The organism is Rhizobium mayense, assembly GCF_030272705.1.
GTDB lineage: Bacteria > Pseudomonadota > Alphaproteobacteria > Rhizobiales > Rhizobiaceae > Rhizobium > Rhizobium mayense.
Window position 1 is genome coordinate 110538 of record NZ_JARFYM010000010.1, and the last position, 57671, is coordinate 168208.

Annotated in this window: 55 protein-coding genes, 1 tRNA gene and 1 pseudogene (1 of these 57 only partly in view); 26 read left to right on the plus strand and 31 right to left on the minus strand. The window is 60.4% G+C overall.

Translation table 11 applies throughout. The features are described 5' to 3' along the window. On the minus strand, positions 1-602 hold the 5' portion of the coding sequence (locus PY649_RS14565; RefSeq protein WP_285869188.1) for a Gfo/Idh/MocA family protein. 559 nt of this gene lie to the left of the window's left edge; the window shows 602 of its 1161 coding nt (coding positions 1-602); its start codon is at positions 600-602; the stop codon falls past the left edge of the window. A gap of 199 nt (positions 603-801) precedes the next feature. Further along, positions 802-1134, minus strand: coding sequence for a hypothetical protein (locus tag PY649_RS14570; protein WP_285869189.1), 333 nt, complete (start codon positions 1132-1134; stop codon positions 802-804). A 281-nt stretch (positions 1135-1415) separates the two neighbouring features. Between PY649_RS14570 and PY649_RS14575 the strand changes: the two genes are divergently transcribed. Next, positions 1416-2267 carry a glycosyltransferase family 25 protein gene (locus tag PY649_RS14575; protein ID WP_285869190.1) on the plus strand — a complete coding sequence of 284 codons (852 nt, stop codon included), beginning with the start codon at positions 1416-1418 and terminating at the stop codon, positions 2265-2267. A 97-nt stretch (positions 2268-2364) separates the two neighbouring features. On the opposite strand, the gene PY649_RS14580 is transcribed toward PY649_RS14575, so the two are convergent. Together PY649_RS14580 and PY649_RS14585 are read right to left on the minus strand one after the other, a co-directional pair. Beyond that, a complete protein-coding gene (locus tag PY649_RS14580; protein WP_285869191.1) occupies positions 2365-4347 on the minus strand; it encodes a polysaccharide biosynthesis protein in 1983 nt (660 codons plus the stop codon). A gap of 215 nt (positions 4348-4562) precedes the next feature. Next, positions 4563-6239, minus strand: coding sequence for a GumC family protein (locus PY649_RS14585; RefSeq protein WP_285869192.1), 1677 nt, complete (start codon positions 6237-6239; stop codon positions 4563-4565). 209 nt (positions 6240-6448) lie between these two features. On the opposite strand from PY649_RS14585, the gene PY649_RS14590 reads away from it, so the two are divergent. The 13 genes and pseudogenes from PY649_RS14590 (at position 6449) to PY649_RS14650 (ending at position 21937) form a co-directional block, all read left to right on the plus strand. Then, positions 6449-7525: a glycoside hydrolase family 5 protein gene (locus PY649_RS14590; protein ID WP_432761359.1), complete on the plus strand. Its 1077-nt coding sequence runs from the start codon at positions 6449-6451 to the stop codon at positions 7523-7525. A gap of 94 nt (positions 7526-7619) precedes the next feature. Continuing rightward, a complete protein-coding gene (locus PY649_RS14595; protein ID WP_285869193.1) occupies positions 7620-8864 on the plus strand; it encodes a hypothetical protein in 1245 nt (414 codons plus the stop codon). 38 nt (positions 8865-8902) lie between these two features. Continuing rightward, the gene (locus PY649_RS14600; RefSeq protein WP_285869194.1) at positions 8903-9925 is read left to right on the plus strand and encodes an acyltransferase family protein; all 1023 of its coding nucleotides are present in this window, start codon (positions 8903-8905) and stop codon (positions 9923-9925) included. Between the two features lie 190 nt (positions 9926-10115). Further along, positions 10116-11000, plus strand: a complete 885-nt coding sequence (gene purU, locus PY649_RS14605; RefSeq protein ID WP_285869195.1) for a formyltetrahydrofolate deformylase — start codon at positions 10116-10118, stop codon at positions 10998-11000. Positions 11001-11172: 172 nt separating this feature from the next. Further along, positions 11173-11730 (plus strand): hypothetical protein, encoded by a 558-nt coding sequence (locus PY649_RS14610; RefSeq protein WP_285869196.1) that lies wholly within the window; start codon positions 11173-11175, stop codon positions 11728-11730. Between the two features lie 174 nt (positions 11731-11904). Then, complete coding sequence (locus PY649_RS14615) at positions 11905-14832, plus strand: aminotransferase (protein ID WP_285869197.1); 2928 nt, start codon at positions 11905-11907, stop codon at positions 14830-14832. 510 nt (positions 14833-15342) lie between these two features. After that, on the plus strand, positions 15343-15537 hold the full coding sequence (locus PY649_RS14620) for a hypothetical protein (RefSeq protein WP_285869198.1): 195 nt from the start codon (positions 15343-15345) through the stop codon (positions 15535-15537). A 269-nt stretch (positions 15538-15806) separates the two neighbouring features. After that, entirely contained in the window at positions 15807-16802 is a 996-nt protein-coding gene (locus PY649_RS14625; protein WP_285869199.1) for a P1 family peptidase, read from the plus strand. Then, positions 16802-16924: pseudogene (locus PY649_RS14630) on the plus strand (LysR family transcriptional regulator); the annotation flags it as partial. The gene PY649_RS14625 and the pseudogene PY649_RS14630, both read left to right, overlap by 1 nt. Positions 16925-17074: 150 nt before the next feature. After that, entirely contained in the window at positions 17075-18604 is a 1530-nt protein-coding gene (locus tag PY649_RS14635) for an ABC transporter substrate-binding protein (protein ID WP_285869200.1), read from the plus strand. A 91-nt stretch (positions 18605-18695) separates the two neighbouring features. Continuing rightward, positions 18696-19649: an ABC transporter permease gene (locus PY649_RS14640; protein ID WP_285869201.1), complete on the plus strand. Its 954-nt coding sequence runs from the start codon at positions 18696-18698 to the stop codon at positions 19647-19649. After that, positions 19646-20518 carry an ABC transporter permease gene (locus tag PY649_RS14645; protein ID WP_285869203.1) on the plus strand — a complete coding sequence of 291 codons (873 nt, stop codon included), beginning with the start codon at positions 19646-19648 and terminating at the stop codon, positions 20516-20518. The genes PY649_RS14640 and PY649_RS14645 overlap by 4 nt, the downstream gene beginning before the upstream one ends. Positions 20519-20542: 24 nt before the next feature. Next, positions 20543-21937 carry an amidase gene (locus PY649_RS14650; protein ID WP_285869204.1) on the plus strand — a complete coding sequence of 465 codons (1395 nt, stop codon included), beginning with the start codon at positions 20543-20545 and terminating at the stop codon, positions 21935-21937. Between the two features lie 187 nt (positions 21938-22124). Here PY649_RS14650 and PY649_RS14655 read toward each other — a convergent pair whose 3' ends face one another. The 4 genes from PY649_RS14655 to PY649_RS14670 all read right to left on the minus strand — a co-directional run bounded on the left by PY649_RS14655 (position 22125) and on the right by PY649_RS14670 (position 25306). Then, positions 22125-22364 carry a hypothetical protein gene (locus PY649_RS14655; RefSeq protein ID WP_285869205.1) on the minus strand — a complete coding sequence of 80 codons (240 nt, stop codon included), beginning with the start codon at positions 22362-22364 and terminating at the stop codon, positions 22125-22127. Positions 22365-22439: 75 nt separating this feature from the next. Beyond that, positions 22440-23294, minus strand: coding sequence for a C40 family peptidase (locus tag PY649_RS14660; RefSeq protein ID WP_285869206.1), 855 nt, complete (start codon positions 23292-23294; stop codon positions 22440-22442). A gap of 11 nt (positions 23295-23305) precedes the next feature. After that, on the minus strand, positions 23306-23656 hold the full coding sequence (locus PY649_RS14665) for a MarR family transcriptional regulator (RefSeq protein WP_120702766.1): 351 nt from the start codon (positions 23654-23656) through the stop codon (positions 23306-23308). Between the two features lie 258 nt (positions 23657-23914). Continuing rightward, complete coding sequence (locus PY649_RS14670) at positions 23915-25306, minus strand: leucyl aminopeptidase family protein (protein WP_285869208.1); 1392 nt, start codon at positions 25304-25306, stop codon at positions 23915-23917. Between the two features lie 147 nt (positions 25307-25453). Here PY649_RS14670 and PY649_RS14675 point away from each other — a divergent pair, with 147 nt between their 5' ends. Further along, complete coding sequence (locus PY649_RS14675; RefSeq protein WP_285869209.1) at positions 25454-26278, plus strand: tetratricopeptide repeat protein; 825 nt, start codon at positions 25454-25456, stop codon at positions 26276-26278. A 6-nt stretch (positions 26279-26284) separates the two neighbouring features. On the opposite strand, the gene PY649_RS14680 is transcribed toward PY649_RS14675, so the two are convergent. The 10 genes from PY649_RS14680 to PY649_RS14725 form a co-directional block, all read right to left on the minus strand. Further along, complete coding sequence (locus PY649_RS14680) at positions 26285-26929, minus strand: LysE family translocator (protein WP_285869422.1); 645 nt, start codon at positions 26927-26929, stop codon at positions 26285-26287. A 133-nt stretch (positions 26930-27062) separates the two neighbouring features. Next, on the minus strand, positions 27063-28043 hold the full coding sequence (locus tag PY649_RS14685; RefSeq protein ID WP_285869210.1) for a type II secretion system F family protein: 981 nt from the start codon (positions 28041-28043) through the stop codon (positions 27063-27065). Between the two features lie 20 nt (positions 28044-28063). Continuing rightward, positions 28064-29071, minus strand: coding sequence for a type II secretion system F family protein (locus PY649_RS14690; RefSeq protein WP_285869211.1), 1008 nt, complete (start codon positions 29069-29071; stop codon positions 28064-28066). Between the two features lie 10 nt (positions 29072-29081). Further along, a complete protein-coding gene (locus PY649_RS14695; RefSeq protein WP_285869212.1) occupies positions 29082-30566 on the minus strand; it encodes a TadA family conjugal transfer-associated ATPase in 1485 nt (494 codons plus the stop codon). 81 nt (positions 30567-30647) lie between these two features. Next, positions 30648-31919, minus strand: coding sequence for a CpaE/TadZ family protein (locus PY649_RS14700; RefSeq protein ID WP_285869213.1), 1272 nt, complete (start codon positions 31917-31919; stop codon positions 30648-30650). Between the two features lie 37 nt (positions 31920-31956). Further along, a complete protein-coding gene (locus tag PY649_RS14705; protein ID WP_285869214.1) occupies positions 31957-32685 on the minus strand; it encodes a CpaD family pilus assembly protein in 729 nt (242 codons plus the stop codon). A gap of 55 nt (positions 32686-32740) precedes the next feature. Beyond that, the gene (locus PY649_RS14710; RefSeq protein ID WP_285869215.1) at positions 32741-34240 is read right to left on the minus strand and encodes a type II and III secretion system protein family protein; all 1500 of its coding nucleotides are present in this window, start codon (positions 34238-34240) and stop codon (positions 32741-32743) included. Positions 34241-34254: 14 nt separating this feature from the next. Continuing rightward, positions 34255-35067, minus strand: a complete 813-nt coding sequence (gene cpaB / locus PY649_RS14715) for a Flp pilus assembly protein CpaB (RefSeq protein WP_285869216.1) — start codon at positions 35065-35067, stop codon at positions 34255-34257. A 164-nt stretch (positions 35068-35231) separates the two neighbouring features. Further along, entirely contained in the window at positions 35232-35744 is a 513-nt protein-coding gene (locus PY649_RS14720; protein WP_285869218.1) for an A24 family peptidase, read from the minus strand. A gap of 83 nt (positions 35745-35827) precedes the next feature. After that, entirely contained in the window at positions 35828-36013 is a 186-nt protein-coding gene (locus PY649_RS14725) for a Flp family type IVb pilin (RefSeq protein ID WP_285869220.1), read from the minus strand. Between the two features lie 405 nt (positions 36014-36418). Between PY649_RS14725 and PY649_RS14730 the strand changes: the two genes are divergently transcribed. The 7 genes from PY649_RS14730 to PY649_RS14760 all read left to right on the plus strand — a co-directional run bounded on the left by PY649_RS14730 (position 36419) and on the right by PY649_RS14760 (position 41958). Further along, positions 36419-36847 carry a pilus assembly protein N-terminal domain-containing protein gene (locus PY649_RS14730; RefSeq protein WP_285869221.1) on the plus strand — a complete coding sequence of 143 codons (429 nt, stop codon included), beginning with the start codon at positions 36419-36421 and terminating at the stop codon, positions 36845-36847. Between the two features lie 153 nt (positions 36848-37000). Next, positions 37001-37624, plus strand: a complete 624-nt coding sequence (locus tag PY649_RS14735) for a TadE/TadG family type IV pilus assembly protein (RefSeq protein WP_285869222.1) — start codon at positions 37001-37003, stop codon at positions 37622-37624. Between the two features lie 11 nt (positions 37625-37635). Continuing rightward, positions 37636-38214: a TadE/TadG family type IV pilus assembly protein gene (locus PY649_RS14740; protein ID WP_285869224.1), complete on the plus strand. Its 579-nt coding sequence runs from the start codon at positions 37636-37638 to the stop codon at positions 38212-38214. A gap of 134 nt (positions 38215-38348) precedes the next feature. After that, the gene (locus PY649_RS14745) at positions 38349-39569 is read left to right on the plus strand and encodes a phosphopentomutase (RefSeq protein ID WP_285869226.1); all 1221 of its coding nucleotides are present in this window, start codon (positions 38349-38351) and stop codon (positions 39567-39569) included. Further along, positions 39566-40534 carry an adenosine deaminase gene (locus tag PY649_RS14750; protein ID WP_285869227.1) on the plus strand — a complete coding sequence of 323 codons (969 nt, stop codon included), beginning with the start codon at positions 39566-39568 and terminating at the stop codon, positions 40532-40534. Before PY649_RS14745 ends, PY649_RS14750 begins: the two co-directional genes overlap by 4 nt. Before the next feature lie 122 nt (positions 40535-40656). Then, positions 40657-41286, plus strand: a complete 630-nt coding sequence (upp, locus tag PY649_RS14755) for a uracil phosphoribosyltransferase (protein ID WP_285869228.1) — start codon at positions 40657-40659, stop codon at positions 41284-41286. Positions 41287-41436: 150 nt separating this feature from the next. Further along, a complete protein-coding gene (locus PY649_RS14760; RefSeq protein ID WP_285869229.1) occupies positions 41437-41958 on the plus strand; it encodes a TIGR02281 family clan AA aspartic protease in 522 nt (173 codons plus the stop codon). A gap of 7 nt (positions 41959-41965) precedes the next feature. Here the strand turns inward: PY649_RS14760 and deoA are convergent, their stop codons facing one another. The 11 genes from deoA to PY649_RS14815 form a co-directional block, all read right to left on the minus strand. Then, on the minus strand, positions 41966-43273 hold the full coding sequence (gene deoA / locus PY649_RS14765) for a thymidine phosphorylase (protein ID WP_285869230.1): 1308 nt from the start codon (positions 43271-43273) through the stop codon (positions 41966-41968). A 3-nt stretch (positions 43274-43276) separates the two neighbouring features. Beyond that, on the minus strand, positions 43277-44050 hold the full coding sequence (deoC, locus tag PY649_RS14770; protein ID WP_285869231.1) for a deoxyribose-phosphate aldolase: 774 nt from the start codon (positions 44048-44050) through the stop codon (positions 43277-43279). Beyond that, positions 44047-44853, minus strand: a complete 807-nt coding sequence (locus PY649_RS14775; protein ID WP_285869232.1) for a purine-nucleoside phosphorylase — start codon at positions 44851-44853, stop codon at positions 44047-44049. The genes deoC and PY649_RS14775 overlap by 4 nt, the downstream gene beginning before the upstream one ends. After that, positions 44850-45242 (minus strand): cytidine deaminase, encoded by a 393-nt coding sequence (locus tag PY649_RS14780; protein WP_285869233.1) that lies wholly within the window; start codon positions 45240-45242, stop codon positions 44850-44852. Before PY649_RS14780 ends, PY649_RS14775 begins: the two co-directional genes overlap by 4 nt. A 3-nt stretch (positions 45243-45245) precedes the next feature. Beyond that, the gene (locus PY649_RS14785) at positions 45246-46217 is read right to left on the minus strand and encodes an ABC transporter permease (RefSeq protein ID WP_285869234.1); all 972 of its coding nucleotides are present in this window, start codon (positions 46215-46217) and stop codon (positions 45246-45248) included. Between the two features lie 10 nt (positions 46218-46227). Next, on the minus strand, positions 46228-47331 hold the full coding sequence (locus tag PY649_RS14790) for an ABC transporter permease (RefSeq protein ID WP_285869235.1): 1104 nt from the start codon (positions 47329-47331) through the stop codon (positions 46228-46230). Positions 47332-47338: 7 nt separating this feature from the next. Further along, positions 47339-48850: an ABC transporter ATP-binding protein gene (locus PY649_RS14795; RefSeq protein WP_285869236.1), complete on the minus strand. Its 1512-nt coding sequence runs from the start codon at positions 48848-48850 to the stop codon at positions 47339-47341. Positions 48851-48930: 80 nt separating this feature from the next. Next, the gene (locus PY649_RS14800) at positions 48931-49926 is read right to left on the minus strand and encodes a BMP family lipoprotein (protein WP_285869237.1); all 996 of its coding nucleotides are present in this window, start codon (positions 49924-49926) and stop codon (positions 48931-48933) included. Between the two features lie 394 nt (positions 49927-50320). Continuing rightward, positions 50321-51196, minus strand: coding sequence for an NAD(P)H-binding protein (locus PY649_RS14805; protein ID WP_285869238.1), 876 nt, complete (start codon positions 51194-51196; stop codon positions 50321-50323). Between the two features lie 126 nt (positions 51197-51322). After that, positions 51323-52141 carry a helix-turn-helix transcriptional regulator gene (locus PY649_RS14810; protein WP_285869239.1) on the minus strand — a complete coding sequence of 273 codons (819 nt, stop codon included), beginning with the start codon at positions 52139-52141 and terminating at the stop codon, positions 51323-51325. A 58-nt stretch (positions 52142-52199) separates the two neighbouring features. After that, entirely contained in the window at positions 52200-52517 is a 318-nt protein-coding gene (locus tag PY649_RS14815; RefSeq protein ID WP_285869240.1) for a hypothetical protein, read from the minus strand. Positions 52518-52750: 233 nt separating this feature from the next. Here PY649_RS14815 and PY649_RS14820 point away from each other — a divergent pair. Beyond that, positions 52751-52840 (plus strand) — tRNA-Ser (locus tag PY649_RS14820). A gap of 163 nt (positions 52841-53003) precedes the next feature. Here the strand turns inward: PY649_RS14820 and PY649_RS14825 are convergent. Next, on the minus strand, positions 53004-53897 hold the full coding sequence (locus tag PY649_RS14825) for a LysR substrate-binding domain-containing protein (protein ID WP_285869241.1): 894 nt from the start codon (positions 53895-53897) through the stop codon (positions 53004-53006). Between the two features lie 181 nt (positions 53898-54078). On the opposite strand from PY649_RS14825, the gene PY649_RS14830 reads away from it, so the two are divergent. From PY649_RS14830 to PY649_RS14840, 3 genes are all read left to right on the plus strand, one after another. Next, a complete protein-coding gene (locus tag PY649_RS14830; RefSeq protein WP_285869242.1) occupies positions 54079-54825 on the plus strand; it encodes an SDR family NAD(P)-dependent oxidoreductase in 747 nt (248 codons plus the stop codon). An 84-nt stretch (positions 54826-54909) separates the two neighbouring features. Beyond that, positions 54910-55557, plus strand: a complete 648-nt coding sequence (locus PY649_RS14835) for a glutathione S-transferase family protein (protein WP_285869243.1) — start codon at positions 54910-54912, stop codon at positions 55555-55557. A gap of 34 nt (positions 55558-55591) precedes the next feature. Continuing rightward, the gene (locus tag PY649_RS14840; RefSeq protein WP_285869245.1) at positions 55592-56425 is read left to right on the plus strand and encodes an alpha/beta fold hydrolase; all 834 of its coding nucleotides are present in this window, start codon (positions 55592-55594) and stop codon (positions 56423-56425) included. A 335-nt stretch (positions 56426-56760) separates the two neighbouring features. On the opposite strand, the gene PY649_RS14845 is transcribed toward PY649_RS14840, so the two are convergent. After that, positions 56761-57513: a sulfite exporter TauE/SafE family protein gene (locus tag PY649_RS14845; protein ID WP_285869247.1), complete on the minus strand. Its 753-nt coding sequence runs from the start codon at positions 57511-57513 to the stop codon at positions 56761-56763. Positions 57514-57671: the final 158 nt, after the last annotated feature.

A 57671-nucleotide genomic window follows, 5' to 3' on the forward strand; every position in this document is an offset into this window, starting at 1 on the left:
GCGACGCGCTCCGGACGCGCTCCGACCACGCCATTGTAGAGATCGAGGTCATGGCAACATTTCTCCAGCATGAAACTGCCGGAATAATGCTCGTAACGGCGCCAATCCCGCATGAAGAAAGCGCCGTGGTAAGGCTCGATGTGTTCGGCCGCCTCAATCGAAACGATGTGCCCCAGCTTTCCAGCAGCCTGCGCGGCCAAGAGGTCGCGGTACATCGGCGAATAGCGCAGCACGAGGCCGACCATCAGCCGCTCGTGACCATATTTCGCCATCAGATGCGCAAGCTCGATGCTTTGCTCGATGGTGGAGACGATCGGTTTCTCGCAGAAGATCTTCAGACCGGCCTCGAGCCCGAGACGGATATGATCGAGATGCATGTGATTCGGCGAGCCGATCATCAGCAGATCGAGCTTTTCGCCGGCGATCAGGTCCTGGGGAGAAGCATAGGCCTTGCCGGCCGAAATGCCCTGTTCGATCAAGCCGGGTAGGCCCGCCGGTGCCGGATCGACATAGCCCGCTATCTCGAAGCTGTCATCGATCGCTTTGAAAACATAGCCCAGGTACCCCAGACGGAATCCGAGGCCAATGATCCCCACTCGCATACCCGTATCGTTCCCACTACGTAATTTATTTTCGTCAGCTTGAGGCAAATTTTCGCATTCGTCAACGAGGTTCGGGAAAATACTCGAAAGTATGAAATTTATTTTCAGACCGATCCGTGAGAATACACAATCGCTTTCCGGGTGGGCCTTATCGGACCCGGGCTTTACGCCGCTTGATTTTCGCTGGGATCGGCCGCGCCTATCTGTTAGGGCCGTTATATAGCCAATACTGATAGTTCGGCTTGCTGGTGCCTATGGAGATGACGCCGTTCTGCTCGCAGATATAGCCGACGCGCGGCAAATTGCGGTAGAAGACGCCCCCGTGGAAACCGCGTATCCGCACCGTGGTCGTGCGGCACTCGAATTTTTCGTCGGCAGCCATTTTCGGTTCGGTCACCCCCGGAAGGTCCTTGTAGGGATAGACCGGGCGGACATAGGGCTTCGGAAGCAGCGGATTGTCTGCGAAACTCGGCGCGGGCAAGACACTGGCGAGAAGCAAGCCAGCAATGACGATTTTCGCTCTGGTCCACATGGATTCCTAAGACCCTTCCGGCACGCGGGCGCACCGAAGGTGCGTCGCATATCTCAGATATAATGACGCTCGTGCGGAGCGCCAACTGATGGCATCGGAAAATCGCGCTCGGAAACGGATGGGTCGCGAATGTGCATCCGTTCACAGCAAATTACGTTAACGAAAACGCTTTTACTTGAGCCTACATTACAAGCGTGCAATCTAAGTTTGCGAAAAGTAAGGGGCTTGTTATATAGTAGCGCCACTGCCGCTATGGTTTATGGTCGTCTGGATTTCAATTTGTGGGAGTAAAAGTGATTCTCGAGCGGGCTGATCGAATTGTCCAATGCGCGGAGGTACCTAGCGCCGACATTCTGGCACCGCATGTCCGCATTTACGTCATCAATCTCGACCGCTCGCCTGAACGCTGGGAAAGATTGCGTGGGCAGGCGACCCAATATGGGCTCAGCGTCACTCGAATTCCCGCCATCGACGGCAGCACGATTCCGGAAAGCGACCGTGTCGATTTCCAGCAGCGGCAATTCGTCTATCATAACGGGCGCAAATTGCTGGCCGGCGAATATGGCTGCTATCGCAGCCATCTGCTTGCCCTGGAGCAATTCGTCGCAAGCGGCGACAAGATGGCGATCATCATGGAGGATGATGTCGAACTCAGCCATCGACTGATTCCAAGGGCGCTCGCCGCCATGGACAGTGTCTGTGGCGCGCGTTTGGTAAAGCTAGTCAATCATCGTCTGGTCGGCTTCAAGCCGCTATGCGAAACCGCTGAAAAAGACATCGTCGGCCGCTGCATGCACGGACCGCAGGGGTCGGCCGCATGCTACATCGTCAACCGAAAAGCTGCGAAGAAGCTGCTGGTGTCACTGAAACCAATGCTTCTTCCTTATGATGTCGCGCTCGAACGTGGCTGGTCGACAGGGGTGGAGACCTTCACCACGCTCGAAAACGTGGCGGATTTCAGTCCATTCCGTGCCGATACGACGATCGGCAAGCGCGTACATTACCGCGCCGCGAAGCGACATTTTCTGCTGCGAGTCACGGCGCACTGGTTTCGCACTTGCGATCAGCTCCGTCGCTGGGCCTATACCGTGAAGGCCAAGCCCCAATCGTTCGTGGAGAGCGCCGAACGCTGAGGTGATTCGCCTTTAGTGGCAATCGCCTAACGGGTCCGTGTCCTTGTTTTTGCGCAATTCCGGACGGAAAACCGCCGCGCACCTTTCCTGAAATTGCTCACAGCCCCGCGACGCTGCCGAAGTCCGGCGTATCGACGGTGAGATCCGCCTCGCGCTCACGGAAAACGAGGTCCACCACCTCCCCACTGGGCGCGTAGCCGGATACCAGTTTCTGCAACAGAGTTCTTGCCTGCGGAATGTCGTTTTCATCGAGCGCCGCTTCGAGGGCTGCGAGCTTCTTTGACAGTTCCGCCCAGGGCAGGAAATCCTCTTTGGCCCGCATGATGCGCGGATGGCTCGTCGCCTGCGGATTGTCGCCGATCAACAGCTCTTCGTAGAGTTTTTCGCCCGGCCTCAGGCCGGTGATCTCCAGTTCGATGTCTCCCTCCGGCTCATCCTTGTCCCTCACGGTCAGGCCGGATAATTCCACCATGCGACGGGCGAGATCGGCGATACGCACCGGTTCACCCATGTCGAGCAGGAAGACATCGCCGCCGCCCGACATGGCGCCGGCCTGGATGACGAGCTGCGATGCCTCGGGGATCGTCATGAAATAGCGGGTGATGTCCGGATGGGTTAGCGTGATCGGCCCGCCGTCGCGGATCTGCTGGCGGAAGAGCGGCACGACGGAGCCCGATGAGCCGAGCACATTACCGAAACGCACCATGGCGAAATTCGTGCCGCCGGCACCGGGCTTGCGGTCTGCGTCCATAGCCTGCAGAACCATCTCCGCCAATCGCTTGCTGGCGCCCATGATATTGGTGGGACGCACGGCCTTGTCCGTGCTGATCAGCACGAAATCCTCGACGCCGCAATCGCGCGCCACCTCGGCGGTGGTCAGCGTTCCCAGCACATTGTTGCGAATGCCCTCGACGGGATTGTATTCGACGAGCGGCACATGCTTGTAGGCGGCGGCGTGGTAGACGGTCTTCGGCCGCCATGTCTCCATGATCTGCCGGAGCCGCCGACGATCACGGATGGATGCCAGGAACGGAATAATGCGAATATCGCCCTCTCCCGCCGTCGCAGCAGATTTTTCCAGCTCACCGTGAATGGCATAGAGCCCGAATTCGTTCTGCTCCACCAGCAGCAGGCAGGACGGGCGGTTCTTCAGGATCTGGCGGCAGAGTTCGCTGCCGATCGAACCGCCGGCACCGGTGACCATCACCACCTTGCCACGGATGTTCTTGTCGATGAGCCCGCGATCCGGCGCAATCACATTGCGGCCGAGCAGGTCTTCGATATCGAGTTCGCGGAGATCGGAGACAGCGACGCGCCCCTGCGCGAGCGCCGTCAAATCCGGCATGGTGCGCACGGTGACGCGAGCCTTGCGCATGTCCTCAAGGATCTCGTTGCGGCGCTGCCGCGTCGCGTTCGGCAGGGCAAGCAGCACGCCTCTGATCTCGCTCGAGACGCTCAAGGCAGGCAGATCGGCGGGATCGTAGATCGGCAGGCCGCCCATGATGCTACCATGCAAATGCCTGTCGTCGTCGAGGTAACCGACCACATTGAGTTCGGCACTATTGGCGAGCGCGCCAGCGAGCTGCCGGCCCGAGGCGCCGGCGCCATAGATCAGCACCTTGGCGAGCTTGTTGCGGTTCAACAACCGCTGATAGGCATTGCCAAGCCAGTAGCGCGTCCACATGCGCGACAGGCCGATGGCGATCAACAGCAGAAGCGGCTGCAGGATACCAACCGTACGCGGGACGCCGGGTACGCTGATCGCCGTAAAAATGGTCATGAAAGCGAGCGCATAGATCGCCACCGCCTTGACGACGGTCATGAAGGCCGACATGCCGGCGTAGCGGAAAATAGCACGGTAAAGGCCGAGGACGATGAAGATCGGGATGGCGACGAGGAGCGAAACGATCGCCGGGAGCCACTCCACGCCCTCCAGAATCACCCAGTCATCCAGGCGGAGACAATAGGCGAACCAGACGGTCAGCACGCACAGGCTGGAATCGACAATCAGCGCCAGCGCGCGTTTGGTCGAACGCGGCAGCGCCAGGAACGGGAGGACGAGCTTATCCGCGGGCACCATCGGTCAGTTTCCCCTGGCGCCAATCAATGGAACAGCATACCCCTTCTCTCGCATAAATTGTCCCACTACGTATTACACGACACAGCATGATTGTCTTTATGCATTCATTAGGAAAATGCAATCATTCTCTGCAGCCACTCGCTTTTAAAACAGCCGACGCGCAATTGCATCCCCGATCTTCAAAGAGCCGCCGACCACAGAAAGGGTGACGGAGATCACTTTCCGAGATAGCCGCGGACCACGGGATGCCGGAACAGACCGGCGAGGATGGCAAAGGCCGCGCCGAGGCCTATGCCGAACACGGCGCCGGCGATCAATCCGGCCACCATCATCACCTTCCGGCTCGGTCCGTCCGCGGTCAGCGGCGGTTCGGCCTCGGAGATGACACGGATATTGCTCTGAGACAAATCCTGTGCATCGCTCGTCTGGCCGGAACGCTTCAGCAGCGTCTCGTAAACCTCTCGGGCCGCGGCGGCCTTGCGCTGCAGTTCATTGAGACCGACCAGCTTGCCTGACGTATTGACCTGCGATGCCTTCTGCACCGCCAGTTCCTTGGCAATATCCTGCTCAGCCTTCTGGGCCTGCTCGTAATCGGCGCTGGCCGAGGTCGTCTGCCTCCGCAGCTCGCTGCGAATTTCGGCGGCGAGGCTGTCGAGCGAGGATTTGGCAGCGAGCAACCGCGGGTGACGGGCGCCAAGCTGACTTTGCAGGCTGCCGACGGCGGCGGCAAGTGTGGCATACTGCTGTCGTAGACTGCTGAGCGATGCGGACGTCACCGTTGTCGTCGAAGAGCCGTTGGAAACGACGTCCTCGAAGCTCAGCTTATCAGCGGCATCGGCGCGCGCCTTTGCCTCGATCGTCTTTTGCTGGGCGGTCAACAGCATGTCGTTCAGCGCGGTCAGGCGCTTGTCGGAAATCAGATTGCCTTCGACGGCGACCATATCGTTGTCAGCACGGTAGGTCTCGACCGCCTTTTCAGCGGAAAGCACCTGCTGGCGCAAATCCTCCAGCCTGCCATCAAGGGCGGTATTGCTGGCCTGATAGCTGTTGGCTGCCGCCTTGCTCTCTTCCTCCATGAAGGAGGTGACAAGCTGGTTGGCGATCTTGGCCGACTTTTGCGGATCGCGCGTCGTCACCTTCACCGTCACGACATAGGTGCTTGCCTCGCGGGCGATCTGCACAGCTTTTGCCAGCGTCCCGGTCGCGACGTATTTTGCCGCATCGCCGGTGGCGCCGCCGTTGAACTGCGGGTCCTGATCGAGCGCCAACGCATCGACGACCCGTCCAAGCACCTTGCCGGAAGAAAGGATCTGCGTCTGGCTATCGATCATCGTCAGGATCAGTTCCGGCGCCGTGGGAGCGGCCTGCGGACCATCAGAGCCTCCCACTTGGCGAGGATCGAAATAGAGGCTGGTTTCGGCGGTGAATTTCTGCGGCAGCAGCGGGATGATAGCGGCACCGAGCACTGCCCCGACTGCTGCGAGCACAAGAACCAACAATTTTTTCGCCCAGATCGACCGGACAGCGGAGCGCAAGTCGAGAAGCGGCGCATCGGTCGCGGCCGTCGGCGCGGGCGAAGCAGCTTGCGGCGCGGCAGCGACTGCGGGCTCGACGACTGAGGGGGCTGCGACAATGACCGGCTCCACGATCGGCTGCGGCGCGACTTCCGATTTGGGCTCGATGTCGCGGCGCACTTCGCCACGGGCGTGGACTTCCTGCTCCACCGAACTGGCCGGTTCCTCGGCCGCAACGGGCTTGACCTCATGGAAAAAGTCCCTCGGGCGCACCACCGGGCTGCGCAGACGCAAGCCCTCGCGCTGTCCTTCGGACGGCTCGGTGCTGCGCCAACCCGGAAGTTGGCTCGGTCGCTTGCTTCGTTCTAATGAGCTCATGTCAGACTTTCATGGGTCCGCCGGCAGGTCCCTGCCAGCAGATGCCCGGAGTTTAGAAATGTTTGGCTAACGGAACATTAAGGACGTTCCCAGGAAGTCCCATGGCAAACGGCGGCGAAGGCCCGCCAAGCTCGTCTCTTCATCAATATTCAACAGGCAAGTTCTTATGAAACGGGCTCACCGGCGATAGGGAAGAACAGGAGCGTGCAATGACCGGACTCTCTAAGAGATTGCTGCGCCGATCGCTCGCCGCAATGGTTCTGTTCGCCTCCGCCGCGCAAGCCGATGCCGGATTTGCCGCTGAGCTCTGCTATCGCGGGATCAATCTCTCCGGCGCGGAATATGGTGATCGCAGCGGCGTGCTCGGCATCAACTATACTTACCCGTCGGAAGGCACGGTGCGCTATTTCGCCAACAAGGGCATGAATGTCGTCCGCCTGCCCTTTCGCTGGGAGCGGCTGCAGCCGGTGCTGGGGCAATCCCTCGATGGCGAGGAGCTGCAACGGCTCAAGGATGCCGTCGACCTCATTCAAAAGCACGGCATGGCGGTGATCCTCGATCCACATAATTTCGGCTATTACGACAAGGGCCAGCTCACGCGGGCGCCCGCGACCGATCTCGCCTTCGGCGACTTCTGGGCGCGGCTCGCCGTCGAATTCGCCAATCAGAAGGGCGTGCTCTTCGGCCTGATGAACGAGCCGCATGATATCAAGGCCCCCGATTGGCTGGACGCAGCCAATACAGCCATCCGCAGCATTCGCACGGTCGGCGCCCGCAACCTCATCCTCGTGCCTGGCACGAATTGGACCGGCGCATCGAGCTGGTCTGCCGACAAACTCGGCGGCGGCGCGAACGGTACCGTCATGCTCGGGATCAAGGACCCACTCGATTTCTACGCATTCGAGTTTCACCAGTATCTTGATTCCGACAGTTCCGGCACGCATCCCGTCTGCGATGGGAGCGACCAGGCCAAACAAGGCCTGACCGATGTCACGGCATGGCTGCGCGAGAACGGCAAGCGCGGTTTTCTCGGCGAATTCGGGGTGGCGGGAAACGAGCCTTGCCTCGACGGACTGAAGCAGGTCTTCGGTGTCATGGCGGACAATAGCGACGTCTGGCTTGGCTGGACCTATTGGGCCGCCGGCGACTGGTGGCCGCCGCAGGAGCCATTGAACGTGCAGCCGCATGGCGGCAAGGACCGGCCGCAGATGAAGGTGATCACCGCCGCCGTCGGCAAAAAGACGACGCTCGCGCCAGCCTGCGCCAGCGTCAAGCCGGCGGGCTGATCGGCCGAAACGAAGAGGCGGATAGCGCTTTGTGGCGAATCACGGCGCTGATATGGTGGCGCCGGCCGATGGATGCGGCAGCCCTGGACAATTGATGAAAAGCCTCACGGACAAACAGCGCATCGATTACCCGATCCTGGCGATCACGCTGTTTTCCGTGCTCTACAACTGCATCCTTGCCTATATCAACCACAACATAACGCCACTTTCCGTCTCGCATGTCGTGCTCTGCGAAGGCATGATGATGCTTTCCAGCGTCGGCTATCTGTTGAAAAAAGGCATCTATGAGGAGGATCTGCCGATCTTCCTCTATCTGATATTCACGCTGGTCATCACGATCTACATCACCGTGCTGAACCGCGTGCCCTTCATCGACCAGTTCCGCAACGTGCTGATCATCGTTGCCTTCGCCGGCATCGGCAGTTGGGCGAGCGAGCGGACGGTGAAGCTGGCGTTCCGCATCGGCTGTTTCTTCGTGCTGTTGTTCCTGGTCTGCGAGATCGTCAGCACGCCCTTCTATGTCAGCCTGTTCCATCCCGGCCAATATTTCGAGAATACCCGCGGCATCAAGCAGGCAAGCTTCAACAATACCGGCCTGTTTGCCAATGCGCTCGGTTTCGAGGGACGCTTTTCCTTCGGCCTCATCAATCACCGCTCCTCGTCGATCTTCCTGGAGCAGGTATCGCTCGCCAATTTCTGCGGCGTCATCGTTATCTATCTGCTCTCGTTTTGGCCGAAGCTCGGCAGGATCGACAAGGCGCTGTTCGTCTCAACGGTGGCGCTGATCCTGCTCACCAACGATACGCGCACGATGCTGATCTTCTCCTGCATCAGCATTATCGGCTATTTCGCCTTCCCGAAGATCCCAAAGGCCTTCGATCTCATCCTGATGCCGCTGATTATCCTGATCGGCTTCTTCGTGCATTTCATGAAGCCGGAGGAAGTGGGCGACAATTTCACCGGCCGTGTCGGCGTCACGATCAAGAAGATGTTGGATCTCGATTTCCAGGCAATCCTCGGCCTGGATATTGCGCGCATCGGCGAATTCGCCGACAGCGGTTATGTCTATCTTATCTACGGGTCGACCATTTTCGGCCTGATCATGTTCTGGCTGTTCGTCTGCCTTTATCCCGCGGGCACAACGCCTGCACAAAGACGTTGCGCTCATTCACTCTCTCTTTTCATTTTTCTGAATATGATGATCGGCGGCACGGCGATTTTTTCCATCAAGATCGCCGGGCTGCTCTGGCTGCTGATCGGTTATATGCGCGTTTCTGAAAAGCCGCGCGCCGCCCGGACGCAGCCGGCAAATGTGGATGGCAGCAGAGTGCCTGGCTGACCTTGCCTTGCGTCGGCCGCGGCCGCATGAGGATCGTGATGCTTGTTCAGTTGCAGTATCTGCGCGCCATCGCCGCGCTGATGGTCGTCTATTTTCATTCAGTGCTGCAGGTGCCGAAAGTCAATTCCGACTTCGACTGGCAATTCCATCTCTTCGGCGAGACCGGCGTCGATATCTTCTTCGTGCTCAGCGGCTTCGTCATGTGGCTGACCACGACCGGGCGTGAAGTGCGCCCGCTCGATTTCTATCGCCGCCGCATCCAGCGCATCGTGCCGCTCTATTGGCTGGCGACACTGTTTTCTGCCGCCGTCGCCCTCGTCGCACCATCGATCCTCAAATCGACGGTGTTCGACATTCCGCACCTTGTCGCTTCCCTCCTGTTCCTGCCCTGGCGCAATCCCGCCGATCCCGACCTTATCGCTCCGGTCGTCGTGCCCGGCTGGACGCTGAACTACGAGATGTTTTTCTATTTCGTCTTCGGCCTGTTGCTGCTGGTGCGCGAAAAATGGCGTCTCTATGCGCTCTTCGGGACGATGACGGCTGTCATCCTTGCCTGCCGCCTGTTACCGGTGACGACGGCCACCACGGTCTATGGCGACCCGATCATCTATGAATTCCTTGCGGGCGTCGTTCTCGCCAAGCTCTACCTCGAAAAGGTGCTGCTGCCGCAGGCGGTGGCCTGGCCCGCCTTGGTGGTTGGATTCGCCTTCCTGCTGATCAATGAGACGCTCTGCGATTCCAGCATGCGCTCCTATATGTGGGGCATTCCGGCTGTCATCATTCTCTACTCGGCGGTCTCGATCGATTTTTCCAAGCTGCCGGTCATCGGCTGGCTCAGCTATCTCGGCGACGCCTCCTACGGCATCTACATCACCCACGCCTTTACGCTGGCGTTTCTGCGTGTCGTCTGCGGCGTGCTGAAGATCGATATCGTGACGCATGGCCCGGTCTTCGTCAGCGCCTGCATCATCGGCTCGGCAATCGGCGGCGCGATCGTCCATGAGCTGACGACACCGAGCCGCTGGGGCAAGTGGAAAAAGAAGCAGGCGGCCATCGCCTGAATCCTTTCTCATCGATCTCTAGCGGCTTTCCCCCAGAACGACGGGGATACGCGGCTGAAAGGCGCAATGGGAACGGAATTTTCCGCCACCTATCTTAAGCTCTGTCGCGAGGAATAGGCGGGGAGCTTTCCCCTGCCTTTCGATTGCTATAAGCGAGCGGCGCGACGCGCCGCCTTACGAGGGAAGAGACATGAAGAGCTATGTTCTACGGGTATCCTGCAAATCGACGCGCGGGATCGTTGCGGCGATAGCGAATTATCTGGCCGATCAAGGCTGCAATATCGTCGACTCCAGCCAGTTCGACGATCTCGATACCGGCAAGTTCTTCATGCGCGTCAGTTTCATCTCCGAGGAAGGTGTGGCTCAGGAGGCCCTGATTGAGGGCTTCAAGCCGGTCGCCACCAAATTCGAGATGGACGCCGAGATCTACGATGGCCACAAGCGTATGAAGGTGCTGTTGATGGTGTCGCGCTTCGGCCATTGCCTCAACGACCTGCTTTACCGCTGGAAGATCGGCGCCCTGCCGATCGACATCGTCGGCGTCGTCTCCAATCATTTCGATTACCAGAAGGTGGTCGTCAACCACGACATCCCCTTCCACCACATCAAGGTGACGAAGGACAACAAACCGCAAGCCGAGGCCCAATTGATGGATCTCGTCGAGCAGACCGGCACCGAGCTGATCGTGCTGGCCCGCTATATGCAGGTGCTGTCGGATGCGCTCTGCAAGAAGATGTCGGGCCGGATCATCAACATCCACCATTCCTTCCTGCCAAGCTTCAAGGGCGCCAACCCCTACAAGCAGGCCTATGAGCGCGGCGTCAAGCTGATCGGGGCGACCGCACACTACGTCACCGGCGATCTCGACGAGGGTCCGATCATCGAGCAGGACACGGCGCGCATCACACATGCGCAGTCGGCCGACGACTACGTCTCGATCGGCCGCGATGTCGAAAGCCAGGTGCTGGCCCGGGCCATCCATGCCCATATCCACTACCGCACCTTCCTCAACGGCAACCGCACCATCGTCTTCCCGGCAAGTCCCGGAAGCTATGCTTCGGAGCGGATGGGGTGAGATGCGGTCGGCGCAGCCGATGGAGCATCGAACGCCCTGAGACCCAGCGAAGCGCCGGGTAACCCGGCATTCGCAAACCGGGGCTCGGTCTGGACGCCCTCTTTCCTTTTCCAGACGAATTGCGATTTAATGCGGCCGCTATCGAATCGCTTGCGGGTTCCGGAGGACGCAGATGCCAGCATATCTGTATAGAGTTCTGCCGCTCTCGGCCTTGGCTATCCTCGCGGCCGCGCAGATCTCGACCGCGGCGATATCGGAGGAAGATCCAACTAAGATCGATCTCGCCAAGCTGATCGAATGCACCACCTACGACGTGCCAAGCTATAACGACTTTGCCATGTGGCTGACGGGGCCGGAAAGCGATGCGGCGATGAAGCTGTTCGGCATCACCGAACAGCCGTCGAACAGCCTTCTGCTGCGGGAATTCAAGCTGGCGAAGCCAATCACCGTTTTCGGGCGACAGACAGACAGGATCGCCTTCGCCTCCTCCGGTCCGCTGGCCCTGCTCAACGAAGTCGATCCGCATCCAATCGCCAAGCAGCTGGATGTCACGGCCGCGGTCGACAGGTTCGACAAATTCCTTGCGGAGAAGGAGATATTCTCCAAGAAGGAACAATTGGAGAATTCCGACACGGTGCTGCACACGCGCATCGCCCTCGACGTCTCGACCGATATCTACCATCCCGGAAAAACGCTGGCGGGTTGCAGCTATTCGATCGAGGTCGAGTGAGGTCCGCTCCAGCTTGAAATAGCTGCGGGTGACCTTCGCGCGCTCAAATGAATGCACAAGCGCTCTAGGCAGGCGCTATCGGGAGCCTATCTTCCTTCCTATCATTCATTTTCGGTGATTTTCTTTTGGGCGGAATGGTTTAGTGTCGACGCAGATAAACCATCCGGGGGTGCCATGACCGACGCCGCGCTCGTCAATCGCATGCAACTGCCGAGGCCGGATACGACGCCGGAAGCGGCGGCGGAGATCTTGCAGACGCATTACGGCCTGGTCGGAACGCTCACCGAACTGGGCAGCCAGCAGGACCGCAACTACCGCATCGACGCCGGCGACAACAGCTACGTTCTGAAGATCTGCCGGACGGAATACGACACGGTGGAGCTGGAGGCGCAGAACGCGGCCATCCGCCATCTGCATGCCAAACCGGACGCGCCGCGCGTCCCGAATATCGTGCCCTCTCTGAACGGCCGCGAGATCCTCGTCGTCACCATTCGTGAGCAGGATTATCTTGTCCGGCTGCTCAGCTATCTTCCCGGTCGATCGCTGACGCGGCGCAAGCACCTGCCCATCGCCTCGGTGTCGGCACTCGGCGCCCTCTCGGCCCGGCTCGCCCGCGATCTCGCGGATTTCGACCATCCCGGTTTGCATCGCAGTCTGCAATGGGACCTGCGCCGCGCCGGGCCTGTCGCCGTGCAGCTCCTGTCGGCGATCACGGACCATGAGGCGCGCGACCGCATCGCCAAGGCGATGGTCGCGGCCGTCAAGCGCATCCAGCCGCTTGCGAGCGGGCTTCGCGTGCAGCCTGTCCATCACGACGTCACCGACGACAATGTCGTCAGTCACCCGGATGTGCACGGGCAGCAGGTTCCCGATGGGGTGATCGATTTCGGAGACATCATCCAGGGCTGGCTGGTGGGCGACCTTGCCGTCACCTGTGCCTCCTTGCTCCACCACGCCGAAGGCGATCCCTTCTACATCATCCCAGCCATCAAGGCCTATCACGCGATCTACCCGCTTCAGGAAGCCGAGCTGAAAGCACTCTGGCCGCTGATCGTCGCCCGCGCCGTGATTCTCGCCGCCAGCGGCGAGCAGCAGCTCGCCATCGATCCGGACAACGATTATGTGCGCGGCAATCTCGAATTCGAGCGCAAGATTTTCGACGTCGCCACCGGCGCGCAGCCGGAAGTCATGGAAGCGGCGATCCTCCGGGCCGCGGGCATCGATGTTGCCCCGATCGCCACCGATCATTGGTCGGCGTTGCTGCCGGACATTACGCCGGACCGTATTGCCGCCGTCGATCTTTCGGCGACCAGCCCGCACTTTGCCGATGGCAACTGGCAAAAGCCGGATATGGACTGGCGGTTGCTTGCCAAGGCGGCCATCGCCTCCGGCACGGCTGCGACGCGATACGGCGAGTTTCGTCTGTCGCATGCCGATCTCCTCAGCATGGCGCCGCCGCAGAATTTCGCGCTGCATAGCGATGTCTGCCTGCCGGCCGGCACGGCAGTCGCTGCCCCCTTTGCCGGGCGCATCCAATGGCACGGCCAGCATCTCGTTCTTATGGGCGATGTAGTCAGCCTGCATCTCGACGGCGTCGAGTGCGCGTTGGAAGAAGGTGCTGCAATCGAGCAAGGCGCAGGTATCGGCACGATCGGCAGTGAGGGCTCAGCCATCGGAGGACTGCGTGTGCAGCTCTGCTGCGTCCAGGGATTGGTGCCGCCGCTCTTTGCCGCGCCACATCAGGCCGATGGCTGGTCGGCCGTCTGCCCTTCGCCAGCGATCCTCCTGAGCGAGGCCTGCGAAGCGCCACGGCTGGACAGTGCCGCGCTTCTAGCCCGGCGCGAGGCCCATTTCGCCAAGCCGCAGAAACATTATTACGACACGCCGCCGCAGATCGAGCGCGGATGGCACGAGTTCCTGTTCGACGTGCAAGGCCGCGCCTATCTTGACATGGTCAACAACGTCGCCACGGTCGGTCATGCGCATCCGCGACTGGCGGCGGCCATCGAGCAGCAATGGTCGCGGCTCAACACCAATTCCCGCTTCCATTATGCCGCCGTTGCCGAATTTTCTGAGAGACTAGCGGCGCTGGCACCGGAGGGTCTCGACAGCGTCTTCCTGGTCAACAGCGGTTCGGAAGCCAACGATCTCGCCATCCGGCTGGCCTGGGCACATACGGGCAAGAAAAACATGCTGTGCCTGCTGGAGGCCTATCACGGCTGGACGATGGCGAGCGACGCCGTCTCCACCTCCATAGCCGACAATCCGCAGGCGTTGACGACCCGGCCGGACTGGGTGCATCCGCTCGTTGCGCCCAACACCTATCGCGGTCCTTTCCGCGGTCCGGATTCGGCGGCGGATTACCTGGCCGGCGTCACCACCCTGCTGGAGACAATCGACGAGAAGGCCGAGGGTCTCGCCGGCTTCATTGCAGAACCAGTCTACGGCAACGCCGGCGGCATTGCCCTGCCGCACGGCTATCTCGCCGAGGTCTACGCCGCCATCCGGAAACGCGGCGGCCTCTGCATCGCCGACGAGGTGCAGGTGGGTTACGGCCGGCTTGGTCACCACTTCTGGGGTTTCGAGCAACAGGATGTCGTGCCCGACATCATCACCATCGCCAAAGGCATGGGCAACGGCCACCCGCTCGGCGCGGTCATCACCAGACGGGAGATCGCCGAATCACTGGAGAACGAGGGATATTTCTTCTCATCGTCCGGTGGCAGCCCGGTGAGCTCGGTCGTCGGCCTTACGGTGCTCGACATCATGAAGGACGAAAGCCTGCAGGAGAATGCGCGAATCATCGGCGATCATCTGAAAGTAGGACTGATCGGGCTGATGGAGCATTTTCCGCTGATCGGCGCCGTCCACGGCATGGGCCTCTACCTCGGCCTGGAATTCGTCCGCGATCACGAGACGCTGACGCCCGCCACGGAAGAGACGGCGGCCATCTGCGAACGGCTGCTCGAGCTCGGCATCATCATGCAGCCGACCGGCGATCACCGTAATGTGTTGAAGATAAAACCGCCGCTTTGTCTTTCGGCAGACAGCGCGGATTTCTTCGTCAAAGCGCTGGAAAAGGCGCTGGAAGACGGTTTCTAAGCCTATTTTCCAGGCCGTTCATCATTGAGGTGATTTCGTGATGAGCCGATTTTGATGCTCCTGGGGCATTGTCGAATCCACTGCCAGTTCCTATCTCTGTGTCGGTGATCGGCGATGCCGTTCCAGCCTGTGAGGTTGCGCGTTAGTTGATACAACCTTTCTCGCAATTAGCTGGATTCGGAATTTTATTTTCTCGATCGTCGATATTTTGACATCTTTCGGAATATGTTTCTGAGGATGGAATGGCTATTATCTACCAAGATTGTAGACAATAGCACACTAGATCGCGGGCCCTATCATTGGAGCCCATACAAGTACAACGCCAACTAAGGAAGTGACATGCTGAATTTTAAAGTCATCGCTTCGATCCTTGGGCGGTCCGTGCTTGACCATGACCGCTCGGGCGCACTCTCCCGCCCGTGCTGTCGAATGTGACGTTCGTCCCCTTATCGGATTCAAACAGTCAGTTCGCCATGTCTGCGCCGCTAGAGTGCAGAGGGAGTATTTTTTATGAAGAAGCAAGTCATCGAATATGCTGGCGTTCCCGTCGGCATCGTCGTTCCGGATGAAGACCGGCTGAAGTTCATCGCTGTGAAGTACCACGTCCACGATCTGGACGAACAGCGCTTCAGAAGCACGGACGAGGTCAAGCTCGCCATTCGCGATCTCCTCAGTCGCCAACAGGCCAAGCCGATCCACGTTTGATGGATCGGCTTGGCCGTTTCCTTTGCATCACGACATTATCCGGCCCTCGCCCTTCGGGATCGCTTCGTTCCCGGCCTGGAGCGAGGGCTGAACTTTTGCGCCGGCGTAGCTTGCTCTCCTTGTCCGATCGCCTTTCTCGCCGCCCCATGGTGACGTGCGCCGGCTGAAGGCCGGAGCCTGGAACCACGCAAACCCATCTTGTCTTTTTTGCCTCTTTGCGATCCTATCGCCATGACCACCTCGCGCTTCGAAAGGCGAAGGATTTTTCATTGGCTGATCTCCTCAATCTCCTGACCGATATCGAAGGCGTCGCCGTCGGCCATTGCACCGATCTTGCGCTGGGCTCCGGTGTCACCGCCATCATCTTCGATGAGCCGGCGGTCGCTTCCTGCTCCGTACTCGGCGGCGCGCCGGGCGGACGGGACACGGCACTGCTCGATCCGGCGATGACGGTCGGTGTGGTCGACGGCCTGGTGCTGTCGGGCGGCTCGGCCTTCGGCCTCGATGCGGCTGGCGGCGTGCAGGCAGGCTTGCGCGACATCGGCCGCGGCCTGCAGGTCGGCAGCGCGCGCGTGCCGCTGGTGCCGCAGGCGATTCTCTTCGATCTCGTCAATGGCGGGAACAAGAACTGGGGCCTGCATTCGCCCTATCGCGACATGGGTTATGCAGCCTTCAAGGCCGCAGGCAAGGGCGCCTTCCCGCTCGGCACGGTTGGCGCCGGCACGGGAGCGACCACCGCAACGGTCAAGGGCGGCCTCGGCTCGGCCAGCGCGGTCAGCAGTCAGGGACACAGGATTGCGGCCATCGTCGCCGTCAATGCGCTGGGCTCGGCCACCATCGGCGAAGGACCGCATTTCTGGGCCGCACCCTTCGAGATCGGCGGGGAATTCGGTGCTCTCGGAATGCCCGAAACCATCGACACCCGCCTCAGGCTAAAGGGTGCGAACATTACGGCAACAACGATCGGTGCCATCGTCACCGATGCTGCACTGACCAAGGTGGAAGCGCACCGCCTGTCGATCTGCGGCCATGACGGCCTTGCCCGCGCGCTGCTGCCCACGCATCTGCCGCTCGACGGCGACACGGTTTTTGCCGCCTCTACCGGCAAACACAAAAGGGACGACCTGCAAAGCTTCATGGAACTCTGCCATCTCGCCACTATCGTCATGGCGCGCGCGATTGCCCGTGGCGTCTACGAGGCGACGGCGCTGCCCGTCGCAGGCGCGCAGCCGGCTTGGCGGGACCGCTTTCCGGACGGGAGCTGATGCGCGCCAACTTCATGCGCCAGGCGGCGAAAAACCCTAGCGTCGCGCCGACGGCGATCAGCCGACAGATCGAAAATCTCGGATATCATTTCAGCACGCCCGTGCTCGAGCGTAGCGCCCGCGAGGGACTTCACCAGAGCCGATTCAATGTACCGCATCTGCTATACCGGGCACACATTTTCGGAATTGTGTGTGCGCTTGCGAGATGACACTATTTTGAAAAATTATGCCGGAGGGAAACCGGCGCCGCGAGCTGCAACAAGGGAACTGAAATGACCAAGTTTTTACGTCCAAGTCTGGGCGATTTTGCTCGCCGTCTTGCCTATGGCGCCGCGATATCGGCTGGGCTGCTGATGCTGGGCCTGACGCCCGCCGAAGCGGCCAAGACGACGCTGAACATCGGCATGAGCGTCGAGCCGACCGGCCTCGATCCGACGATCGCCGCTCCCGTCGCCATAGGCCAGGTGACCTGGCAGAACATCTACGAAGGGCTGGTCGCCATCGATGAAAGCGGCAAGATCGTGCCGCAGCTCGCGAAAAGCTGGGACATTTCTCCCGACGGCCTTATCTATACGTTCAAGCTGCAGACCGGCGTCAAATTCCATGACGGCGAAGCATTCGATTCGACGGCGGCGAAATTCGCGCTCGACCGCGCCCGCGACGGCAAATCCGTCAATCCGCAGAAGCGGTTCTTTGCAACCATCGCCTCGATCGACGCACCGGATCCCGAAACGCTGGTGCTGCATCTCTCTTCGCCGACCGGCAGCCTGCTCTATTGGCTCGGCTGGCCGTCTTCGGTCATGGTCGGTCCGAAATCTGCCTACGACGACAAGACGACGCCTGTCGGCACCGGCCCCTTCAAATTTTCGAGCTGGGCCAAGGGCGACCATGTGGAGTTGGTGAAGAACCCGGATTACTGGAACAAATCCGTCGACGTGCAGCTCGACAAAGTAACCTTCCGCTTCATCTCCGATCCGCAGGCGGAAGCAGCAGCGCTAAAGGCCGGCGACCTCGACGCATTTCCGGAATTCGCGGCACCGGAGCTGATGAGCTCTTTCGACGGCGACGCGCGGCTGATGACCAAGGTCGGCAATACCGAACTCAAGGTCGTCGCCGGAATGAACAACACGCGCAAGCCATTCAACGACAAGCGGGTGCGCCAGGCTTTGATGATGGCGCTCGACCGCAAGACGATCATCGACGGCGCCTGGTCCGGCTTCGGCACGGCTATCGGCAGCCACTACACGCCGAATGATCCGGGATACCAGGATCTGACGGGGACGCTGCCTTACGATCCGGCGAAGGCCAAGGCGCTGCTCGCCGAAGCCGGCTATCCCAACGGCTTCACCTTCACCATCAAGACGCCGCAGATGGCCTATGCGCCGCGAAGCGCACAGGTGATGCAGGCCATGTTCGCCGATATCGGCGTCACCATGAACATCGAACCGACGGAATTTCCGGCGAAATGGGTGCAGGACGTCTTCACCGGTCGCGATTACGACATGACCATCGTCGCCCATGCCGAGCCCTTGGACATCGACATCTATTCACGCGACCCCTACTATTTCAATTATAAGAACCCGGTCTTCAACGAGCTGATGAAGAAGCTCCAGCTAACCGCCGACCCAGGCGCACAGAACAAGCTCTATGGCGAGGCGCAGGCGATTCTGGCCGAGGATGCCCCCTCGCTCTTCCTCTTCGTCATGCCGAAACTCGGGGTCTGGGACAAGAAGCTGAAAGGGCTCTGGGAGAACGAGCCGATCCCCTCGAATGTTTTGACCAACGTCTCCTGGGAAGACTGATCTCTTTCACTTCCACGCACACAGCCGGGCGGATCGTCTGGCCGGCTGTGGAATGCTTCGACGCCGGAGATGATCCGGCCATGGACAGGTAATGATCGTACTCCTCACCCGTCGGATCATGGGTCTTATCCTGACCTTGATCGCCGTTTCGTTGCTGGTCTTTGCGGTGATGGCCCTGCTGCCGGGCGATCCCGCCGCCATCACGCTCGGCACCTCAGCGACGCCGGAGACCCTGGCGGCGCTGCGGCACGACATGGGCCTCGATCAACCGTTGGTCATCCGCTACGGCCAATGGCTTGCCGGCGCGCTGACCGGCGATCTAGGCAAATCTTATACTTACGGCGTGCCGGTCGCCGGACTTATCGTAGAGCGGCTGGCCGTGACATTGCCGCTCGCGGTCCTCGCCATCATCCTTTCCATCCTCATCGCCGTGCCACTAGGTGTTGCTGCCGCTGCCCGGCGCGGCGGTGTCTTCGACATCATCGCCACGCTGTTTTCGCAGATGAGTATCGCCGTGCCCGGCTTCTGGGTGGCGCTGCTGTTGATTTTGCTGTTCTCCACCTCGCTCGGCCGGATGCCCGCCGGCGGATTTCCTGGCTGGGGCAATGGCCTGGGGCCGGCGTTCAGGGCGCTGATCCTGCCGGCGGTGGCGTTGGCCCTACCGCAGGCCGGTGTGCTGACAAGAATCACCCGTTCGGCCGTGCTCGAAACGCTGCATGAGGATTTTGCCCGCACGGCGCTCGCCAAGGGCCTGTCCGACGGTGCCGTGCTCTGGGGTCATGTCGTACCGAACGCGCTGGTACCGGTGCTGACCATTCTCGGCCTGCAATTTACCTTCCTCGTCGCCGGTGCGGTGCTGATCGAGAACGTCTTCAACCTGCCCGGCCTCGGACGGCTCGCTTATCAGGCGCTCAGCCAGCGCGACATCATCGTCATGCAGGATGTCGTGCTGTTTTTTGCCGGTCTCGTCATCATCATGAATTTCCTGGTCGATCTCTCCTATCTGGTTATCGACCCTAGGCTCCGCAGTGGAGGCACGCGATGATCACGGTCGAAACCGTCGCCCCCGCCCCGTCCCGCCGTTCCCGTTACCGTCTCCGCGCCCTGCGCCGCGCCAACCTTATCGTCGGCGCGGCGATCATCCTCGCACTTGTCGGCGTGGCGGTTCTATCGCTCTTCTGGACGCCGGTGCCTCCGGCGAAAATGCAGATCGTCCACAAGCTGCAGCCGCCCCTCGCCTTCGGCCTTCTTGGCACCGACCAGCTCGGCCATGACGTGCTGTCGATGCTGATGGTCGGCTGCTGGAATTCGCTGTCGATCTCGATATCGGCGGTCGCGATCGGCGGTACGATCGGGACAGTGATCGGCATCGCCGCCGCGGCTCAGCGAGGGTGGTTCGAATCGCTGGTGATGCGCGCCTGCGACGTGATCTTCGCTCTGCCGCCGATCCTCTCGGCGATGATCCTCGGAGCCTTTCTCGGTACCGGACGTTTTACAGCGATCATCGCCATTGCGGTCTTCATGATTCCCGTCTTTGCCCGCGTGGCGCTGGGGTCCGCGCTGCAGGCCTGGAGCAGGGATTACGTGCTGGCGGCGCGCGCCCTCGGCAATACGCGTTTTTCGATCACCACGCGGCACGTGCTGCCGAATATCATAAGCGGGATCATCGTGCTGGCGACGATCCAGCTCGGCCTGGCGATCCTGACAGAGGCGGGCTTAAGCTTCCTCGGCCTTGGCGTGCCGCCGCCGGCGCCGACCTGGGGGCGGATGCTGGCGGACGCGCAAACCTATCTCGGGCTGGCGCCCTGGCTCGCCATCCTGCCGGGCCTTGCGATCGCGCTCTCCGTCCTCGGCTTCAACATGCTCGGCGACGGCCTGCGGGATCTTCTCGATCCACGCGAGGCGAATCGCTAATCCAAAAACTGAAGAGAATTGATCATGACCGAAGCGACCGATCTTTCCATTCGCCAACTCCTTCAGAAGTTTTCCGAGAAGAGCCTTTCGCCAAGCGAATACTGGCTGGCGCTGGAGAAACATATCGAAGCTTGGGAACCGACGATCGCCGCGCTCTACGCCTATGACCCAGAAGAGGCACGCAAGCAGGCCGCCGCCTGCACCGAGCGTTGGGCTAAGGGCACGCCGCTGGGCGCACTAGATGGCATTCCCGTCACGCTCAAGGAATTGATCGCGACCAAAGGCCAGCCGGTGCCGCTCGGGACGGCCGCCGTCGAACTCGCTCCCGCCCCCGAGGATGCGCCGATTGCCGCCCGTCTGCGCGAGGATGGCGCGGTGATTTTCGCCAAGACCACCTGCCCGGACTACGGCATGCTCTCTTCCGGCCTTTCCAGCTTCCACAAGCTCAGCCGCAATCCCTGGGACCCGACGCTGAACCCCGGCGGCTCCAGCGCCGGCGCTTCGGCGGCGGCGGCGGCCGGCTACGGGCCGTTGCACATTGGCACCGATATCGGCGGATCGGTGCGGCTACCCGCCGGCTGGACCGGCATTTTCGGCTTCAAACCGAGCTACGGGCGCATCCCTGTTGATCCCTATTATGTTGGCCGTTGTGCCGGGCCGATGACCCGCACCGTCGAAGACGCCGCCTTTTCCATGGCCACTCTGTCGCGGCCCGACTGGCGCGACGGCACGAGCCTGCCGCCGAACGAGATCGACTGGATGGATCTCGATATCGACGTGCGCGGGCTAAAGATTGGCCTGATGCTCGACGCCGGCTGCGGCCTGCCCGTCGACACCGAAGTGCGCGATGCGGTGATATCGGCCGCCAAGCGCTTCGAAGAGGCCGGTGCCATCGTCACCGACGTCGAGCCGGTGCTGACGCGGCAAATGCTGGATGGGCTGGACGTCTTCTGGCGGGCGCGTTTCTGGGGCGAAATCATGGGCCTCAGCGCGGAGCGCCGCGAGATGATCCTGCCCTATATCTACACGTGGGCGAAAGGCGGAGCGGATATCAGCGGCGTCGATGCGGTGCGCGGCTTCAATCAGACTCTCGAAATGCGCAGGAGTTGCGGCAAGCTGTTTGCCGAGGTCGACGCGGTGATATCGCCGACCAACCCGATCGTCTCTTATCCGGCCGATTGGGCCTCGCCCACCAACGACCCGGACCTGCCTTTCGAGCATATCGGCTTTACCGTTCCCTGGAACATGTCGGAGCAGCCGGCCTCGTCGATCAATTGCGGTTTCTCCCGCTCCGGCATGCCGATCGGACTACAGATCGTCGGTCCACGTTTTGGCGACATGCTTGTCCTCCGGCTATCGAAGGCCTTCGAAGACTGGACCGGGGGAGTGATGAACTGGCCGAAGCCACCCACTCACTAGCTCCTTCTCCCCTCGGGGAGAAGGTGCCCGCCCATCGACAAGCTCAGGAGGGCGGATGAGGGGGTCCCGCGTCAAACGCAGAACGGACCTTTGAGGTTGACGAAGAACCAGTCCGCAGCAACGCCCTTCACCCCGCGCGTGCCGCGCGACCTCTCCCCGCCGGGGCGAGGGTGGGCCTGCTGCACTACTACAGCGTCGCGGCACCCTTTTGCTCGACATCGGCACCAAGCTGCCGCAGCACTTTCTCGATGACGCGCAGATCGTCCTGTAGGCCGTCGTCGGCGCTCATCATGCTTTCGCTGCCGGCGCGTTGGATGCCGCGGGCTTCGCTCTGGAGTTCGCGCAGGCGATCGATCTTTCGGCTACGCCGCAGACGGCTGTCGCCAAGAATATCCCTGATTGCTTGTTCCATGGCCGTAATCGGCATGATGTTTCTCCTCTCGATCAAGGTATTCAACCGAGGGAGTAACGGGTTAAAACCCATGCCGGTTCCGGTCGGGCCTCAGTCCCGAAGGCGGCGATAACCGGTCGGCTGCTGGTAGAGCCAGCCGATTCGCTCCACGGCGGCAGCGAAATTCTCGCGCGCCACGGTCATGGTATGGCCGTTGGCATGGACGATGGTTTTCTCGTCTTCCATGATGGCCACGTGCCCCTTCCAGAAGACGAAATCACCGCGCCTCAGCTCTTCGCGCGCTATCGGCTCGCCGAGGCCGGCGGCCTGCATGTCCGTATCGCGCGGCGCGACGCGGCCCGTCATCAACAATGCGAGCTGCACGAGGCCGGAACAATCAATGCCGAGGCCCGAGCGGCCGCCCCAGAGATAGGGCGTTTCCAGGAACCGCAGGGCGACATCGACAAAGTCGCCACCGTCATTGTAGCCGATCGGCTGCACATGCTTGGCAAAGATGGCCGCGCCGCCTTCCAGGACGACATAATGGTTGCCCCGTACCTCGGCCGTACCTGTAACGCGCACGCGGCTGCCCATGGACAGCACATCGGTGTGGGGCTTACGGAGCTCCGGCTCGGGATAGAGAAAGGTCCGCTGCGTCACGACGATATGGGTCGGTGCTGCCTGTTCTCTCAGGATCGCCTTTTCGGGCAGATAGCCGACATAACCATCCGACGCCGCTTTCACCCAACACCATCCATCCCTGCGCTCGAAGACATCGACGTCCTCGCCAAACAAAAGCTCGGTATCGATGCCGCGCGCCAGATCCGGCTGCGGGCGAAGGGCGACAACGGGAACGACGACTTGGGCCTTGCTGCCTTCGACAAAACGGTCGGCCTCGACCTTGCCCTGGAGAGAGGCATCGGCGAGATCGGGCCGGAAAGCGTTGAGGCGGCGGTCGAGCGTCATGAATATGCTCCTTACACTGATAGTTTGCGGCCTTGCTCGATGATGAGATCACCGAGCTTTTCCAGATAGAGCGCGCCGGTGACGGTGCGCTTGATGATGACATTACGACGATCGCGCTCATCACGCACGCGATCAACCAGCCCCATCTCGCCCATCGTATCCAGGGCGCGGGTGATGACCGGCTTGGTTACGCCAAGCGTTGCGGCAAGCCCCCGCACCGTATGCGGCGGCGGCACGAGATAGATTTGCAGGAGGATCGCCATCTGTCGAAGGGTCAGATCATGGTCCTCGCGACGCACCTGCTCGAGCGCCACGCCATGCCAGAGGCCGAGAGCCTGCGAGGCAGAGAGTTCAAGCGGCAAAGGCAACCCCGGGGATCGTTACGCTGCCGTTTCAGTTTCGGCCAAGATCATGGCGGATTCAAGGGGACTAACGGCGAAACGATCTGTGGCCGCCTCGTGGTTCGAGGCCTTGCCGCCTACGCTAGCGCTGCGGCAACAAGGCACCTCACCATGAGGCGGAGCGAATTCGCAACCGGCAAGAGGAGCAGCCCTCATGGTGAGGTGCGAAGGCCCGCAGGACCGTAGCCTCGAACCACGAGGGCGGGCAGCGCGTCGCCCCTATCGCACACTCTGCCGGATATGGTGATAGAGTGCCCGGATAGCCTGTGCCTCGCCGCCGCCTGGGGAGTGGGGACGCTCGTTCTGTGCCCAGCCGTAAATGTCGAAATGCACCCAGCTCGACGTATTTGTCACGAAGCGCTTCAGGAACAAAGCGGCCGTGATCGAGCCGGCCATGCCGCCGGAGGGCGCGTTGGTGATATCGGCAAATTTGGCGCGGATATCCTTGTCGTAGCCCATGTAGAGCGGCATGCGCCACAGCGGGTCGTCCGTCTCCAGGCTCGCCTCGGTTAGATCGCGAGCGAGATCGTTGTCGTCGGTGAAGAAGGGCGGCAGGTCGGGGCCGAGCGCGACACGGGCAGCGCCCGTCAGCGTCGCCATATCGATCATCAGATCGGGCGCTTCTTCGTCGGCATAGGCAAGTGCATCGGCGAGGATCAACCGTCCCTCGGCATCGGTATTGTCGATCTGTACCGTCAGGCCCTTGCGGCTCTTGTAGATGTCGCCGGGACGGAAGGCATTGGACGAAATCGAGTTTTCGACAACGGGAATGATGACGCGCAGGTCGACCTTGAGCTTGGCGTCCATGATCATCAGCGCTAGGCCCATGACATTGGCGGCGCCGCCCATGTCCTTCTTCATCAACAGCATCGAGGATGCCGGCTTGATGTCGAGGCCGCCGGTGTCGAAGCAGACGCCCTTGCCGACCAGCGTGATGCGGCGATGCCCCTTCTTGCCCCAGCGCAGCTCCAGCAGGCGCGGGGCATCGGCGCTGGCGCGCCCGACCGTATGCACCAACGGGAAATTCTCCTTCAGGAGGTCGTCGCCGATGATGACCGACATTTCCGCCTTGTAATGCTCGGCGAGCGCCCGGAAAGCAGCTTCGAGCTGTTCCGGCCCCATGTCGTTGGTCGGCGTGTTGATGAGGTCGCGGGCGAGGAAGACGCCGGCGAGCTGGCGCTTGATATCGGCGGCGTCGGCGTCGCGCGGGATCATCAGCGTCGGCGGGGTTGCCTTTTCCGATTTGTAGCGCTCGAACCGGTAGCTGCCGAGACCGAACCCGAGCGAAAGCCGGTTTGCCGTCAGCGGCGCAGTCTCGATATGCCAATCGCCCGCCGGCAGGCCGCGCGCCAGCTTGCCGGTCAGGAATGGCTGTTCCGAAGGGTTGGAGCCGAGGCCGAACAATGCGCCGCCGAGATGACCTTCTTCCGTCGGAATCAACAGCAGCGAGCCGCTTTCGGCCTTGTAACCGGCCTTGCGCGCCCAATCGAGCGCGATGGGATCGATGGTGCCGGTCTCGATATGGGCCGGGGTGACCGCAAAGATCGGCAGCGTTGCGCCGCCCTTCGAATTGAAGGGGCTGGCGCGCTCGATGAATTGATAGGGGGCCATAACTGTCCTTTGGCAATGATTTCAGGGAATCGCGGGTTAACTCTCTGTTAGGGTTAACAGATTATTGCTGGAGCGAACATTGCGTCAAACCTTTCCCTGTTCCGATTCGAGGCCAGGCGCAGGACTCAGCATTCCGGGATAGGCGCTATGGCCACTTCATCAATCACGTCTTCGCTCAAGACTTTTCTTTTCCATGGCGCTTCCGCAGCACTTGTGGCGCTTGCGCTTGCCGGCTGCTCGACGACCGGAAAAGACAAGATGACCACTGGCTCGATCCCGACGGTGTCGAAGCCCGTCGATGAGATGAACAGCTCGGATATCGCTCAAGCGACCCTTACCCTGGGCAAAGCTTACGACGCAAATCCGAAGGATCGCGATACCGGCATCAACTACGCCAATGTTCTCCGTATGAGCGGCCGAAACGACCAGGCGCTGGCCGTCATGCAGCAAGTGGCGATCGCCCACCCCAACGACAACGGCGTGCTGGCTGCCTATGGCAAGGCGCAGGCGGCGGCCGGACAGCTCAACGAAGCGCTCGCGACGATCGACCGTGCGCAGACGCCGGACCGCCCGGACTGGCGGCTGGTTTCGGCGGAAGGCGCGATCCTCGACCAGCTCGGCCGCTCGGCCGAGGCGCGCGGCAAATACCGCGATGCCCTTGTGCTGCAGCCGAACGAGCCTTCGATTCTTTCCAATCTCGGCATGTCCTATGTGCTGACGGGTGACCTCAAGACCGCTGAAAGCTATCTTCGCTCCGCCGTCAGCCAGCCGGCGGCCGACAGCCGCGTGCGCCAGAACCTCGCTCTCGTTGTCGGGCTGCAGGGCCGCTTCCCTGAGGCCGAACAGATCGCCCGCCAGGAACTGACGCCACAGCAGGCGAACGCCAATGTCGCCTATCTGCGCTCCATGCTGGCGCAGCAGAATTCCTGGCAGAAACTCGCCGCCGGCGACGCCAAGAAAGCGGTAAACTAAAGCGGTTCAGCGCCAGATATGCCGTGGCAGGCCTTCGGCCACAAGCCGAACGCCGAGCGCGCCCATGACGGTGCCCGCGATCCTGTCGATCCAAAGCTTGGCTCCGAGATAGAGCGAGCGCGGACGGTTCGACGAAAAGGCGATGGTCACCACCGTATACCAACCCACCTCGACGGCGAAGACCGCCAGCGGCACTGCGAGCATCAGCCCAGGAGCAGGTTGTGCCGGCAGAAGCGCTGCAAAAATGCTGCCATAGAAAATGGCCGTCTTCGGATTGCTGAGCTGCGTTCCCAGCGCAAACCAGAAATTACGCCTGACGCTTCCGCCGGATGGCGTCACCGGGGCATCGAGAGCGAGATCATGGGCCGCACTCCGCCAAATGCGGATGCCGATATAGATCAGATACAGGCCACCGGCGACCTTAAGGGCAAGATAAAGCCATTCGACCTGCATCAGCAGTGCGTTCAACCCGAACAGCGTCAAGGTCGCGAAGGTCACGCTGCCAACGCCCATGCCGAGCGCGGCGGCAAGGCCAGCCCTGCGCGAACGGGAAACGGCTATGCGGGAAACGAGAACAAAACTCGGGCCGGGACTGATCGCCCCGATGAGAACGGCGGCGACGACGCTGAAAAAGATGGCTATGGACGACATGCGGATCCTCCCGATACGAATGGCGTCCGGGCGAACAGCGCTCTTCTGCCGCGCCGATGCCATCCATCTCACATCGCCGATGACGCCGGATTGCAACTTAATCAGGCCCGACACCTGCGGCAAGTTTTCCATCTCAGAATTTATCCATCACCTGGATAGCCGCCGGGCCGAGAATAACGGCCATGAGAACGGGCAGGAAAAAGACGATCATCGGCACGGTCAGTTTCGGTGGCAAGGCGGCCGCCTTCTTTTCCGCCTCGTTCATGCGTTCGTCGCGACTTTCCTGCGCCAGAACGCGCAGCGCCTGTGAGACCGGCGTGCCGTAGCGTTCTGCCTGGATCAGTGCCTGCGTCACCGATTTGACGATTTCGATCTGGGTCCGGCTAGCGAGATTGTCGAACGCGGCGCGACGATCCTGCAGGAAGGAGAGTTCCGCCGTGGTCAACACCATTTCTTCTGCAAGCGGCGGCGATTGCTCCGACATCTCCTCTGAGACGCGGCGCATACCGGCCTCGATGGAAATGCCCGATTCCACGCAAATCAGCATCAGGTCGAGCGCATCCGGCCAGGCGCGCTTGATGGACTTTTGCCGCTTGGTCACGAGATTGGAAATATAGATGTTCGGCGCGTAGAAGCCGAGATAGGCGGCGCCGATGACGCCGAGAAGGCGGATCGCGAACGGCTTGGCGGCGAAATAGCCAAGGACGAAAACGAAAATGACGGCAACCGTCAAAAACAGGAACGGCAGCAGAAAGCGCGCCACCAGAAATATGTTCAACGCATTTTCCGAGCGCAGACCGGCGGCCCGGAGCCGATTGACCGTATTGGCATCCACAAGGGCATTGCGGAGATTGAAGCGTTCGACGATCTGGCGGACATTGTGGTTGTTCTGGCTGCGCAACGACGCCTTGCTGCCGTCGCTGTTCAGCCGGGCGCGTTCCCGGGCGCGGATTTGCTCGCGCTCGGTCGAAACGGCTTTCATCCGCTTGTTGAGGTCGCCGCGCTCCAGGAAGGGCACCGCGATCGTGTAGAAGGTGGCGAAGACGGCGATTGCCACGAATACGGCAAGAAGCATGCCGGGATCGGTCAATTTGCTGGCGATATCGGAGGACATGTCTCGGCGTCTCCTTCAGGTCAAATCTCGAAATTGACCATGTTGCGCATGATGTAGATGCCGAATGACATCCAGATGCCGGCGGCGCCCAGGATCAGATGGCCGCGCGGATCGACGAAAAGAATCCTCATATATTGCGGCGAGGTCAGGTAGACGAGCGTCGCGACAATGAACGGCAGCGCACCGATTATGACGGCCGAGGCTTTTGCTTCCATCGACAGTGCAGTCACCTTCGCTTTCATCTTCTTGCGCTCGCGCAGCACGCGCGAGAGGTTGCCCAGCGCTTCTGACAGGTTACCGCCGGCCTGCGCTTGGATGGCGATGACGATCGAAAAAAAGTTCACCTCTTGGAGAGGCATATGATTGTTCATGCGCGCGCAGGCGTCGGTCATGCTGAGGCCGACCTGTTGGGCTTCTACGACCCGCCGAAATTCCGATTTGACGGGTTCGCGGGCCTCGGCTGCCACAAGGCGCACGGCGTCATTGAGCGGCAGGCCCGAACGGAGCGAGCGGGTGATGAGGTCGAGCGCATTGGGAAATTCGTCCAGGAACTTGTTCTGCCGGCGCTTGATGAGGAAGCCGACGACCCAGCGCGGCAAGCCGAAGGCGGCGGCAAACGGCAGACCGAGCACCACGGCGAGCGGGGCGTGGATCAGGAAGAGGACAACCATGACGAAAAGGCCGAACAGGACGCCGAAGAGATAGAAACGTGCTGGCGTCAGCGACAAGCCGGCATGTCCGAGCCGCATCTTCAACGATTGTTTCTTCTTGGTGTTCTCCAACTGGCGCTTTTCCAGATCCTTCAGCGAATCCTGCACCGATTTGCGCCGTTTCGACATTTCCTGCACACGGTCGCGCGCTGCCTTGACCTTCGTGCGGTCGGTCTCGGCCGATTTGATGCGGTTGACTCGGCTGTCGGCCTTTTTCTGTGTCTCGATCCGAGAATAGAGGACGGCATAGCAGACCGCCGCCGCGGAGACGGCTGCGAGCACGACAATCAAAAGCACTACCGGATCGGCACCGAACATCGGGGAAGTCCTATTTCGACTTGTTTTCCATTTCGTCGAGGGCAGCAGCCAAGCGCTTTTCCTCGTTGTAATAGCGGGCACGGTCCCAGAAATGCGGCTTGCCGATGCCGGTCGACATATGCCGGCCGATGATGCGACCGCTCGCATCTTCGCCTTCGATCTCGTAGCGCATCAGGTCCTGGGTGATAATCACATCGCCTTCCATGCCGATCACCTCGGTGATCTGGGTGATGCGGCGCGAACCGTCACGCAGACGGGCGGCCTGGATCACGACGTCGACGGAGGTTGAGATGATTTCGCGCACCGTCTTGGCCGGCAGGCTGAAGCCGCCCATCGCAATCATCGATTCCATACGGCTCAGGCATTCGCGCGGCGTATTTGCATGGATCGTGCCCATCGAGCCGTCATGGCCGGTGTTCATCGCCTGCAACAGGTCGAAGACTTCCGGTCCGCGCACTTCGCCGACGATGATGCGTTCAGGACGCATGCGCAGGCAGTTCTTGACAAGATCGCGCATGGTGATCTCACCCTCGCCTTCGATGTTCGGAGGGCGGGTTTCGAGGCGGACAACATGCGGCTGCTGCAATTGCAGTTCGGCCGTGTCCTCGCAGGTGATGACGCGCTCGTCGCGATCGATGTAGTTAGTCAGGCAGTTCAAAAGCGTCGTCTTACCGGAGCCGGTACCGCCGGAAATGACGACATTGCAACGAACGCGGCCGATGATCTGCAGCAGCGTGGCGCCCTCCGGCGTGATGGCGCCAAAACGGACGAGCTGGTCGAGCGTCAGCTTGTCCTTCTTGAATTTGCGGATGGTAAGCGCCGGGCCGTCGATCGACAGCGGCGGAGCGATGACGTTGACGCGCGATCCGTCCGGCAGGCGGGCGTCGCAGATCGGGCTCGATTCATCGACGCGACGGCCGACCTGGCTCACGATGCGCTGGCAGATGGAAAGAAGCTGGGCATTGTCGCGGAAGCGGATTTCCGATTCGACCGTTTTGCCACCGACTTCGATGAAGGTCTGGCCCGCGCCGTTGACCATGATGTCGGCGATGTCGTCGCGGGCAAGCAGCGGCTCCAGCGGACCGTAACCGAGGACGTCGTTGCAGATATCCTCGAGCAGCTCTTCCTGCTCGGAGATCGACATCGCGAAGTTCTTGATGGTGATGATGTCGTTGACGATGTCGCGGATTTCCTCGCGCGCCGCCTCCGCATCGAGCTTGGAGAGCTGCGACAGATCGATCGTATCGATCAGCGCGGAAAAGACCTGCGATTTGGTGTCGTAATATTCCTCGGTGCGCACCGGCCGGCGGCGTGTCGGCGTCTGCATCGAAGGCGGTGCCACCTGCTGGCGCTGTTGCGACCCCTCGCGCGCCGGCTCGACCAGCACAGTCGATGCCGCCGGCGCCGCAGCAGCGGAGGGTGCGCGCGGCGGCGACGGCGGAGCCGCTATGCCGCCGCTCTTTGCAGGACCATCATTTCCGCGTCTGCCAAACATGCCGTCGATCCAATTCTACGCTGGAGCATGATGTCAAAAGTGCGAACCGGCTTTCGAACACGATCATGCGAAATCAAACAATTACTTCCGTTTCAGGAGGCCGAGCAGGCCGCCCTTCTTCGCCTTCTTCAGCGCAACGCGCCCGGTGACGATGTGCGATATCTGTGAGAAGGTCTCGGCGATCGGCGATTTCGGATCGGTTTCCGAAATCATGCGACCGCTATTGGCGGCGTTGCCGAACAGGTTGATATCGAAAGGAATGATGGCGATCGGGTCGGTTTCTAACGGCTCGCAGAACTCCGAGGGACCGATTTCCGGGCGCTTTGGCATGCCGACCTGATTGAGGATGAGATGGGGCGCCTTGTCGTTGGGGCGCAGCTTGCGCAGCGCATCCAGCATGTTCTTGGCGTTGCGCAGATTGGCGAGGTCGGGTGCCGCGCAAATGACGACCTCATCGACCGCCGAAAGCACGGAGCGCGTCCACTCCGTCCACAGATGCGGCACGTCGAGCACACTCACAGGCGCACTGCGCTGCAGAACGTCGAGCACCGGCTGAAACGCTTGGCCTTCGAAATCATAGGCGCGATCGAGCATCGAGGGGGCGGCGAGCAACGATAGGTGCTGCGAACACTTGGTCAAAAGACGGTCGAGGAAGACTTCGTCAAGGCGTTCCGGCGCATAGACGGCCTCGGCGATGCCCTGAGCCGGGTCCTGGTCGAAATCGATATTGGCGGTGCCGTAAGGCAGGTCGAGATCGGCGAGAATGGTCTCGGTCGAGAACAGGTTGGAGATGCCGAAAGCGCAATTATGCGCGATGGTGGACGCCCCTACCCCACCCTTGGCGCCGATGAAGGCGACGCTGCGGCCGAGTGGCTCCGCGTCGGGATCGACGAAGATTGCGGCCATCGCCGCCATGACATCCGTCATGGCGACCGGGTGGACCATATATTCGGAAATGCCGTTGCGGATGAGCTCGCGATAGAGGCCGATGTCGTTATGATGGCCGATGATCACCACTTTGGTGCTCGGATCGCAGACGGCGGCAAGCGGTGCAAGCTCGGCCAGCAGATTCTGCGGATTGGCGCGGGTTTCCAGAATGATCAGATTCGGCGTCGGGGTCGTGGCGAACATGTTTGCCGCCGCCGCTGTACTGCCGCTGGTGATCCTGAGGCTGACCTTGGACATGCGCCGATCGTTGGCGCATCGGTCCATCACCTGCTGCAACTGCTCGCTTTCGCAAAAAGCATGCACGGAGATGCGCGGCAGCGGTCGCATGTTTTCGAGATCGCCGACACGGGGCGCGTCCTCGGCTTCCGCAGCGGCCTGCTTGATGTCGTAATCGATGGCGCTCATGACTTTATCCTGTTGCGGCGACCGTAAGCTCGCATGTTTAGAAACCACTGCCGCCGCTGCCAAAGCCACCGACCGTGGCCGTGCTGGTTGCGGTCGAACCGTTGCGATAGTTGTCGATCACCTTGCTGCGCTGGTCGGCATCGATCGGCGTCACGGCACGCGGCGCGATGAGATCGGTCGGATTGGCGACTTGCGCGGCGAGGTTGTTCTGGGTGGCGCAGCCGAAATTATAGTAGTTCTGATTGTCGAAAAAATTGTCGGCGAGATCGTCCGGCCACTGGCCGCAGGCATTGGTGGCGGCGGTCGTCGCCGTGAAGCGCAGGCGGATCGGCGCAGCATCATAGGGACCGCCGGCCGGATAATAACTATCGACGATGCGCGCCGACGGAATGCCGTTCGCCGCCAGTTCCTGACGAATTTGCCGGCGCAAGGCAGACGCGGCCGGCGAGTTCGCCGATTCCCGCGGGGTAAGAATTTCGACGGTGCCGGTTGCGTGCGCGCGATAATCCTGCACGAATCCGCGAACTGTATCGCGCGTGCCGGGGGTCAGACGACGATCGCCGGCAGAGATCGGAATGTCGACGTGGTGTTCCTTCTCCGTCAGCACGATCGGATGACGCTGACGATAGTCGTCGGAAATGGCGCTGGTCCTTATGCCGTCGGGCGAACCGGCACATCCGCTGACGGCGGCAGCCATCATGATCAAGGCCATGGCTGCGAATCGCGGGCTGGTGACGCGGGGCGCATTGCGATCGAGGCTGGCCATTTTTTGGTCTCTCGTGGATCCGGTTGAAAAGGGGCGTGTCATGATCCGTTTGCCCTCACTTGTAGATAAAGCCGACTGTGCCGTGGAAATTGGCATCGGCGACCGGCGGCCCATCTCTGCGACCGTAGATCTTGTTGACACGGTTCATGAAGAAGGCAGCGGCATCGTTCGTCGGGGAGAAATTATCGTCGGGACGAGCCAACTGATCGCGAGCCACCGGCCGCACGAGGTAAGGCGTCGCGATGATCACCAGTTCTTTTTCGTCGCGCTGAAAGCTCTTCTGCCGGAACAGCGCGCCGATGATCGGGATCTTCGAGGCGCCGGGCGTTCCGTTGGTATTCTGCTGGATGTTATCGCTCAGGAGGCCGGCGAGCGCGATCGAGCCGCCAGAAGGCAATTCGACGGAGGTGTCTGCTGCGCGCTGGTTGTAGGTTGCCTCGCCGGCAGTGCCTACGGGTTCGGAAACCTGAGTCTGGACATGCAAACTGATGCGTCCGGCCGAAAGGACGACGGGCGTAAAGGCGAGGCTGATGCCGTAAGTATACGGCGTGATCGTCACCTTGCCATCCTGATCGATCGTGGAATAGAGCGTCTGGCCGCCCGAATTGAAGGTCGCGGCCTGGCCTGAAATCGCTGTCAAGGTCGGTTCGGCGAGTGTGCGGACAGCGCCAGCTTGCTCCATGGCGTTCAGATAGCTGTTGATATCGTATTTGCCGATCGTGGACTTGAACAAGGCGGCGATGCCGCCGTTGCCGGTGGCAGCCGTTGCATCGCTACTGACGTTGCCGAGCTGCGCAACGGTGAGGCCGGAAGAATTGCTGACGAGGTGGTCGAAGCCGATCGACTTCAGAACACTCCGCTTGATTTCGGCGACGGTAACCTTCAGCGTCACCTGATCCTCGCCTTCGATCTGCAGAAGATTGACGATCTGTGAGGTTTGGCGCGCTTCGGCAAAGAGAGCGACGGAATTGTCGCCGCCGCTGCCGCTGGCGGTTTCGGTGCGGGTGGTCGCCTCGCCGCCCTTGAGGAAGGCTTCGGCCAATTGCTCGGCGCGCGCCGAATCCTGTGGCGTACGGACCGTGCCCGTCAAGACGATGTTATCGGAGACGATCTCGACATTGATGTTGGAGTCCGCGATGAAACGCTTGAGATTGGTTTGCAGGCCGGCGATGTCGCGTTCGATCTGCAAGTCGAGGCTAACGATCTCCTTCCCGTCGGCGCCGAAGACGAAGATATTGGTCTGGCCGACCGTCTTTCCGAACAGGTAGATGCGGCGCGAGGTGCGCGTCACGGCATCAGCCATCTTCGGATCAGAAACTAGAATATCATGGGCGTCCGCCGGCAGGTCGACCACCAGCGCCTTGTTGAGGCCGAGCTTCAGCGTGCGCTTGGTGCCGAGGCCGGCGATGGTGACGATGGTGTCGGAACCGTCGGCCCTGGCCGTCGCCATGCGCAGGAAAGCCGGCGCTTCGGCGAAAGGCAGGCCGGCGAAAGCGACCGAGAAAGAGAGAGCCGCAGACGAAAGAAGGTCGATCGGTTTGCTGGTCTTGAACATGGTCCCGCCCCTTCTCATTGCGTCTTGGCTGCGGCCGTGCCGTTGGCAACGATCGCGCCTGATTTGATGACCTGGACGACCGCGCCGCCATTGTCCCCGGTCAGCAGATAGTCCGCAGCGGTCGTATCCGACTGACCCGCATCGGCGACCGAGCGCAGCGCCAGTGTCAATCGATCGGCAATCTGCTGGGCGACCGCCAGAACCTTGGTCTGGTCCGGCGTCAGCTCCAGCGTCGCGGTCGTGCCGACCACCGCCTTGGTCCCATCCTGCTTTTCCTCGATCTGCTGATCGACGGCGAGGACGCGGACGTTGCTGAGCACGGTCTCGGTCACGAATTTCTGCGTATCGCCCTTGCGAACCATGATCACGTCAACACGATCATTGGGAAGGATAAATCCGCCGGCACCGGTGGCGACGGAGATTTCGGTGGCGACTGCGCGTTTGCCGGAAGGCAACAGAGAGGAGAGAATGTGGCTGTTGGAATCGGCGACTTTCTCTTCGCGGATCGGTTCACCTTCAAAGATCGGCAGGCGGACAACCGCACCGTTCAGGTCCTTCAGCGCATCGGGACGGTCGGCTTCAGTGATGAAACCTTTGACAAGGCCACTCTGCGGCCAGGCCATCCAATGGACGGACTTGTCATTCAAGCGCGAGCCGACCGGAAGATTGGCGTCGGCGACGAGCACATTGACTGTCGCCTCCTTCTCCACCACCGCTGCGACCTGCGGCACAACATTGTGCGAACCGGCCAGACGCATCGCCAGCAGTCCGGCAAGCCCTGCCGTGACAACTGCCACCGCGAGTATCATTAAGCGAGCGGGTTTCATGATCATTCCTTGGGGAATACGACTCTTCGCCCCGCAGAATGCTCTGTAATTGGTGTAATTATGGTTAATCGTATATTACATTTACAATTATTTAAGCACGACTATTAAAGAACCATAATATACAGCGCCGTGTAATACATCATTAATACTTAGATAAATCTAAATTAGATAAGACGCGAAGTAACCGCAATGACCAGCGGAGACGAAGGAAAAACCAGGAAGCCGCCAATGGCGATGGCAATGCCATACGGGATTTTCTTGGCCATCAGTAGCGAGTTCGGCACCGGCAGGCCCATAGCCAGGATGACGTTGGATTGCGAACGCAGCATAAGAATGAAAATCGTCACCACGCCGCCGAGGAAGGCGACATGGACGAGGAAGGACAGTAGCGACAGATCGAAACCGAACCAGACTGCGGAAGCCGCCAGCAGCTTGGCATCGCCACCGCCCATAACGTTCAGGGCAAAGAGCGCAAAGCAGATACAAAAGACAATGGCCGCCCCGGCAAAATGCATGCCGATGTCAGCCCATGCTAGGCCGAGTAAGGGTGCAAGCACCATGAAGGAGCCAAGCAGGATAAGCGACACCCGATTCGGGATCGTCATCGTAAACAGGTCGGAAAGGGCCGCGACCGCAAGGCAGAGCGGGAAGATCAGCAATGTTGCGGCTTCAAGCATCGAAGACTTCCCACTCAAAATATAAATGTCAAAAACCGCTCATGATACTGAGCGGTTTCCGAAGACATTAGGTCGCAATACCATCACGGATACTTCTGAGCCGCAGTGTCCATCTTGGTCCCAATGTTGATGAACGTATTGTTGAGCACACCGCCCAGGGTCGTAGCGCCGGTGATGATGGCAACGGAAATCAGCGCAGCGATCAGGCCGTATTCAATTGCGGTCGCACCGGATTCGTCTTTCAAGAAACGCGAAAAAAGCTTGGTCATAAGTTTACTCCACTCACTTTGTTGACAGCACGTCCGCCAACTGTTTGCCGTTGATCGGATGAGTTGCACGGTAGCGGTTGGCCGTTTCCATCGCTTTAAGGAATTGGGTTAACAGATCGGAAATTCTAAAACGCAAATAGACTAGTTAACGTCAAATCATGTCTTTCCGAGCAATTTTAAAGAAAATCTTCGATTTCCATACAATGATTAGGCTCTGATGTATTAGGACGATGCATGGAACGTCTCTGAATATTTCATGACCGTAACGGAAATCCCAAAATGGAAGGCCAAGGCGGCGAACTTGCATCGGAATTGCACGGGTAGCCTTCCCTTAATTGTTCATTCACCATTCTTTCTCATTGTATTTGGCAATCGTTTCCGCCACCAGCTTCACGAGGCCAGACCATGCCAACCCGCGGCAGAACCGCATTCTTTGCTTGCGCCGCCGCAATAGTGGGCCTGATACCGCAGCTTTCCCATGCAGCGGATGACGGCATGCTGCGCGTCTATATGGATCACGCGCGCGTGCTGAAACTCGATCGTCCCGTCAGCAAGGTCATCGTCGGCAATTCACAGGTTGCCGATGCGACCGTCGCCGATCCGAAAACCATCGTGCTTACCGGCCGCAGTTTCGGCACGACGAATATCGTTCTGCTCGATTCCGACGGCAACGCGATCGTCGACGAGCGTATCCTTGTATCGATCGACGAAGGCAATACGGTCCGTGTCTACCGTCAGACTGACCGTTCGGTGCTGTCCTGCACGCCTACTTGCGAGCAGCATGCCCAGCAGAACCATGCCCAACAGAACAATGCTGCAGCCGCCAGCCCGTAAGGGCCGGCTCCCTCTTATATTCAACTATACTGTACAAGACTTATCTTTCTCAAATAAATCCGGACTTCCTCTCAATATGAAGAGAGAAGAGAAACGGATTATCAAGAAAGCAGCTCTAGTCTCATCCCCATTTAAATCGCCGCGGATTCCGGTATGACGCCAGACGACGATATTCTTGGGGGCAAGAGCCCTGCGCGGCGACGCGCGGGGGGACGTCTGCGCGAATTCGTGCGCTCTCGCGACGGCACGGCAGCCATCGAATTCGCCCTTCTGGCGATCCCCTATTTCCTGATCATTTTCGCAATCCTGGAAACCTTCGTCGCCTTTATCGCGGAGCAGGTCGTTTCCAACGCCGTCGATACCATGGCGCGTCAGATCAGGACCGGGCAGATCACCGCTGCCAATACGAATGAACAGCAATTCCGCCAAGCCTTCTGCAACGAGATTTCGGTCATCATCGCCTGCTCGGCAGCCGAGCTGACGACGCCAACCAATCTTTATCTTGACGTCGAAAGCTACCAGACCTTTGCGGCCATGCCGACCACCATCCCACGCGCGTCTTCGTCCAATCCCTATTCCGACATCAGCACAACGGGCTTCAAATACGCACCCGGCGGCGCCCAGTCGTACAACATGGTGCGCGCCTATTACCGCTGGCAGATAATAACCGATCTTCTGCGGCCTTACCTCACCACCATACGCCCAACTGACGGTTCCATGCCGACGACCTATCTCATCGTCGCGACTGCCGCCTTCCAAAACGAGAATTTTCCGTGAGGAGGATGGCGATGGGTCGAAAAGAGCTGACGGCCAGGCTTTGCGCCGCTTTGCGGCGCTTTGCCGGCGACGAGCGTGGCATCGGCGCGATCGAATTCGCCATCCTTTTTCCGGTGCTGGTGATGCTCTATCTCGGCGCCTTCGAACTCACCATAGCGCTCAGCGTCGAAAAGCGAGCGAGCCGATCGGCCGGTTCCATCGCCGACATCCTGACGCACCGGACCGACGTCAACAAGACGATGCTCGCCACCATGCCTTCGGTTGCCAGCGCCATTTTCGCGCCCTACGACGCGACCGACCTGACGCTGAAGATCAGCGGTGTTCAGCTCGATGCCAGCGGCAACGCCACCGTTGCCTGGTCCTGGGCACAGGACGGCAGCAAGCCCTACTCGACCGGCAGCACCGTCACCGTTCCCGTCAATATCGCTCAGCCAAGCACATTTCTGGTGCGCACCGAGCTCACCGTTCCCTATCAGCTCATCAGTTTCGGCGCGGATTTCCTGCCGGCCGGTAGCAGCCAGATCACCATCGGCCGCGAGTATTTTTATCGGCCGCGCTCCAAAGATCCGATCACCTGTAGCGATTGTTGAGCGCAATTTCTGCAAATCCGTGCGATATTCCCCATTTGAGCAGGAAAATTGCCAAGTAGACGTCTCCGTTATATGGGTGACGTCCAATGCGCCTGACGTCATCTAGCGCATTGAGCAATCCTATCGGGTGAACCATGGCGCGCGCCTTTCTCTTCGTTCTTGATTCCTTCGGTGTCGGCGGCAGTCCGGATGCGGCCACCTATGGCGATGAGGGCGCCGATACGCTCGGCCATATCGCCGAGTTCTGCGCGGCGGGTGCCGCCGACCGCGAGGGCCTGCGTTCCGGTCCTTTGATGCTGCCGAACATGTCGGGTCTCGGGCTGTTGGAGATCGCCAAGGCGGCGACAGGCCGCTATCCGGACGGCATGCCAAAGCCGGAAAAGCTCTATGGCCTCTATGGCTGCGCCAATGAAGTGTCGCGCGGCAAGGACACGCCATCGGGCCACTGGGAAATTGCCGGCACGCCCGTCATGTTCGACTGGGGTTATTTTTCCGCCGAGGGCGACGCCTTTCCGCCGGATCTGGTGGAGGCAATCTGCAAAGCAGCCGATCTCCCCGGCATTCTCGGCAATTGCCACGCATCCGGCACTGAGATCATTGCCAAATATGGGGAGGAGCATATCCGCAGCGGCAAGCCGATCTGCTACACCTCGTCCGACTCCGTCTTCCAGATTGCTGCACATGAGCACTATTTTGGCCTCGAAAGGCTGATCGCTCTCTGCCAGATCGTTCGCACCCTGCTCGATCCCTACAATATCGGCCGGGTCATCGCCCGCCCCTTCATTGGGGAAACGTCGACGACATTCGAGCGAACCGGCAACCGCCGCGACTTCTCCGTGCTGCCGCCCGAGCCGACCTTACTCGACCGTCTGGTTAAGGCCGAACGCACCGTGCACGCGGTCGGCAAGATTGGCGACATCTTTGCCCATCAGGGCATCTCGAAGGTCATCAAAGCCAACGGCAACATGAAGCTGATGGATGCGACGCTAAGGACGATGGACGAGACCGCCGACGGCGATCTCGTCTTCACGAATTTTGTCGATTTCGACATGGTCTATGGCCATCGCCGTGATGTACCCGGCTATGCGGCGGCGCTTGAAGCCTTCGACGCGCGGCTGCCGGAGGTGCATGAGAAGCTGAAACCCGGCGATCTCGTTATCCTGACGGCCGATCACGGCTGCGATCCGACCTGGCGCGGTACCGACCATACGCGCGAGCGTGTGCCTGTCATCGCCTATGGGCCTGGCATCCGCTCGCGCTCGATCGGCATCCGCCGGACCTATGCCGATATCGGCGAAACCGTTGCTCGCCATTTGGGAATTGCGGCGGGGCCGCATGGAAGGAGTTTTCTGTGACATCGCATTTGAAGAAGGTCGAGCTGCACTGTCATCTCGAGGGTGCCGCTCCTCCGGCGCTGACGCTCGCACAAGCACGGAAATACAACGTCGATACTAGTGCCTTCCTGCATGACGGCATCTATCTCTGGAAGGATTTCGCCGAATTCCTCGTCTGCTACGACAAGGTTTCCGAGGTCTATCGCACCGATGAAGACTACGCGCTGCTGACCGAAACCTATCTCGAAGAGCTTGCCGACATCGGCACGATCTATAGCGAACTGATCGTCTCGCCCGACCATGGCGACCGCATTGGTCTCGGCGCCGACGCCTATATGGCCGGCATTTCGGCCGGCATTCGCGCAGCGCAGGAAAAGAGCGGCATCGTCGCCCGGCTGCTCGTCACCGGCGAACGTCATTTTGGACCGGAGCGGGTCATCAAGGCCGCCGAATATGCCGCCAAGAGCGACAATCCGCTGATCACAGGCTTCAATATGGCGGGCGAGGAGCGCATGGGCCGCGTCGCCGACTACGCGCGTGCATTTGACATCGCCCGTGACGCCGGCCTTGGCCTCACGATCCATGCCGGCGAAGTCTGCGGCGCGTTCAGCGTCGCGGATGCGGTTGCGCTGGTGCGCCCGTCGCGCATCGGCCACGGTGTGCGCGCCATCGAGGATGTCGACCTTGTCAAACGCCTTGCTGATCTCGGCACGGTGCTGGAGGTTTGTCCCGGCTCCAATGTCGCGCTGAACGTTTTCCCGGATTTCGCCACGCATCCGCTACGCAAGCTGCGGGACGCCGGCGTGCGCGTCACGATCAATTCCGACGATCCGCCCTTCTTCCACACCTCGCTAAAACGCGAATACGATCTTGCCTCCACCGCCTTCGGCTTCAGCGACGACGAGATCGACGCCATGACCCGCACGGCGATCGAGGCAGCCTTCGTGGACGAGGCGACGCGGGCGTCCCTGTTGGCAAGACTGTAAAAGCGTCATTTTAGGCCGCAGACTGGGGATGACATCTCTGAAAGGGGCCTATTTTCTTGCACCAGAGAAGATTTCCGTGAAAGAAACATCTGATATCGCGGAATTATCGGAAGGCTGAAACCATGGACGGCGTCACTGTCATCGATCACCCGCTTGTGCAACACAAGCTCACAATCATGCGCAAAAAGGACACGTCGACGGGAAGCTTTCGCCGGCTTCTGCGCGAGATTTCGACGCTGCTCTGCTATGAGGTGACGCGCGACCTGGAATTGACGATCGAGACCATCGAGACGCCGCTTCAGCCCATGGATGCGCCGATTCTCGAAGGCAAGAAGCTGGTCTTCGCCTCGATCCTGCGAGCCGGTAACGGTCTGCTGGAAGGCATGCTCGACCTCGTGCCTTCTGCCCGCGTTTCGCATATCGGCGTCTATCGCGATCACGAGACGCTGCAGCCGGTCGAATATTACTTCAAGGCGCCGGAGGATATTTCCGAGCGCCTGATCATCGTCGTCGACCCGATGCTTGCCACCGGCAATTCCTCGATCGCCGCAATCGACAAGCTGAAAGAACGCGGCGCACACAATATTCGCTTCCTCTGCCTGCTCGCCGCACCGGAGGGCCTTGCCAATTTCCGCAAGGCGCATCCCGACGTGCCGATCTTCACGGCAGCGATCGACAGCCATCTGAATGAAAAGGGCTATATCGTCCCCGGCCTCGGCGATGCCGGCGACCGCATGTACGGCACGAAGTAAATCCTGCGACCATATTTGTTTTTTTGCCTGGCAGTCCCCAACTGCCGGGCTTTTTATTGATCTGTTTAGCGGCCTGTCAGCGAAGCTGCTTTAAACATTGAGGGATCGATGGGCTCCGAGATGACAAAGCCCATAGGAAGGATCCCGCCGATGCTCGTTCGCGTTCTTGTTTTTGCCGGCCTGATTGCCGCAGCGGCCACACAGGTTCCCGCGTTGCTAGGCACGCAAGTGGCGACTGGCGAAAGCGCGGCGCCCGTGGTCAAAGTTGCCGTGGCACAGCAGCCGACACCGGCGGCCGGATATGGAAGCGTGTTGCTGCCGGCCGGCGCGGGCGGCCACTATGAGGGCGATTTCAAGATCAACGGCCGATCGGTGCATGGTCTGATCGATACGGGCGCAACCTATGTGGCAATCAACGAAAGCACGGCACGCCGCCTCGGCATCAGCGGCAACGATCTCGACTATCGCTACACCATTCAGACCGCCAATGGCCCATCCAAAGTGGCGCTTGCCAAACTCGACCGTCTCGAGATCGGAACGATCAAGGTCCGCGATGTCGACGCCGTGGTTTCGAAAGACGATGCTTTGAACACCACGCTGATCGGCATGAGCTTTCTGAAAAAGCTCAACTCCTATGGTGCCGAAAACGGCTCTTTGCGTCTAACGCAATAATTCGCTGTCAAATCCGAGCGACGATCACCGGAGGCAGAGCCGGCGCGTTCTCATTGATCTCGTAGTTTGCCGACAGACCGGCTGCCGCCCTTTCAGCGCTCGTCTCATCGGCGGCATGAACGGTCGCGATACGGTCGCCTCTGCTGACCTTTGTTCCGAGCGGCAAGATATCGCTAAAGCCGACGCGATGGTCGATCTTATCTTGCGGATGACCGCGACCGCCACCGAGATCGATGACGCTCATGCCGATGGCGCGAGCGTCGCAGGCGGCCAACCAACCATCCGAAGACGCAAGAACCGGCTTCTGCACCGGCGCGGCGGTCAGATATCTGTCCGGATGGTCCAGCAGATCGGCGGGGCCGCCGAGGGCGTGAGCCATGCGGCCGAACCGCTCGGCCGCATGGCCGGAGGAGAGCGCTTCCCGGGCTTTTGCCTCAGCTTCGGCCAATGAGCTGACCATCCCCGCCTGCATCAACATCTCGGCTGCGAAGGCCAACACGACCGTTTCGAGCCGCGTCCCAGCCTTACTGCCCTTCAGAAAATCCAGGCAATTGCGGAGTTCGACGACATTGCCGGCCGCGTCGGCCAATGGCTGGTTCATGTCCGTGATCAAGGCCGCGGTCCTGACACCCGCCCCGTTCGCGACCTCGACCAGCGACCGGGCCAGCGTTTCGGCCTCCTCCAGCGAAGTCATGAAGGCGCCGTTGCCGATCTTGACGTCGAGGACCAGAGTTTCGAGGCCGGCGGCCAGCTTCTTCGACAGGATCGACGCTGTAATCAGCGGCACGGAATCGACCGTGGACGTGACATCGCGCACGGCATACAGCTTGCCATCAGCAGGCGCCAAGGTCCCGGTCTGGCCGATGATGGCGCAGCCCACTTCATCCACCACCTTGCGAAAGCGCGCCGCATCCGGGGTGATATCGTAGCCGGGGATCGATTCCAGCTTGTCCAGCGTACCGCCAGTATGGCCAAGGCCACGGCCGGAAATCATCGGCACGGCAAGGCCGCAGGCAGCGACGATCGGAGCCAGCATCAGCGAGACATTGTCGCCGATGCCGCCGGTCGAATGCTTGTCGGCGATCGGCTTCCCGATGCCCGACCAGGAGAGCATATCGCCTGAACGGGCCATGGCCAATGTCAGGGCCACGGTCTCCTCACGCGTCATGCCGCGGTACCAGACGGCCATGGCGAAGGCGCCAATCTGGCTTTCGGCCAGCTCACCCCGCGCAAGGGCCGAGATGAAGGCGTCGATATCGGTGGCGGGAAGCGTGCCGCCGTCCCGCTTCCGCCGGATGATCTCCTGCGGGATCATCACTCAGTATCCGGACGACGCCGCGGTGGACTTCCCGCCGCCAAGCACGTTGAGGATATCGTCGAGCAGACCCGATGCGCCGAAACGGAAGGTCGATGGCATGGCCCAATCCGGCGCCATGATGGTCTCGGCAAGACTCAGATAGAGAGCCGCGTCGGCTACGGAGCCGATGCCGCCAGCCGGTTTGAAACCAACCTTGCGGCCGCTTTGGCGGATCGCCCGCAGCATGATGTCGGCCGCTTCGAGCGTTGCGTTGACGGCGACCTTTCCGGTGGAGGTCTTGATGAAATCGGATCCAGCCTCGATCGCCAGTTCGGAGGCTCGCTTGATGAGCGCCACGTCCTTGAGTTCACCGGTTTCGAGGATGGTCTTCAGCAGCACGGGTCCCGTGCATTCAGCCCGCACGGCGACGACCATGTCGGTGACGGCCCGCTCGTTCCCGGTCAATAGCGCATGATACGGAATGACAACATCAATCTCGTCCGCACCATCGGCAATCGCCTCACGCGCCTCGGCCGCGACATCAGCCACTTCCATATCGCCGGCCGGGAAATTCACCACGGTCGCGATCCTCACAGCATGGTCGGTTCCGAGAATACCGCGCGCCTGGGCAACGAAACGCGGCCAGATACAGATGGCGGCGGTATTGCCATAGGGAGACTGGGCGCGAGCACAAAGTGCTTCGATCTGCGCCGGCGTGCAGTCATCCTTGAGATTGGTGAGATCGAGAAGGGAGAGCGCAACGGCCGCCGTTTCTCTGAGGGAATGGCTCGTCATTGTTTGTTTCCTTCGTCCGCAATCATTTCTTTCAGGATGGCAGCAAGGCGTGCGCCGCCGACCGGGGCCATGTCCTTCGTCTCTTCATGCGAGAGCTCGCCGCCGGTCATGCCAGCCCCATAGTTAGTGATGACGGAGGCGGCGGCAACCCTCAGGCCGAAAAGACGCGCAAGAATAACTTCCGGCACGGTCGACATGCCAACGGCATCGGCGCCCAGGATGCGCGCCATGCGGATTTCCGCCGGGGTTTCGAAGCTTGGGCCGGAGAACCACATGTAGACGCCGTGCGACAGCTTGATCTCGGCCGTTTCCGCCGCCTTACGCATGCGCATGATCAGGTCGGTATCATAGGCACTGGTCATGCCGACGAAACGCTTGTCACTCTCCTCGCCGATCAACGGGTTCATACCGGAATAATTGATGTGATCGGTGATCTGCATCACCGATCCAGGCGACATTTCCTCGCGCAGCGATCCGGCGGAATTGGTGAGGATCAGCGTCTCAACGCCCAGAGCCTTCAGGGTCTCGATCGGCGTCCGCATGGCGTTGGCGTCGCCCTTTTCATAATAATGCACCCGACCGGACAACATGATGACCGGTACGTCGCCGAGATAACCGGCAACCAGCGTTCCCGCATGGCCGGAGACGGCGCTGACCGGGAAGTCGGGGAGATCGGCATAGGGAATGCGCACGGCATCCCTGACCTCATCGACCAGCGAACCAAGGCCTGAGCCGAGGACGATGCCGTAGCGCGGCTGCAGATCACCGAGCTTTTCGGACAGGATGTCGGCGGCGGCGGTCATCCCAGTAACTCGGTTTCGAAGCTGAAGGGCAGCATTTCGTCCATGGTCATGGTCTTCTTCACGCCGGTTTCGTCGCAAAGATAGATGCGCGTTTCCTTGCTGGCGAACTCGGCGATTTTCTGCCGGCAGCCGCCGCACGGCGGACAGAGTGGCAGCTTTTCGGCGATGACGGCCATTTCGACGATCTTTTTGGCGCCACCCATGATCATGTGGCTGATCGCCGTCGGTTCGGCACACCAGCCTTGCGGGAAGGATATGTTTTCGATGTTGGCGCCGGTATAGACCTTGCCGTCCTCCGCGCGGATTGCCGCGCCGACGGGAAAGTTCGAATAGGGGGCGTGGGCAAAGGCCATCGCTCCGCGGGCAGCCTCGAACAGATCATGCGACATGGATCAGCGCTCCTTGGTGTAGGGCACGCCGCCCGCCTTTGGCGGTTTGGCGACGCCGATGAAGCCTGCAAGCAGGATGCAGGTCAGAATATAGGGCAGCGCCTGGAAAATCTGTACCGGCACTTCGCCGATACCGGGCACGGCCTTGCCCTGCATGAAATTGGCGAAAGCATCGAGGAAGCCGAAGAGCACGCAAGTGAACATGACCGGCACCGGCTTCCACTTGGCGAAGATCAGCGCCGCGAGAGCGATGTAGCCCTTGCCCGCCGACATGTTGTTGATGAAGGCGGCCGACTGGGCGATGGCGAGGTAGGTGCCGGAGAAGCCGCAGAGAATGCCGGCGACGATCAACGACCGATATCGCAGCCACTCGACGGAGATGCCGGCCGTATCGACAGCGCCGGGATTTTCGCCGACCGCACGCAGGCGCAGGCCGAAACGGGTGCGATAGAGGATCCACCAGGAAATCGGCACTGTGAGGAAGGCGAGATAGGTCAGGATATTGTTGCCGGAGATGACGTTGGCATAGAGCGGCCCGATGAACGGCACGTCATGAATGGCGGCGGCGCCCGGCAAGGTGATCGAAGCGAAACGCGCCTCGGCCGGCAGCGTCGGCGTGCGGCCGCCCTGGCCGAACCAGGCCTGGCCGAGCACGATGGTCAAGCCGGCCGTCAGGAAGTTGATGGCGACGCCGGAGACGATCTGGTTGCCGCGATTGGTGATCGAGGTGAAGCCATGTAGCAGGCCAAACGCCACCGATGTCACGATGCCGGCGCCGAGACCGGCCCAGGCCGAGCCGGAGACGGAGGCGACACAGGCGGCGGCGAACGCGGATGCCAGCATCTTGCCTTCGAGACCGATGTCGAAAATGCCGGCGCGCTCGGAAAACAGACCGGCAAGAGCCGTGAAGATCAGCGGAATCGACAGGCGGATGGTCGAGCCAAGTATGCTGATGAGAAGATCATAATATTCCATCGTCCGATCCTCACGTCCTGGCGAATTTTTGATAGATGCGCACCATAGCGGGCCGGAACATATATTCGAGGGCGCCGGCGAACAGGATGACCAATCCCTGGATCACCACGATCATGTCACGTGTGATATTGGGCATGTCGAAGGAAAGCGCGTCGCCGCCCTGATAGAGAATGCCGAACAGGATTGCCGCCAGGATGATGCCGACCGGATGGTTACGGCCCATCAGGGATACCGCGATGCCAACGAAGCCAGCGCCGAGCACGAATTCGACCTGCAGGCGGGCCGAAGCACCCATCACCGGATTGAGCGCCATCATGCCGGCGAGACCGCCGGAAATGAGCATGGCGATGATGACCGTGCGGGCATAGGGAATGCCTGCATAAACGGCCGCCGTCGGGCTAAGGCCGAGCGTGCGCATTTCATAGCCAAGCTTGGTACGCCAGACGAGCACCCAAACGAGGAAGCACATGACCAGCGCGATCAGGAAGGACACGTTGAGGGGTGCTGCGCCGATGGTCGAGCCGAAGATGCCCATCAGCCAATCGAGCTTCGGCAACTGACCGCCCTCGAGGAAGGTGCGGGTTTCCGGCGCCATTTTGCCCGGCACGATCAGCACATGCACCAGGATGAAGTTCATCATCGCAGAGGCGATGAAATTGAACATGATGGTGGTGATGACGACGTGGCTGCCGCGCTTGGCCTGCAGCCAGGCGGGAATGAGGGCCCAGAGCGCGCCGAAGATGGCCGAACCGATGACCGCGAAGGGCATCGTCACGTACCAGGGCACGTATCTGTCGAGCGCCAGCGCCGCGAGGGCGCAGCCGAGGCCGCCGACATAGGCCTGGCCTTCCGAGCCGATATTGAACAGGCCGGCATGAATGGCGACGGCGACAGACAGGCCGGTGAAAATGAAGCTCGTGGCATAGTACAGCGTAAAGCCGATGCCTTCGCCGCTGCCAAGTGCGCCATCCAATAGCAGATTCAACGCATCGAGCGGGCTCTCGCCGATGAACCAAACGACGAGACCGGAGATCAGGAAGGCGATGACGAGATTGATAATGGGAATCAGACCATAAGTGATCCAATTGGGGAGCGGAACGGAAGCAGTGCTCATCAAGGCCTCATGCGGCAATGCCGGCCATCATCAGGCCGAGTGTCTGTTCACCGGCGTCAGCCGTTTTCTCGCCGACGATGTGGCCGGCGAACATGACGAGGATGCGGTCCGAAAGGGCGCGGATTTCATCCAACTCCACCGACACCAGCAGGATCGCCTTGCCGGCGTCGCGCATCTCGATGATGCGGCGATGGATGAACTCGATGGCGCCGATGTCGACGCCACGCGTCGGCTGGCCGATCAGCAGAGCCCGCGGATCACGCTCAATCTCGCGAGCGACGACGATCTTCTGCTGGTTGCCGCCGGAGAAATTGGCGGTCTTCAGCCGGGCGTTCGGCGGGCGGATGTCGTATTTCTCGATCTTTTCGATCGCATCCTTGCGCATGGCGTCGAGATCGAGCATGCCGGCCTTACCGTATTTCATATCGCGGTGGTAGCCGAGGACAGAATTTTCATATTCCTCAAACTTGAGGACGAGGCCCATGTGATGGCGGTCTTCCGGAATATGGGCGAGGCCGAGATCACGCAAGGCTGCCGGATCGGCGGTGCCGATCGGCTCGCCGTGCAGGTGGATTTCGCCGGCGGCCGGCTTGCGGATACCGGCGATCGCCTCCAATAGTTCCGACTGACCGTTGCCGGCGACGCCAGCGATGCCGACGATCTCGCCGGCGCGGACGTCGAAGGAAACATTGTCGACCATTGTAACGCCACGACCGTCCTTGACGGTGAGATTGCGGACCGAGAGCACGACCTCGCCGGGATGGGCAGACCCTTTTTCGACGCGCAGCAACACGCGACGGCCAACCATCAGCTCGGCAAGCTCTTCGACGGTGGTTTCCGCCGTCTTGCGCGTGGCGACCATCTCGCCGCGGCGCATGACGGACACCGTATCGGTGATCGCCATGATTTCGCGCAGCTTGTGGGTGATCAGAATGATGGTCTTGCCCTGATCCCGCAACACGCGGAGAATCCGGAAGAGATTGTCGGCTTCGGCAGGCGTCAAAACGCCGGTCGGCTCGTCGAGGATAAGGATCTCGGCGCCGCGATACATGGCCTTCAGAATCTCGACACGCTGCTGCTGACCGACGGGAAGCTCCTCGATCAGGGCGTCCGGATCGACGTCCAGGCCGTAATCCTTCTCCAGCCGCCTGAGTTCGGCGCGGGCAGCGGCCACACCCTTCGCCAATATCGCGCCACCTTCGGCGCCCAGCATGACGTTTTCGAGTACGGAGAAATTGTCGACCAGCATGAAATGCTGGTGCACCATGCCGATGCCGGCGCCAATGGCCGTCTGGCTGTCCCGGATGGCGATCGGATTGCCGTTGATGCGGATTTCGCCGCTGTCGGCATGATAGAAGCCGTAGATGATCGACATCAGAGTCGATTTCCCGGCACCATTCTCACCGATGATTCCGTGGATCGAGCCCTTGGAAACGGTCAGGTTTATGTCTTTATTGGCGTGGACAGCACCGAACTTCTTGTCGATGCCCACGAGTTCGATGGCAGGCGTTTGGCTCACTACGCAGCTCCAGAAATCAGACTTCCGGATAAGAAAAGGGCGTATGACGTTTTAGATACGTCATACGCCCTTATTTCATATCAGCTCTTCGGGCAGGCGTTGTCGGTCGTGTAGTCGTGGACCTTGATCGTGCCGGAGATGATGGCGGCGGTCGCCTTGTCGACGGCAGCCTTCATTTCCGGCGTGACGAGCGGCTTGTTGTTGTCGTCCATGGCAGCGCCGACGCCCTCTTCCTTGAGGCCGAGTTCCTGCGTGCCGGCCGTGAACTTGCCGTTCTTGGCGTCGGTGAAGGCGTTATAGACGGCGAGATCGACGCGCTTGACGACCGAGGTCAGAACCGAACCCGGATGCAGGTAGTTCTGGTTGGAGTCGACGCCGATCGACAGCTTCTTGTTGTCGGCAGCCGTCTGCAGCACGCCGAGGCCGGTGGCGCCCGCAGCCGCGTAGACAACGTCGGCGCCCTGGTCGATCTGGTTCTTGGTGAGCTCGCCGCCGCGAACCGGGTCGTTCCAGGCAGCACCGGTCGTGCCGGTCATGTTCTGGAAGACTTCGATCTTCGGATTGGTGGCGCGGGCGCCCTGCTCATAGCCGCATTCGAACTTGCGGATCAGCGGAATGTCCATGCCGCCGACGAAACCAACCTTGCCGCTCTTGGATGCCAGTGCAGCCATGACGCCGGCGAGATAAGAGCCTTCGTTTTCCTTGAATTTGACGGAGCGGACGTTCGGCAGGTCGAGGCTGTCGTCGATCAGAACGAACTGGGTCTTCGGATATTCGGCTGCAACCTTCTGAAGAGCGGACGTCCAGGCGAAGGAAACGGCGATGACCGGATTGAAGCCCTTGCTGGCAAAGTTGCGCAGCGCCTGTTCACCCTGGGTGTCGCCCGTCGGCTCGAAATCGCGATAGGCAATGCCAGTTTCCTTCTTGAACTTCTCGGCGCCATTATAGGCTGCCTCGTTGAAGGACTTGTCGAACTTGCCGCCGGTGCCGTAGACGATCGCCGGCTTGATGTCGGCCGCAAGCGCCGTTGCCGACATGGCAGCCAAGGCGAAAAGGGTCAAAAGGGATTTTTTCATGAGGTGCAGCCCTGTTGTTGCTATCTTGTTGGGTCCTCCCGCAAGCCCGTTGACCGGGCATGTCTGCGGAACCGCCGACCTCCCCCGAGGCCAAGCTGGCGCATCCTTGCATGGCTGCAGGAAAAATTCACGAGAAATTTTTCAGTTGGTAAAGATTTGTGGGAATTGCCAAAAACCCGCCCAAAGGAGCTGATTTTTGGCCATTTTTGGCCCCAAGCTGCGATTTTATTAGCCAACCAAGGGGCGAGAACCTGTATCGCAGCCATCGGCTGAGTTCGTGCCATACTTGCGATCGCTTGCCTCGATACCCGAGTGACCTATCTCACGCCGGATGTCCAAAACACACCGGATCGCCTGATTTCAGCTCGCCGCGTCGAGCTTCCCCTCCCTTACGTCAAGACGATTGCGTCATCGAAACCAGAACTTCCCGCAGCCCGGTTCGGCCTCGCTTGACCTCTCCAACGCCTGGCTCCAGGTCGATCCGTCCGGCATTGTGGGCGTCATACAACGCGGCAACCAATTCGGCATAGCTTGCGCTCAGCCCTCCCCGAACGAGCGCAGGAATCCAGTCCGGGCGAGACATTTCGCTGGCGGCAATATTTCGGCCGGCGAGCTCCGCGGCAATCCGCGCAACGTCCTCGACGCTGTAGCGATTTGGCCCCTCCGCATGGACGATGCGGAGCGGAGCATGGGTATCGGATAGGAGCAATTCGCTGGCAATGACGCCGACGTCGGGAGCCGATATGGTGGGAAATAGTTTGGTTGTCGGATGATGCAGGCTCGGCAGCACGCCGGTCTCGACCGCGCGCCCGATCTGCCGGCTCCAATTCTCCATATGCTCGGCGGAGCGCAGGAAAGTCAGGGCGGCGGGGAGCTTTTTCAGTTCGGATTCCAAATGATGGAAAGTCAGTGTGATGCCCGTGCCCGACGCAAGGTGTGCGCCATAGTCGGAAATTGCCAGAATGGAGCTCGGCCTGTTCCGGTCGAGTGCATCGACGATCGTTCTTATGCTGTTTTTCATCTCAGCGGCCGCGTCGTCCGCCCGCACACTCGTGGGGCAGATGATCTGTACGGCTGTCGCGCCTCTCATGCTTTCAGAGAGAGCCGCACCGTCCTGAATGTCCGCGACGGCAATATCGCAACCCATGGCCCTGAGTTCAGCGGCACTATCTGGCCGTCGAACGACGGCTGTCACCGGCGCGCCATGGCGGCGGAGCTCGGCAATCGTCGCCCGCCCGATCTTTCCGGTCGCACCCAAAACTACAAACATCTCTCACATCCTTGAACGTTTCATCGCGGATGCAGATCATGCTGTTTCAGAGGACCTGTCGCACAGGATCGGATGCTGAAGAACAAAAACGGGTAGTCAATGATCGGTTACGCTCCTGCAGAGAGGCTATTGTCTCATCCGGGCGATGCTGGCCGGTGTCACGCCGAGGACACGCTTCATCGCCTGCGCCATGTGGCTCTGATGAGCAAAACCGGCGGCGAGCGCAATCTGGCTGATCGGCAGCTCTCCCAAAACAAGCAGGCTTCTGGCGCGCTCCACCCTGCAGCGGATCACATATTGATGAACCGGCATACCGAATGAGCGGCGAAACAGCACCTTAAGGTGCGATACGCTGATCGTCGCGACATCAGCCAATTGTGCCAGCGACAAATCCTGATCGAGGTGGGATTCGATGAATTCGATAAGGCTGCGTCTTTGGCGCGATGAAAGCTTTTGCCTGGCCGCCACGGTCGGCGGGTTGAAAGGCCCACTGATGAGCCGCACCGCCAGCGCCTTTCCGAGACTTTCGACGAACAGGCGATCGGAGGGTCCGTCCGCGCTCATCTGCGTCTCCAGCGCCAATGCGATGTGCTCGATACCTGGATCGCGATGCTGAAACTTAGGACGGACGGCGATGCTGTCCGGATCGATCTCCAGATCCTCCGCGGCGCTGCGCACGATCGCGGGGCTTATCCAGAGCCTCAGGATCGAGCAATCGCCATCGTCCTCCCACTCGCCGTCCAATCCCGCCGGAACGATATCGATGTCGCCATGCGACTGAACACGACGGTGCTGCCGGCCATCGCACCGGCACGAGGCGTTGACCGGGGCCCCGATATGAATTCCAAGGCGGTGAAATGGTGTCGCGGGAATGTATGTCAGGCCAGCAGCGATATGCCGACGCTCCGCTCTTATGCCGAAGGTGCCGAGGTCGTCATCAAGCAAGTTCCCTCTCCCGTCTCCAGCGCCCGGTTGGCTGAATTCTCGCGATGGCCTGATAGTCTCAGACGCTGAAACGACCTGCAACCGGCGGCTTCTTGTAGGCAATCATCCACAGAATCAGCGAGATTACCAGGAACACCGCGAAGGCCGGCTGAAATAGCACCCACTGCATGGCCAGATCATAGAGACGCGGATGGATATAATAGGAAATCAGCGACTGGACCGTTGCAAGCGATGACGGGCTGACATCGTTCCAGGCATCCCCCATCGGGGTCACCACCACGGCGGAGGCCGCGACCGACTGGATGGAATCGATGGTGCCGGCGATCACCGCAACGACGAGCGCAACGAGGCTGGCAAAACGCAACAAGAAACGCATCGAGCTCTCCGAATTCTCATTACCCGTCGGCCATAGACTACCGGCCAATCGCACTTTGCCTATCCACCTCTCTAGATAGGTTGAGAGCCAGACGAGCGCAATGGAGGACAGGCCCAGAGTTTTCTGTCTGGAAGTCAAAAATCTGTCAGATTCGGGTTGATCCTGAGAAATTCATCGGTATATATCGCGGCCGTTCCGACGATTTGCCTCCTGACCGGTTGCGAAACGCCAAAGGACAGGTGGCCGAGTGGTTTAAGGCGCACGCCTGGAACGCGTGTGTACGTGAAAGCGTACCGAGGGTTCGAATCCCTCCCTGTCCGCCATCAAGTTTCAGCGTAGTATAGCGTGTTGAAGGTGGCCATAGCGTGGAATCGGCATGCTCTATGCGTGCAAATGCGGGTTGTTTCGCGTTGCCACATAGCCCTTCTCGGCAAGCCCTCTGGACGTCACGGCCTTTCCCGCCACATAGGCCAAGCAACACGACACTCAGCGATTGGCAAATTTCAGCTCGCCAATCCTCGATACAATGGTCTTAAGAAGTGGTGACGTGTTGGCTTCGCTATAGCCAAGCGAGAGGTCGATCGTCGGCTGTACGCCGGCAAGCGGTCTACTGACGACAGTGGAAGGCAACAGATTGCGCGCATAGAGCGGCATCAGAGCAATGCCGCGGGTCGAGGTGACCAGTGACATCGCCATCGCGAGGTTATCGACGTAATGGTCAGGGGTGAGATCAATCCCAAGCTTGACCCCATAGGCGTCAGTCACCGCTCTCAACGCCGGGGATTTGTCGTGGGGAACACCGACAAGCTGCTCGCCCGTTATGTCATCGGGGGTGATGGCGCTGCGCTCCGTCAGATGGTGATCCACCGGCATCAACACGATAAGCGGCTCGTCGGTCAGCCGAGTGAAGACGATTCCCGGCGCATTGCGCTCATGCCGGAGGAAGGCAAGATCAATCTTGCCCCGCATTAGTCCGTCTGCCAGATCGGGCGATGAGAGGCTGAGAATGACAACCTCGGTATTGGGTAGCTCGTCACGCATGATGCGCATGACCGCGGGCAGCCAATCAAACTCGTAGCCGGTTAGGAAGCCGAGAACGAAAGACGCCTTGGCTGGCGCCGCCGCGCGTCGCGTCGCCTCGACCGTTGCTTCGACTTGAACGAGCACTGCGCGTGCATGGTCGAGAAACACCCTGCCGGCAGCGGTTAGTTCGACGCCTTTGGCCCCGCGGATCATGAGTTCGCACCCAAGCTCAACTTCGAGGTCGCGCATCTGCCGGCTGAGAGACGGCTGCGCCGTATGCAGCCGCTTCTCCGCAGCGACGGTCAAGCTGCCTTCCTCGGCGACGGCAATGAAATATCGGAGGTGACGTAAGTCCATGACCATACTTTACAGGCATGGAGACCAAGAAACAAAGTCTTTTTCACGGAAGCTTTCAAGGCCTATTTCCTTTTCACCAGCCGGGTTTTCCAGCTGAATTTACTCAGGCCCCAAACCACACGGCTACCAAGCCAGACTACCCAGGCATGGTCACCAAAACGCCGTTTCGAAAGGAAATAACATGAATACGCCCGTAGTCCTGATCACCGGCGCACTTACCGGCATCGCCCGCGCCACCGCTTTCGCCTTTGCACAGAAGGGAGCAAAGATCGTTGCCTCCGGCCGCCATGACGCCGCCGGGGCGGCTCTCGTCGCCGAGTTGCGCGCCGCCGGTACGGAAGCCGAGTTCGTCCGCGCCGACGTGCGCCATGGGGACGATGTTCGTGCGCTCGTCGATGCGACCATCAAGCGCTTCGGCCGGCTGGACATTGCCGTCAATGCCGCCGGCACCGAGGGACAACCCGGCCCGACTGTCGAGCAGACCGCGGAAACCTATGCCGCGACCTTCGACACCAACGTCCTCGGCACGATCCTCAGCATGAAACACGAGTTGCGCGTGATGCAGGCGCAAGGGAGAGGCAGCATTGTCAACATCTCCTCGACCTTCGGTCATGAAGGTGGCGCCGGCGCATCGATTTACTCCGCCAGCAAGCACGCTGTGGAAGGTCTAACCAAGTCGGTGGCGCTCGAGGTGGGCAGTCTCGGCATCCGGGTCAACGCGGTGGCGCCAGGGCCGATCCAGACCGGCATGCTCGACCGCTTCACCGGTGGCGAAGAGGTCAAGGCCTATCTGGCCACGCTCAATGCCCAGAAGCGGATCGGCCAGCCCGACGAGATCGCACGCGCCATCCTCTACGTGTCCTCGGACGACGCCAGCTTCGTCACTGGCCATATCCTGACCGTCGACGGCGGCAAGTCGGCCGGCTGACCCAGAAAGCCAGGGCCGGGCTGTAGCCCGGCCCCCCCCAACCGCACACGCGGCTTCCCCGGACACTCATTCAAAGGACCTGCCATGTCACCCGATCATCTGAAACTGTACGAGTCGAGCGGCTCGCCCAATTCGCGCCGCGTTCGCATCTTTGTCGCAGAGAAGGGAATTTGCGTCTCGCGCGTCCCCGTCGATCTTGGCGCGAAGGAGCAATTCTCCGAAGCCTACGCTAAAATCAATCCGCGCCGGGTCGTCCCGACGCTCGTTCTCGAAGACGGGACGGCGATCGGCGAAGTGCCCGCGATCCTGCGCTATCTCGAAGAGGTGTACCCCGAAACGCCGCTTCTCGGCACATCTGCCACCAACAAGGCGCTGGTGACCATGTGGGAGCGCCGGATGGAACTTGAGGGCTTTGCCGCGGTGATGGAAACCGTCCGCAACAAGGTTGCCGGGCTCAAAGGGCGCGCGATCGCCGGCGCACACGATTACGAGCAGATTCCAGGTCTCGTGGAGCGAGGCTATCAGCGGATTGCCAACTTCTATACCGATCTCGAAGCCAGGCTCGGCGAGGCGCCTTTCGTCGCGGGCGATTGGTTCAGCGTGGCCGATATCACCGCAATCGTCACGGTCGATTTCGCCACCAAAGCGTTGGATCTCGCGATCCCGGAAGGGAACAGCGCGACGCGCCGTTGGTACGACAAGGTCGCCGCGCGCTCCAGCTTCACGGCCTGACCCCTTTCAGACCCCAATCTTCAGGAAGTACGCCATGACCTACACACATGAGACCGCCCCGACGCAATATGTCGAGGCGAACGGCATCCGCTTCGCCTATCGCCGCTTCGGCAAGCCCGGCGGCATGCCGCTGGTCTTCAACCAGCACTATACCGGAACCATGGACTATTGGGATCCGGCGGTAACCGATGGCCTCGCCCAGTCCCGCGAGGTGATCCTGTTCAACAATGCCGGCGTTTCCAATTCCTCGGGCGAGACGCCGAGCAGCTTCCAGGAGATGGGCGCCAACGCGCTTGCCTTCATCCGCGCGCTTGGCCTTAAGCAGGTCGATGTGCTCGGCATCTCGATCGGCGGTTTCGTCGCACAGGAAATAGCTCTGCAGGGAGGTGACTTCGTTCGCAAGCTCATTCTCGTGGGCACGGGCCATCGCGGCAACGACATGACGGCCAGCCGCTCGGCCGAGATCTTCGCGGGCAGTTATGACCCGCCGGAACATCTCTGGCTGGCGGTCCATTTCAAGCCCACCGAAACAAGTCGTAAAGCCGGCCTCGCCTTCATCGAACGCAAGCTGAGCCGTCGGGATCGCGACCCGGAAGTGAGCGAGCAGACCGTTGCCGCGCAGGGCGAGGCGATCGGCAAGTGGATCACGCCGGGTGAGAATGCCCTCGACTACCTGAAATCGATCAAGCAGCCCACGCTGATCGTGCAGGGCAGCGATGACGCCATCATCCCAACCATACATTCTCTCACGCTACAGCAGAACCTGCCGAACGCTCAGCTCATCATTTATCCCGACTCGGGCCACGGCTCCATCTACCAATATCCGGAACTGTTCGTGGCCCACGCGAGGCTTTTCCTCGGCGCCTGAGTCCTTTGTCCATAAATGGCTATCCGCCGTCCTGTGGCGGTGGATAGCCGAGTGCTGCCGATGAGGGAGAGTAATAGCGCGCCTTAGGTGGCTATGGCGTAGATATAGTGCCCATCTTCATCGTTCGTGGCCCGCCATATCAAAACTGGGCACGCCAGAGTATCCGATTTTACGCCAGAGCTAGAGATCGCCGCCAAGGTACGGAGCAGATTGCTCTTCGGCCCCATGATGCTCGAAAAGCTCCATGAGCATCGTCTTGCCCTGGCCGACGCCATCGAAAATATACAATCCGCCCCCTTTTCGTCTGACATGCGATCTGGGCATCGTCATCCGCCTCAGAAGAAGAGTGGGCGAACGACGAGTTCAAGGCCAACAATGGCAAGGAAGATCAGGAACCAGCGCCGAAAAGTTGCGGCGCTTATGCGCTCGCGGATCGCTGTTCCGACCCACATGCCCAGCAACGCTGGAATGATGGCAAGTGTAGACAAAGCAATGTTTTCAAGATGAAAAGCTCCGCCGCGAGCGAGGCCCGCCGCAAGGGCGATTGTCGAGACCGTGAACGAAAGCCCGAGTGCCTGAATAAGATTATCTTTGGAAAGGCCGAGGGCCTGGAGATAGGGAACGGCTGGGATCGTAAAAACCCCGGTTCCTCCGTTGATTACCCCGGTCGCCAACCCTATGACAGGCGATAGCAAGCGCTCAAAGCGAGCGGGAACCGAGAACGGCTTCGCCCGGAGGCTGTACACTGCATAGAGAACCAATGCCGAGCCCAATCCAACACTCGCGTATTCCGGATTGGCGCTCGTCAGAAGAAACGAGCCGGCGAGTGTACCAATCACGATGCCGAGCATCATCAGCCAAAGCCTTTGCATCAGGGCCAGGAAACTCGGCCCGGTAAATAGCTGCCAAAAATTGGTGACAAAGGATGGGATAACCAGCAGCGAAGCTGCGCTGACTGGCGACATGATCGCACCGAGAACACCCATGGCGACGGTTGGCAGCCCCATCCCCGCCACGCCCTTGACGATCCCGGCAAGGAAGAAGGTCAATGTGATGATCAGGACATGCGGCGAAAAGTATTCGTTCATTTTGGCTTACCCGGCCCGGAAAATGTTGGATTGATGACTTCGCGTAGGCCGATGGCACCTACGCAGCTCATGGCGCGACGAGCCGGCGGGCGAACCAGCTCTCATCACGGTCCTAACCTCATCAATCCCTTGCGTTGCTGTTGAAAATCGGGAAGTCT

Bases quoted from the DNA above. Each gene is read 5' to 3' on its own strand.
- PY649_RS14570 (WP_285869189.1), bottom strand. From the start codon at position 1,134: ATGTGGACCAGAGCGAAAATCGTCATTGCTGGCTTGCTTCTCGCCAGT.
- PY649_RS14580 (WP_285869191.1), bottom strand. From the start codon at position 4,347: ATGGTGCCCGCGGATAAGCTCGTCCTCCCGTTCCTGGCGCTGCCGCGT.
- PY649_RS14585 (WP_285869192.1), bottom strand. From the start codon at position 6,239: ATGAGCTCATTAGAACGAAGCAAGCGACCGAGCCAACTTCCGGGTTGG.
- PY649_RS14590 (WP_432761359.1), top strand. From the start codon at position 6,449: ATGACCGGACTCTCTAAGAGATTGCTGCGCCGATCGCTCGCCGCAATG.
- PY649_RS14595 (WP_285869193.1), top strand. From the start codon at position 7,620: ATGAAAAGCCTCACGGACAAACAGCGCATCGATTACCCGATCCTGGCG.
- PY649_RS14600 (WP_285869194.1), top strand. From the start codon at position 8,903: ATGCTTGTTCAGTTGCAGTATCTGCGCGCCATCGCCGCGCTGATGGTC.
- purU (WP_285869195.1), top strand. From the start codon at position 10,116: ATGAAGAGCTATGTTCTACGGGTATCCTGCAAATCGACGCGCGGGATC.
- PY649_RS14610 (WP_285869196.1), top strand. From the start codon at position 11,173: ATGCCAGCATATCTGTATAGAGTTCTGCCGCTCTCGGCCTTGGCTATC.
- PY649_RS14615 (WP_285869197.1), top strand. From the start codon at position 11,905: ATGACCGACGCCGCGCTCGTCAATCGCATGCAACTGCCGAGGCCGGAT.
- PY649_RS14620 (WP_285869198.1), top strand. From the start codon at position 15,343: ATGAAGAAGCAAGTCATCGAATATGCTGGCGTTCCCGTCGGCATCGTC.
- PY649_RS14635 (WP_285869200.1), top strand. From the start codon at position 17,075: ATGACCAAGTTTTTACGTCCAAGTCTGGGCGATTTTGCTCGCCGTCTT.
- PY649_RS14640 (WP_285869201.1), top strand. From the start codon at position 18,696: ATGATCGTACTCCTCACCCGTCGGATCATGGGTCTTATCCTGACCTTG.
- PY649_RS14645 (WP_285869203.1), top strand. From the start codon at position 19,646: ATGATCACGGTCGAAACCGTCGCCCCCGCCCCGTCCCGCCGTTCCCGT.
- PY649_RS14650 (WP_285869204.1), top strand. From the start codon at position 20,543: ATGACCGAAGCGACCGATCTTTCCATTCGCCAACTCCTTCAGAAGTTT.
- PY649_RS14655 (WP_285869205.1), bottom strand. From the start codon at position 22,364: ATGCCGATTACGGCCATGGAACAAGCAATCAGGGATATTCTTGGCGAC.
- PY649_RS14660 (WP_285869206.1), bottom strand. From the start codon at position 23,294: ATGACGCTCGACCGCCGCCTCAACGCTTTCCGGCCCGATCTCGCCGAT.
- PY649_RS14670 (WP_285869208.1), bottom strand. From the start codon at position 25,306: ATGGCCCCCTATCAATTCATCGAGCGCGCCAGCCCCTTCAATTCGAAG.
- PY649_RS14675 (WP_285869209.1), top strand. From the start codon at position 25,454: ATGGCCACTTCATCAATCACGTCTTCGCTCAAGACTTTTCTTTTCCAT.
- PY649_RS14680 (WP_285869422.1), bottom strand. From the start codon at position 26,929: ATGTCGTCCATAGCCATCTTTTTCAGCGTCGTCGCCGCCGTTCTCATC.
- PY649_RS14685 (WP_285869210.1), bottom strand. From the start codon at position 28,043: ATGTCCTCCGATATCGCCAGCAAATTGACCGATCCCGGCATGCTTCTT.
- PY649_RS14690 (WP_285869211.1), bottom strand. From the start codon at position 29,071: ATGTTCGGTGCCGATCCGGTAGTGCTTTTGATTGTCGTGCTCGCAGCC.
- PY649_RS14695 (WP_285869212.1), bottom strand. From the start codon at position 30,566: ATGTTTGGCAGACGCGGAAATGATGGTCCTGCAAAGAGCGGCGGCATA.
- PY649_RS14700 (WP_285869213.1), bottom strand. From the start codon at position 31,919: ATGAGCGCCATCGATTACGACATCAAGCAGGCCGCTGCGGAAGCCGAG.
- PY649_RS14705 (WP_285869214.1), bottom strand. From the start codon at position 32,685: ATGGCCAGCCTCGATCGCAATGCGCCCCGCGTCACCAGCCCGCGATTC.
- PY649_RS14710 (WP_285869215.1), bottom strand. From the start codon at position 34,240: ATGTTCAAGACCAGCAAACCGATCGACCTTCTTTCGTCTGCGGCTCTC.
- cpaB (WP_285869216.1), bottom strand. From the start codon at position 35,067: ATGAAACCCGCTCGCTTAATGATACTCGCGGTGGCAGTTGTCACGGCA.
- PY649_RS14720 (WP_285869218.1), bottom strand. From the start codon at position 35,744: ATGCTTGAAGCCGCAACATTGCTGATCTTCCCGCTCTGCCTTGCGGTC.
- PY649_RS14725 (WP_285869220.1), bottom strand. From the start codon at position 36,013: ATGACCAAGCTTTTTTCGCGTTTCTTGAAAGACGAATCCGGTGCGACC.
- PY649_RS14730 (WP_285869221.1), top strand. From the start codon at position 36,419: ATGCCAACCCGCGGCAGAACCGCATTCTTTGCTTGCGCCGCCGCAATA.
- PY649_RS14735 (WP_285869222.1), top strand. From the start codon at position 37,001: ATGACGCCAGACGACGATATTCTTGGGGGCAAGAGCCCTGCGCGGCGA.
- PY649_RS14740 (WP_285869224.1), top strand. From the start codon at position 37,636: ATGGGTCGAAAAGAGCTGACGGCCAGGCTTTGCGCCGCTTTGCGGCGC.
- PY649_RS14745 (WP_285869226.1), top strand. From the start codon at position 38,349: ATGGCGCGCGCCTTTCTCTTCGTTCTTGATTCCTTCGGTGTCGGCGGC.
- upp (WP_285869228.1), top strand. From the start codon at position 40,657: ATGGACGGCGTCACTGTCATCGATCACCCGCTTGTGCAACACAAGCTC.
- PY649_RS14760 (WP_285869229.1), top strand. From the start codon at position 41,437: ATGCTCGTTCGCGTTCTTGTTTTTGCCGGCCTGATTGCCGCAGCGGCC.
- deoA (WP_285869230.1), bottom strand. From the start codon at position 43,273: ATGATCCCGCAGGAGATCATCCGGCGGAAGCGGGACGGCGGCACGCTT.
- deoC (WP_285869231.1), bottom strand. From the start codon at position 44,050: ATGACGAGCCATTCCCTCAGAGAAACGGCGGCCGTTGCGCTCTCCCTT.
- PY649_RS14775 (WP_285869232.1), bottom strand. From the start codon at position 44,853: ATGACCGCCGCCGCCGACATCCTGTCCGAAAAGCTCGGTGATCTGCAG.
- PY649_RS14780 (WP_285869233.1), bottom strand. From the start codon at position 45,242: ATGTCGCATGATCTGTTCGAGGCTGCCCGCGGAGCGATGGCCTTTGCC.
- PY649_RS14785 (WP_285869234.1), bottom strand. From the start codon at position 46,217: ATGGAATATTATGATCTTCTCATCAGCATACTTGGCTCGACCATCCGC.
- PY649_RS14790 (WP_285869235.1), bottom strand. From the start codon at position 47,331: ATGAGCACTGCTTCCGTTCCGCTCCCCAATTGGATCACTTATGGTCTG.
- PY649_RS14800 (WP_285869237.1), bottom strand. From the start codon at position 49,926: ATGAAAAAATCCCTTTTGACCCTTTTCGCCTTGGCTGCCATGTCGGCA.
- PY649_RS14805 (WP_285869238.1), bottom strand. From the start codon at position 51,196: ATGTTTGTAGTTTTGGGTGCGACCGGAAAGATCGGGCGGGCGACGATT.
- PY649_RS14815 (WP_285869240.1), bottom strand. From the start codon at position 52,517: ATGCGTTTCTTGTTGCGTTTTGCCAGCCTCGTTGCGCTCGTCGTTGCG.
- PY649_RS14825 (WP_285869241.1), bottom strand. From the start codon at position 53,897: ATGGACTTACGTCACCTCCGATATTTCATTGCCGTCGCCGAGGAAGGC.
- PY649_RS14830 (WP_285869242.1), top strand. From the start codon at position 54,079: ATGAATACGCCCGTAGTCCTGATCACCGGCGCACTTACCGGCATCGCC.
- PY649_RS14835 (WP_285869243.1), top strand. From the start codon at position 54,910: ATGTCACCCGATCATCTGAAACTGTACGAGTCGAGCGGCTCGCCCAAT.
- PY649_RS14840 (WP_285869245.1), top strand. From the start codon at position 55,592: ATGACCTACACACATGAGACCGCCCCGACGCAATATGTCGAGGCGAAC.
- PY649_RS14845 (WP_285869247.1), bottom strand. From the start codon at position 57,513: ATGAACGAATACTTTTCGCCGCATGTCCTGATCATCACATTGACCTTC.